39 protein-coding genes, 1 other RNA gene and 2 pseudogenes (1 of these 42 cut by a window edge) are annotated in these 57,671 nt (G+C 71.2%); 10 read left to right on the forward strand and 32 right to left on the reverse strand.

The window, feature by feature from the left end; genetic code table 11:
• Positions 1 to 221: 221 nt before the first annotated feature.
• The 10 genes from CV755_RS34260 to CV755_RS18745 all read right to left on the reverse strand — a co-directional run bounded on the left by CV755_RS34260 (position 222) and on the right by CV755_RS18745 (position 15,585).
• Positions 222 to 1,208: a hypothetical protein gene (locus CV755_RS34260; protein WP_153068700.1), complete on the reverse strand. Its 987-nt coding sequence runs from the start codon at positions 1,206 to 1,208 to the stop codon at positions 222 to 224.
• A gap of 29 nt (positions 1,209 to 1,237) precedes the next feature.
• Entirely contained in the window at positions 1,238 to 3,445 is a 2,208-nt protein-coding gene (locus CV755_RS34265; protein WP_153068701.1) for a hypothetical protein, read from the reverse strand.
• 8 nt (positions 3,446 to 3,453) lie between these two features.
• Positions 3,454 to 3,897 carry a hypothetical protein gene (locus CV755_RS34270; protein ID WP_153068702.1) on the reverse strand — a complete coding sequence of 148 codons (444 nt, stop codon included), beginning with the start codon at positions 3,895 to 3,897 and terminating at the stop codon, positions 3,454 to 3,456.
• Between the two features lie 154 nt (positions 3,898 to 4,051).
• The gene (gene mycP / locus CV755_RS18715; protein ID WP_241561279.1) at positions 4,052 to 5,161 is read right to left on the reverse strand and encodes a type VII secretion-associated serine protease mycosin; all 1,110 of its coding nucleotides are present in this window, start codon (positions 5,159 to 5,161) and stop codon (positions 4,052 to 4,054) included.
• A gap of 1,781 nt (positions 5,162 to 6,942) precedes the next feature.
• Positions 6,943 to 7,380: a hypothetical protein gene (locus tag CV755_RS34275; protein ID WP_153068703.1), complete on the reverse strand. Its 438-nt coding sequence runs from the start codon at positions 7,378 to 7,380 to the stop codon at positions 6,943 to 6,945.
• A 357-nt stretch (positions 7,381 to 7,737) separates the two neighbouring features.
• Positions 7,738 to 10,098, reverse strand: a complete 2,361-nt coding sequence (locus CV755_RS18725) for a xanthine dehydrogenase family protein molybdopterin-binding subunit (protein ID WP_109281357.1) — start codon at positions 10,096 to 10,098, stop codon at positions 7,738 to 7,740.
• A gap of 5 nt (positions 10,099 to 10,103) precedes the next feature.
• A complete protein-coding gene (locus CV755_RS36730; protein ID WP_277751829.1) occupies positions 10,104 to 12,833 on the reverse strand; it encodes a (2Fe-2S)-binding protein in 2,730 nt (909 codons plus the stop codon).
• Entirely contained in the window at positions 12,830 to 13,717 is an 888-nt protein-coding gene (locus CV755_RS18735) for an FAD binding domain-containing protein (protein WP_109281358.1), read from the reverse strand. The genes CV755_RS36730 and CV755_RS18735 overlap by 4 nt, the downstream gene beginning before the upstream one ends.
• Positions 13,718 to 14,631: 914 nt before the next feature.
• Positions 14,632 to 14,922, reverse strand: a complete 291-nt coding sequence (locus tag CV755_RS18740) for a DUF3039 domain-containing protein (protein ID WP_109281359.1) — start codon at positions 14,920 to 14,922, stop codon at positions 14,632 to 14,634.
• 66 nt (positions 14,923 to 14,988) lie between these two features.
• Positions 14,989 to 15,585 (reverse strand): YqgE/AlgH family protein, encoded by a 597-nt coding sequence (locus CV755_RS18745; RefSeq protein WP_109281962.1) that lies wholly within the window; start codon positions 15,583 to 15,585, stop codon positions 14,989 to 14,991.
• A gap of 252 nt (positions 15,586 to 15,837) precedes the next feature.
• Between CV755_RS18745 and murA the strand changes: the two genes are divergently transcribed.
• Positions 15,838 to 17,175 carry a UDP-N-acetylglucosamine 1-carboxyvinyltransferase gene (murA, locus tag CV755_RS18750; protein ID WP_109281360.1) on the forward strand — a complete coding sequence of 446 codons (1,338 nt, stop codon included), beginning with the start codon at positions 15,838 to 15,840 and terminating at the stop codon, positions 17,173 to 17,175.
• Positions 17,176 to 17,394: 219 nt separating this feature from the next.
• Here murA and CV755_RS18755 read toward each other — a convergent pair whose 3' ends face one another.
• The 5 genes from CV755_RS18755 to CV755_RS18780 form a co-directional block, all read right to left on the reverse strand.
• Positions 17,395 to 17,676, reverse strand: coding sequence for an HU family DNA-binding protein (locus CV755_RS18755; protein WP_004951951.1), 282 nt, complete (start codon positions 17,674 to 17,676; stop codon positions 17,395 to 17,397).
• A 302-nt stretch (positions 17,677 to 17,978) separates the two neighbouring features.
• A complete protein-coding gene (locus tag CV755_RS18765) occupies positions 17,979 to 19,412 on the reverse strand; it encodes an NAD-dependent malic enzyme (RefSeq protein ID WP_109281361.1) in 1,434 nt (477 codons plus the stop codon).
• A gap of 408 nt (positions 19,413 to 19,820) precedes the next feature.
• On the reverse strand, positions 19,821 to 22,121 hold the full coding sequence (locus CV755_RS18770; protein ID WP_109281963.1) for a HelD family protein: 2,301 nt from the start codon (positions 22,119 to 22,121) through the stop codon (positions 19,821 to 19,823).
• Between the two features lie 126 nt (positions 22,122 to 22,247).
• The gene (locus CV755_RS18775) at positions 22,248 to 22,946 is read right to left on the reverse strand and encodes an anti-sigma factor family protein (protein WP_109281362.1); all 699 of its coding nucleotides are present in this window, start codon (positions 22,944 to 22,946) and stop codon (positions 22,248 to 22,250) included.
• A complete protein-coding gene (locus CV755_RS18780) occupies positions 22,943 to 23,488 on the reverse strand; it encodes a sigma-70 family RNA polymerase sigma factor (RefSeq protein ID WP_109281363.1) in 546 nt (181 codons plus the stop codon). Before CV755_RS18780 ends, CV755_RS18775 begins: the two co-directional genes overlap by 4 nt.
• Before the next feature lie 292 nt (positions 23,489 to 23,780).
• Between CV755_RS18780 and CV755_RS18785 the strand changes: the two genes are divergently transcribed.
• Complete coding sequence (locus CV755_RS18785; protein ID WP_109281364.1) at positions 23,781 to 24,794, forward strand: CHRD domain-containing protein; 1,014 nt, start codon at positions 23,781 to 23,783, stop codon at positions 24,792 to 24,794.
• A gap of 4 nt (positions 24,795 to 24,798) precedes the next feature.
• Here CV755_RS18785 and CV755_RS18790 read toward each other — a convergent pair whose 3' ends face one another.
• Positions 24,799 to 25,392: a CGNR zinc finger domain-containing protein gene (locus CV755_RS18790; protein ID WP_109281365.1), complete on the reverse strand. Its 594-nt coding sequence runs from the start codon at positions 25,390 to 25,392 to the stop codon at positions 24,799 to 24,801.
• 170 nt (positions 25,393 to 25,562) lie between these two features.
• Between CV755_RS18790 and CV755_RS18795 the strand changes: the two genes are divergently transcribed.
• A complete protein-coding gene (locus tag CV755_RS18795; protein ID WP_109281366.1) occupies positions 25,563 to 26,126 on the forward strand; it encodes a hypothetical protein in 564 nt (187 codons plus the stop codon).
• 276 nt (positions 26,127 to 26,402) lie between these two features.
• On the opposite strand, the gene CV755_RS18800 is transcribed toward CV755_RS18795, so the two are convergent.
• From CV755_RS18800 to ftsE, 6 genes are all read right to left on the reverse strand, one after another.
• The gene (locus tag CV755_RS18800; RefSeq protein ID WP_193553424.1) at positions 26,403 to 27,545 is read right to left on the reverse strand and encodes a hypothetical protein; all 1,143 of its coding nucleotides are present in this window, start codon (positions 27,543 to 27,545) and stop codon (positions 26,403 to 26,405) included.
• Between the two features lie 125 nt (positions 27,546 to 27,670).
• Positions 27,671 to 28,040, reverse strand: a transfer-messenger RNA (tmRNA) gene (gene ssrA, locus CV755_RS18805).
• Positions 28,041 to 28,148: 108 nt separating this feature from the next.
• Positions 28,149 to 28,658, reverse strand: coding sequence for an SsrA-binding protein SmpB (smpB, locus tag CV755_RS18810; RefSeq protein ID WP_109281367.1), 510 nt, complete (start codon positions 28,656 to 28,658; stop codon positions 28,149 to 28,151).
• A gap of 18 nt (positions 28,659 to 28,676) precedes the next feature.
• Positions 28,677 to 29,798: a S41 family peptidase gene (locus CV755_RS18815; RefSeq protein ID WP_109281368.1), complete on the reverse strand. Its 1,122-nt coding sequence runs from the start codon at positions 29,796 to 29,798 to the stop codon at positions 28,677 to 28,679.
• A 100-nt stretch (positions 29,799 to 29,898) separates the two neighbouring features.
• Entirely contained in the window at positions 29,899 to 30,810 is a 912-nt protein-coding gene (ftsX, locus tag CV755_RS18820; protein WP_109281369.1) for a permease-like cell division protein FtsX, read from the reverse strand.
• A gap of 20 nt (positions 30,811 to 30,830) precedes the next feature.
• Positions 30,831 to 31,520: a cell division ATP-binding protein FtsE gene (gene ftsE, locus CV755_RS18825; protein WP_109281370.1), complete on the reverse strand. Its 690-nt coding sequence runs from the start codon at positions 31,518 to 31,520 to the stop codon at positions 30,831 to 30,833.
• A gap of 278 nt (positions 31,521 to 31,798) precedes the next feature.
• Between ftsE and CV755_RS18830 the strand changes: the two genes are divergently transcribed.
• Positions 31,799 to 31,990, forward strand: a complete 192-nt coding sequence (locus CV755_RS18830; protein ID WP_109281371.1) for a hypothetical protein — start codon at positions 31,799 to 31,801, stop codon at positions 31,988 to 31,990.
• A 121-nt stretch (positions 31,991 to 32,111) separates the two neighbouring features.
• Here CV755_RS18830 and CV755_RS18835 read toward each other — a convergent pair whose 3' ends face one another.
• From CV755_RS18835 to CV755_RS18850, 4 genes are all read right to left on the reverse strand, one after another.
• On the reverse strand, positions 32,112 to 32,852 hold the full coding sequence (locus CV755_RS18835) for an LPXTG cell wall anchor domain-containing protein (RefSeq protein ID WP_109281372.1): 741 nt from the start codon (positions 32,850 to 32,852) through the stop codon (positions 32,112 to 32,114).
• Positions 32,853 to 33,073: 221 nt separating this feature from the next.
• On the reverse strand, positions 33,074 to 34,180 hold the full coding sequence (prfB, locus tag CV755_RS18840) for a peptide chain release factor 2 (protein WP_109281373.1): 1,107 nt from the start codon (positions 34,178 to 34,180) through the stop codon (positions 33,074 to 33,076).
• A 54-nt stretch (positions 34,181 to 34,234) separates the two neighbouring features.
• Positions 34,235 to 35,518 carry a serine/threonine-protein kinase gene (locus CV755_RS18845; RefSeq protein ID WP_109281374.1) on the reverse strand — a complete coding sequence of 428 codons (1,284 nt, stop codon included), beginning with the start codon at positions 35,516 to 35,518 and terminating at the stop codon, positions 34,235 to 34,237.
• A 205-nt stretch (positions 35,519 to 35,723) separates the two neighbouring features.
• Complete coding sequence (locus tag CV755_RS18850) at positions 35,724 to 37,529, reverse strand: serine/threonine-protein kinase (protein WP_109281375.1); 1,806 nt, start codon at positions 37,527 to 37,529, stop codon at positions 35,724 to 35,726.
• A 504-nt stretch (positions 37,530 to 38,033) separates the two neighbouring features.
• Between CV755_RS18850 and CV755_RS18855 the strand changes: the two are divergent.
• From CV755_RS18855 to CV755_RS18875, 5 genes and pseudogenes are all read left to right on the forward strand, one after another.
• Positions 38,034 to 38,618 (forward strand): annotated as a pseudogene (locus CV755_RS18855) (FHA domain-containing protein); the annotation flags it as partial.
• A 3,360-nt stretch (positions 38,619 to 41,978) separates the two neighbouring features.
• Positions 41,979 to 43,772, forward strand: a pseudogene (locus CV755_RS18860) (FtsK/SpoIIIE domain-containing protein); the annotation flags it as partial.
• Between the two features lie 131 nt (positions 43,773 to 43,903).
• Entirely contained in the window at positions 43,904 to 45,289 is a 1,386-nt protein-coding gene (locus CV755_RS18865) for an ABC transporter substrate-binding protein (protein WP_109281376.1), read from the forward strand.
• Between the two features lie 13 nt (positions 45,290 to 45,302).
• Entirely contained in the window at positions 45,303 to 46,652 is a 1,350-nt protein-coding gene (locus tag CV755_RS18870) for a carbohydrate ABC transporter permease (RefSeq protein WP_109281377.1), read from the forward strand.
• Positions 46,649 to 47,530, forward strand: a complete 882-nt coding sequence (locus CV755_RS18875; RefSeq protein WP_109281378.1) for a carbohydrate ABC transporter permease — start codon at positions 46,649 to 46,651, stop codon at positions 47,528 to 47,530. Before CV755_RS18870 ends, CV755_RS18875 begins: the two co-directional genes overlap by 4 nt.
• Here the strand turns inward: CV755_RS18875 and CV755_RS18880 are convergent.
• Complete coding sequence (locus CV755_RS18880; protein ID WP_241561281.1) at positions 47,499 to 48,953, reverse strand: glycosyltransferase family 39 protein; 1,455 nt, start codon at positions 48,951 to 48,953, stop codon at positions 47,499 to 47,501. The two genes, CV755_RS18875 and CV755_RS18880, sit on opposite strands and share 32 nt — an antisense overlap.
• 183 nt (positions 48,954 to 49,136) lie before the next feature.
• Between CV755_RS18880 and CV755_RS18885 the strand changes: the two genes are divergently transcribed.
• Entirely contained in the window at positions 49,137 to 50,762 is a 1,626-nt protein-coding gene (locus CV755_RS18885) for a glycosyltransferase family 2 protein (protein ID WP_109281379.1), read from the forward strand.
• Between the two features lie 81 nt (positions 50,763 to 50,843).
• Here CV755_RS18885 and CV755_RS18890 read toward each other — a convergent pair whose 3' ends face one another.
• The 5 genes in view from CV755_RS18890 to CV755_RS18910 are tightly spaced (at most 22 nt apart) and all read right to left on the reverse strand, a layout consistent with a single transcriptional unit that may run on beyond the window.
• Positions 50,844 to 51,980: a glycosyltransferase gene (locus tag CV755_RS18890; RefSeq protein WP_241561283.1), complete on the reverse strand. Its 1,137-nt coding sequence runs from the start codon at positions 51,978 to 51,980 to the stop codon at positions 50,844 to 50,846.
• Complete coding sequence (locus CV755_RS18895; protein WP_109281380.1) at positions 51,977 to 54,748, reverse strand: bifunctional glycosyltransferase/CDP-glycerol:glycerophosphate glycerophosphotransferase; 2,772 nt, start codon at positions 54,746 to 54,748, stop codon at positions 51,977 to 51,979. The genes CV755_RS18890 and CV755_RS18895 overlap by 4 nt, the downstream gene beginning before the upstream one ends.
• 3 nt (positions 54,749 to 54,751) lie before the next feature.
• Positions 54,752 to 55,978: a glycosyltransferase 87 family protein gene (locus CV755_RS18900; RefSeq protein WP_109281381.1), complete on the reverse strand. Its 1,227-nt coding sequence runs from the start codon at positions 55,976 to 55,978 to the stop codon at positions 54,752 to 54,754.
• Positions 55,975 to 57,504, reverse strand: coding sequence for a hypothetical protein (locus CV755_RS18905; protein WP_241561284.1), 1,530 nt, complete (start codon positions 57,502 to 57,504; stop codon positions 55,975 to 55,977). The genes CV755_RS18900 and CV755_RS18905 overlap by 4 nt, the downstream gene beginning before the upstream one ends.
• A 22-nt stretch (positions 57,505 to 57,526) precedes the next feature.
• A protein-coding gene (locus CV755_RS18910; RefSeq protein ID WP_109281382.1) for a polyprenol monophosphomannose synthase crosses the window boundary here: on the reverse strand, positions 57,527 to 57,671 show its final stretch. The gene runs 680 nt beyond the window's last position; 145 of the gene's 825 nt are visible here — the last part of the coding sequence; its start codon lies off the right edge, out of view — the gene reads right to left on this strand; its stop codon occupies positions 57,527 to 57,529.

Below are 57,671 nucleotides of genomic sequence, written 5' to 3' on the forward strand. Positions count from 1 at the left end.
CCTGTCCCGGCCCAGAGCTTGATCGACGTACCACCGGACTTTTCGAGACCATCCCTCAGGAGGAGGTGAGGAATAGCCGGACACCAGCCGCAGCAGCTCACCAGGGCGCCTCGTCAATTGAACACTCCATGACACAGCTTTTTCTTAGATCTACATGTCCACCTGGACGGCCGGGCTTGCCTGGGATGCCCTGGGGTATGCCACCGGCAACAACTGTACTTTTATGACCGGATAACGGTGCATTTCCAGTTTCTGGCCAACCCGTCGATGAAGGCTCTGAATAGGGCGGATTCCGCATCAGCCACCGAGGCCTTGCGCTGCTTCTCGATAAGCCACTTGTAATCCGCCGATGCCTTAATAGACAAATAGGTGCTGTTTCCTCCGCATTTTGCTACTGGCCGACCGGACGGCGGCGCCATCGTTCCAGCCGGAGCAGCAGACGAAGGGTCGGTTGATTCCCTCTGAAGCGCCGCCATAGTGACCTGCGGAACCTCAGTGTCTTTAAAGCGGATGTCGCAAGTCCAAATCCGATTCGGCAGACTACTTATGCGTTCCGTTTCTCGCTGACCATACCGATCCGGTCTGGCAAGCTCAGGGATGACGAAGCCCTTTAGGCCGCAGGCATCGTTGGGGTTCAAAGCACGGGTAGATGGCGAATGCAGCTCAACGTCCTGCGCCCCGCGCTGAGCACAGCCGGCGTCCCGACTCAATCGGGCCGCCGCCGATTCCAAGGCCTGTGCCATTTCCTTTCGAGCATGCTCTGAGTGCCATGAGTGGTCTACAGCGCGGATCCGAAGCGCCCTGGAGGGGCATCCTCTCGGAAGAGTGATCCAACCTGCGTTGTCGGAAACCCCTCCGGTGCCGCTGCCGGCGAAGTATGAGAAGTCGGCGTTCGTTGCCCAACCATAATCATTGATCGGGAAATCAGCAGGCTCGTCCAGAACTTGAAGGGCTAGAGTACCGGCCTTTTTTGGGAACTCACTGCGCACGCGGACAGTGCAGTCTGTGATCAGACCAGTCTCGCCGGAATTTCGAGTCGCCCCTTGCTCTGAGGAGACACGTCCAGAGATTCCCGTGATCTCTTCAGCCCCACGGGAAGACAAAAGGTCGTTGCACAGCCTCTCCGGTCCAAACAAATTGGTGTTGAAGCCTGCATACAGGCTTGCAGCGATTAGAAGTGTGACCGCTCCACACGCCAGAGCAATCATGCGATGACGCTTCGAAAATCGCAATGTACTCATCGCAGGTACCCGAGAGCCCGGGTGCGGCCCGCCACATAGCTCTGGACCGCTTCTTGCCGCATCTGTTTGATGGAATTGTATTCCGGGTCCATGCGATTGGCCGGGTCGATATGACGCTGTTTAGCTGAGGAGTCAATAAGATCCTGCACAGAGTGCGAGTCCTCAGTCCACGCTTCCGAAATTTTACCTCGAGCATCCTCAGCTGCAAGGTTCTTCACATCGTTTGACCAGTCGTAGAGAGCGGCGTCCAACACACGTTGAGCAGCATCGCCTACTCCGGGAACGAAGGCTGACATCGGAGCTCCGCCCAAGTGATAGCCATATCTGGCTACATCGTCCGCCCACTTTTGCTTCGCATCACGTTGATCCATGATCACATCCGAGCCGACAGCATTCAGGATGCCAAAGTTCATTCCGGTGTCTCTGCTGGGTACCGTCCAGTCGGCATCTCCGTGGAGCGGCCTATCCGGCATCCTCGCGAGAGCATCCGCCGAAGATGCGCGTTCCGTGTTGTAGATCAGCGCGAAACTCTGCGGATCGTCAGCTACGGCTCGTATGACACGCACGAGCGACTCCTGCTTCACGGCGATGTGCGAATCGCCGTTTTTGTCACTCCAAACGCCGTCCTTCCCGCCATCGTAGCCGTAGGCAGGATTTTGGCCGGTCAGGATTTCATGCAGATCAGTGGAATAGTCGGATATGGTCCGTGCGATGGGCGCCCTGAGACTCACCGGCATTTCTTTGCCGTAAGTCTTGTTGAGTGTTTCCAAGGCATCCTGCATAACTCGTGCCTGGCCTTCCGTGTGCCTGGCCCCGAGGCCTGACGGGAATCCTGGCTCATGACCCGTTGAGGCCGCCTCGATCGCCTTTGCCAATCCCTTTCGCGTGTCTGAGTCTTCTACCCACTTAGTCTGATCGAGATCCGGGTGGGTATTATGCCCCGATGGTTCGAAGCGCAATTTCCAGTCGCGATCACGCAAGAGATATTCCAATCGGTGATTCTCGCCGTTTCTTCCCGGATCGAGAAATGCCTCAGCGGTCTTCGGGTCGCGACTGGCTATGTCCAGAAGGCCATCGATCGGATCCTTGGTCACCCACTGAGGAGGGTTACCAAAAGCCTTACCCTTTGGCATCCCCCAGACATGCTTGTCCCTTTTCTCGGCCGCAATCATGTCATCCCCCAGATCGCTTACGAACTGAGGTGAGTAATTCCCACCATGGGACATCAGGGTGACGAGTGACTGATACCCAAGCACTGGCACCTTGCTACTTGGGTCGGTTACCTCTGTGCCTGTCTTGCGGAGACCGTCTCGCCATCTCTTGTAGAACGCTGTATCAGATGACTGGGTTGCCGTTGCCAGCGTTGTGGCAATGTCCGTTTCAATGCCAAGGTAAGCGCCCTTGTCTGAACCCTTTGCTTTCTCAGCGAGCTCATTAAGGCGATCTGAGAGGTGTAGCGTTCTTTCCGGCCCAAGAGCATCAAGAAATGACTGACTAAAAGCCTTGTCTTTGTAATTGTCGCGCAGAAGGTGCTGAAAGTCCTCCAGCTCCTCGGGGGTGAGAGTCCCTTTGTCCAGCCTGTCGGCCAGGTCTATCGCCGCCTTCGACTCGACCCTCCTCCTGTCGCCATCGGCAGCTGCGTTAAAGTGCACTCCGGTCGGATCAGATATCAATCCGTTGAAGAAACTGACTCCGGCCGCCTTTTGCAAAGCGAGCTTGACTCCATAGTCACAGTCATTAACTGCAGTCACCACGGCAGTTATAGCAGAAGCCCAGCTTTCCTCGGCGGACAAAATTGCAGGATTATGAATCAGGTCCATGGTTGCGCCGGAACCGAGTTTGCTCCGATCATATTGCACTCGCCCTTGGCTATCGACGACCATACCTGCCTTTTGGGCCTCACCAACCGTCTTCTTGAGTTCTCCAATGAGTCGCTTAAAGTCTTTATGGGCACTGCGCAGTACGGAGGCAATAGCTCGAGCCTCTCCCTGAGCCGAGGCGAACTCCTGCTGGGTCTGGGAGATGCTCACCAGCCCCACGTCGGCGCTCTGGCCAACCCAGGCACCGTCTCCGACCAGGTCCTGCACCTCACCTTTGTGCTCACTGCCCCGGTCTTTGAACTTACCAGCCATCTCCTCCCATTTAGTTGCGGCCGTGGCCAGCTTTTCAATGTCTATGGTCAGGATATCCTGGTACGAAATCACGGCGCTCCCTAATAGCCCGAAATTTTCGATTGCGGGACAGATCCCGAACCAGTTGAGGTGTGGCTCTGCAGGTTAACTTTCAAGGCATGGTCCGTGCCACTAAGAGATGTTTTAGTGCCCTCCAGACCCACCTTTTCCGTGCCAAGCCGGTGAACTAGAGCTGATACCTGACGACTCCACTCCTCGAGCGCAGACTTCAGACCTACCGCAGTGTCCCACCCTTTCAGCTCACTCGCTGCTGCATGTGTCGCCTCATCCGCATGCGAGCCAGATCTCTTCGTGTCCGGTCCGATGCGGTCCTGCAGGGCGCTGATCGCCGACTTATGCTTATCGTAGGCTATATTCAGATTGGCGCTTTCCTGGTTTCCGGCTGCCGAATCCAGCTTGGTGCTTTTTTGGTGGCTTTCCAGCGCCCTGGCCCGGAGTTCACTCCACTCCTCTTCAAATGCCATATTTCCCCCCTCGCCTATCGCGGTAGATACAAATCCTGCAGGTATGAGCAAATTTCAAACCAGCGTTCACCGGCAAGGTCTGCCTATTGAAGAATTGATACCTTTTGCCGGTTCTCCTTCAAGCGCATGCATTGCACTGCGGTGAGTCGTTACGTCATTTGCGGCTACGGCGCAGGGTTCTAGTCAGTGCCGCGACCGCTGCGCCGAATAGTGCGGCTGCGCCAATGCCTGCAACTACCCACGTCATGGTGCCGTGATCCTCGTGAGTCCGCCCTGCGGCTTGGTCAGGTGTATCGGTTTCACTTGCACGGGGCTTCACAGCCTCTGAGACCGCGGGAGCCGGCATGGCAGAGGTGGGCTTACCAGTCAGCGGATGAATGTCGGCGGCCCCCGGGTCGCCTGGGTCCTCAAGAGCGACGCGGGGACGGATCAGGCCATAGCCGACGTTGTCGTTGCGTTTCTCGCCTGTTGTGGAGCGGCCAGCGGTGTTGATGAGGACGCGGAGGACCTGGTTGGCGGTCCAATCAGGGTGCTTGGACCAGACTAGGGCGGCGGAGGCGGAAGCGAGTGCGGAGGCATCGCTTGTGCCATGGCCTGTGCAAACTCCCGTGCCACCCTTACAAGTTGAGTACATGTCGGCACCAGGCGCGACAAGGGCCACCTGCGGGCCCCGCTCCGACTCGGCGGTTACCTCGCCATCGCGGTTTACCGCTCCGACACCTACGACACCCGCGTAACCCGCGGGGTAGAGAAGCGGGTTGCCTTTTTGTGCTGAATTGCCGACGCCTGCGAAGATGAGCTTGCCCTTGGAGAGGGCGTAGTCCACCGCGTGTTTCTCACTCTCCAGGTCGCTCTTCTGCCCAAGCAGGCTTCCCATCGAGATGTTGACGATCTTGGCTTCCGAGTCTGCCGCGTATCGGATGGCACTCGCGAACGAAGCGTTGGCGATCCGCAGGGGGAGAATCTTCGCTCCCGGTGCAAGTCCCAAGCTTCCTTGACCACCCCGTGCCCTACCAGTTCCCGCGATGAACATGGCCATCCTCGTCCCGTGGCCATTGTCATCCGAAGTCGCTCCGCCCGGCAGTTCTGAGAAGTCTTTGCCCGGCAGGACCTGACCGCGCAAGTCCGGGAGATCTGCCTGTACTCCCGTATCGATAATTGCAACGGTCACGCCAGCCCCTGTGCTGGTCTTCCACATTTCATCCGCGTTCATGGCGTCCAGATACCACTGCTTTGACCGGATGCTGTCCGCCTGCGCAGGCATGACCGAATTCAGTAGGGCGAGTGAGAGCGCAAGGCCGAGGAGTGAGCCAGCTCTGCGTTTGCGCCCGGATGATCCACGGCTACCCATAGTTTGCGCTCTCTTCTTCCACGCTGTCGTTAGTCAACGACTGGAGGGACAGTCCGGCGTCGCTTGCTCTGCGCCCAGGTTTCCTCAACTTCGGTCAAGTAATCCGGACGCGCAGCCTTTTCCGAGCTCTTGTTAGGACGGCGCGGCGGGTTACTCGCGCGCCCCACAAGTCCCGTGCCACCGGGCGTGAATGCGCGTGAAGCGGTGGATGGACGTGTCGATGCGGGCTCACCCACCACGCCGCCAACTTCAGTCGCCAGACGGCGTCCAGTGGTTCCCGTGGCACCTGCCCTAGCCTGACCCCCAGGCACGGCAGACCCTCCCGGGCCATAAGTCATTGGCGGGCGAGTCGTTTGTTGGCCCGGCTCGGTGCCGACGACGGTTCCCCTCGGCATCTGTGCCGGAGTTTGCCCAGTCGCGCGTGGAATCGGTCGGCCTCCGACCACACCATCGCTCGGTGCTTCAGGCGCCGGGATACCAAGCCTTCCAGGGCCTAGGGGGCTTCGTGGGACACCAATCATCGGGCTTTGCGTCGGCAGCCCGGGTCCGCCCACCTCGGGAATGCTCGTCGTCCTCCCTGGCACGGAGCCAGGCTCCCCAATGCGCTTTGTGTTTCCAGGTGTTGGCACAGGTGGCAATGGCAAGCCACCAGGGATTCCACTGATGTGCGGTGCGTGGCTTGTCCCAGGGGAAGGGGTGACTGGGGTTGTTGGAGTCGTCGGCGTCGGTGGCGCAATCACCACGCCGTTCACATGTGTATGCGTGGGAGGTTGTTCACTCCCCGTGGGGATGGTGTGTATGGCTGCAGGGTCTGGGCTCGACGACGCCACGGCATCGTGCCCCGGGGAGGCCGAAGTTCTGACGTCCGAGTATGCCGAGGCCGTCCCAGGGCTGCTGAGCCCTGATTCACCAGCGGGGGAATTGCCACCCCCATCTTTCCCCGTAGGCGCGGGTACGTACTCCATATCTTCAATGGGAGGCGGCGGCATCATCACCGGGGGCATAGGCGGAAAGTTCGGCCGTTCCGCCGAAGTGATCGAAACGCCCGCCTCGTTGTACGACTCAGCCAGCGCTTTCATCAGGCCGGCCGCGTGGAGCCGGTCTGCCTCCAGTGCCTGCTGAGCCTTGTACGCCTCTGCATGACTTGGGCCGCCAAGAGCGTTGGCCTGGTCGTTCGCCAGCGGTCCGGCTTCCGGGATCTTAGGCATCATCAGAGTCTCCGGATGCCTTATCTGATATTCGCTGACGATCTTCTCGTTCGCCTGAGATACGGGGCGCATACTCTTTGCGGCGACCAGGCTGGTGTGCGCCCTGTCCATCGCTTCGCCCACGCTCTTGCTGTAATTGGCCAGACGGCCAACAGCATTCACCATGTCGGCCCCCCAGTCATGGAATGCTTTGGCACCCTCGCTGTCCCACTCGACGCGGCCTATGTCCTTCCGTAGCTTCTCTGCCGCGTCATGGATCTTTTCATGGGCCTCCTTGAGCTTGTCGGCCGCGTCCTTGAGCTTTTCGGGCGCCGCGTTGGCCACCATGGAGTGCAGCTGTTCGTGCGGCAGAGCGTAGAAATCCTGGGACGTATGGTGCCGGTGAACGCTCTTACGTGGGTCCTTCGGCCTGTTGTCCTTCACAGAGTCAGCCATTGCTGACGTCCCCCCAATCCGCAACGAGATAAACCGTCATCCGCCACGCCGTCACCATGTCACCTTGTTGCTGCCCGGCTTGTCGGCAGTGTGGTCGGAGTTCTGCTGGGCAACCGGGCTGCCCTTCGGCGGCACGTAGTACTTCATCAGTTCGCTCTGGACGGCCCACATCTTGTCTCGCTGATCCAGGTCGGTATCCACATATCCGTTGTGTGCGCTGTGGATTGCCAGTTTCAGAGCTTCGATTTGGTCATGCAACAGCTTTGAAAGGGCAACAAGATCTGAGTGAACGGAGTTGTAGGCGCCGTACAGCTCATTCACTTCGGCGAATCCCTGCCCCAGATGGATGGATTCAACTGATGCTTCAGCGATGCTGGTAGGCGGTGCACCGTTACCAGTCAACGTCCGGAGCACCTCGTCAACGCGCCCCTTGAATGTCTCGAGCGTCTCCAGTCTTGTCTCCAGCTTGCCAGTAGCAGGCTGTGCCACCTCAACCCCCACCCCTCAGTCAACCCCATGCGTCCTGCAACAAGCGCCCCAAGCTTACCGACTGGTACTGACAGTCACCCAGCGGGCACGCCTCAACTGACTGAGTAGGACGACGGATTGACGAGCTCTCACCGCGGGCCCATGTGGACGGCCGTCGCTACGCTGCGGCTTCCCCAACCCACCGATGAGGTTCCATGCGCCCTTCGCTGCCCTCGCCTGGCCTGGTATCAGCGGCGCCGAGTGCAGGTGACCACATAGCCGACCGCCAGGGTCAGGCCCAGCCACGCGACGCCGGCGATGCGGTCAGGTCTCCCCCGAGGGGTGGGAGCATGGCGGCGACCGTCGCCCCGTGCAGGGTCAACCCCCCGCCACCGCCGTCTGGGGACGGATCGGCAGGCGGTTGATGGGGCGGCCCGTGGCTGCGCGGACGGCTGCTGCTACGGCGGCGGGGGCGGTGACCACCGGGGCCGCGCTGATGGCCTTGGCGCCGAAGGGGGCCACCACATCGCGCTCCTCGACGAGTTTGACGATGTGGATGTCGGGGGCGTCCAGGGCGGTGGGCAGGGCGTAGCCGGTCAGGTCGGGGCGGCGGACCAGGCCGGCGGAGGTGCGGAGGTTTTCGGTGAGGGCGGCGCCCAGGCCCTGGGTGAGGCCGGCCTCGATGCGGGTCTCGGCCTGGGCGGGGTTGAGGACGCGACCGACGTCCTGGGCGGCGGCGAGTTCGACGACGCGTACCGAGCCGAGTTCGACGTCCACGTCCACCACGGCGCGTACCGCGCAGAAGGCGAGGCCGACGAAGGCGTCGCCCTGGCCGGTCTCGTCCAGGGGCTCGGTGGGGTGGGGGCGGCACTGGGCGGTGGCCCAGAGTTCCTTGCCGTCCAGGGCCTCGGCGACGGTGGTGCTGAGCACGCCGTCATAGGAGGTGATCTTGCCGTCGGCGATGGTGAGCAGCTCATGGGACATGCCGAACTGGTGGGCCAGCGGCTGGAGGAGCTGGGTGCGCACCATGCGGGCGGCGCGTTCCACGGCGCCGCCGGAGACCCAGGTGTGGCGGCCGTGGGCGGCGGGGCCGCAGGGGGGCTGGTCGGTGTCGACCGGGGCGATATGGACGTCCTCGATGCCCAGGATCTCCTGGACGATCTGGCGGGCGAGGGTGGCGAAGCCCTGGCCGGTTTCCACGGCGGCGCAGATGACGGTGGCCACCGAGCCGCTGACCTTGACGGTGGCGGTGGAGACCTCGTCCGCGCCCTCCGCGCCGAGCATATGGACCATGCCCAGGCCATAGCCGACGCCGCGGCGGACGGCGGAGGGGTCGCCCGCGCCGTCCGGGCCGCCGGGGAGCAGCCAGTGCTCCTCGGGGTCGTCCTTGGGGAGGGCGGGGAGCGGGAAGTCCCGTACCGCGGCGAGGAGTTCGGCGACGGGGGCGGGGCAGGTGACGGTCTGGCCGGTGGGGAGGAGGTCGCCGGTGGCCAGGACGTTGCGCATCCGGAGTTCGGCCGGGTCCAGGCCGAGTTTGGCGGCCAGCTTGTCCATCTGGCCCTCGTAGGCGGCGCAGACCTGCATGGCGCCCTCGCCCCGGACATGGCCGGAGGGCGGGTTGTTGGTGCGTACCGCCCAGCCTTCGACGAAGGCGTGCGGGACGACATACGGGCCGCAGGCGAAGGCGACGGCGGCGGCCAGGGCGTCGGAGGAGGAGTCGGCGTAGGCGCCGGCGTCCATCAGGATCTGGGCCTCGACCTTGACCAGCTTGCCCTCGGCGTCCGCGTGGTGGCGGTAGCGCAGCAGGGTGGGGTGGCGGTGGGCGTGGCTGAGGAAGGACTCCTCGCGGGTGGCGGCCAGTTTGACCGGGTGGCCGGTGCGCAGGGCGAGCAGGCCGAGGGGCAGTTGGACGCCGGAGTCCTCGCGGTCGCCCATGGCGCCGGGGACGCCGGTGACCACGATCTTGACGCGCTCCGGCTCCAGGCCGAAACAGGCGGCGGCCAGGTCGCGGTCGTTGTGCGGGTCGGTGGAGGCGGTGTAGATCTCCACCCCGCCGTCCGGGCGCGGTACGGCCAGGCCGGCCTCGGCGCCGATGGGGGCCGGGTCCTGGCGTCCGATGCGGTAGAGGCCCTCGACCACGACCTCGCCGGTGACCTCGGGGTCGCCGAAGCTGAGCGGGATGTGCCGGATGAGGTTGCCGTCCGGGTGCAAGGGCTCGGCGGAGAAGGCCAGTTCGGGGTCGGTGACCGGTTCGAGCAGTTCGTACTCGACAACGATGGCGGCTGCGGCCAGCCGGGCGGTGTCCGGGTGGTCGGCGGCCACCGCGGCGATCGGCTCGCCATGGTGGCGTACCAGCTCCGAGGCGAAGACCGGGCGGTCGGCGACCTTGCGGCCATGAGCGGCGTCCCCGGGCACATCGGCATGGGTGACCACGGCGTGGACGCCGGGCATGGCGGCGGCGGTACGGGTGTCGATGGACAGGATGCGGGCGTGCGGGTGCGGGGAGCGCAGTACGGCGGCCCACAGCAGCCCCTCGGCCCACAGGTCGGCGGCGTAGGGGAAGGTGCCCTGGGTCTTGGCCGCCGCGTCGGCCGGGGGCAGGGAGACGCCCAGGCCGTGCGGCGGGGCCTCGGCGGGCGGCGGAGGGGCGGTGGCAGTGGCGAGGGAGGCGAGGTTGGGCACGCTGCTCGCGTCCACGCCGACGCCCCCCAATCCGCCCGTCCCGGCGTTACCGCCCATTCCCGTCATGCCATTGCCTTTCCGCTGCCACCGTTGTGCGGGCCCGCCTGGTGCGGGATGCGTGCCGTGTCCGTCTCGGGGTGCGCCTCCTCCAGGGCGGCGGCCCGCTCGGCGCGCTCATCGACGACCTGGCGCACCGCGCGCAGTACACCCCGGTAGCCGGAGCAGCGGCAGAGGTTGCCGCACAGCGCCTGGCGGGTCTCCAGCTCGGTCGGGGCGTGGTTGCCCTCCAGGAGGTCATGCACGGTCATCGCCATGCCGGGCACACAGAAGCCGCACTGTACGGCACCACAATCGGCCAACGCCCGCTGGACGTCGGAGGGTTGGCCGTTCACGGCCAGGCCCTCGACGGTACGGACCTCCGAGCCGGCCGTGGTCGCGGCGGGCACCAGGCAGGAGGCCACCAGGCGTCCGTCCACCTGGACCGAGCAGGCTCCGCACTCGCCCTGCGAGCAGCCGTCCTTGGCGCCCGCCAGGCCGAGCCGCTCGCGCAGGACGTAGAGCAGGGACTCGCCGATCCAGGCGTCGGTGACGGGACGGTCGGTGCCGTTGACGCGCAGGACGTAGGAGGCGCAGGGGTGTTCGGTGTACGGGCCGAGGGGGTCTTCGGGGTGGACGAGGTCCGCGGGGTCGGCGGGGTCGGGGTGGGTGATGTCCGGGTGGGTGGCGTCTGGGTGCGCGGGGTCCGTGTGGGCGGGGTCCGCGTCGGTGTGTTGCGCCGCTTCGGGGTGGGTCGCTTCTGAGTGCGCCGACTCCGGGTGGGGCGCCTGGGGGTGCGCCGTCTCGCGGTGGGTCGCCTCGGGGTGGGTCGCCTCGGGGTGCTCGTTGGGGCCGTCGAACTCGGGGGCCGTTTCAGGGGTGTTGGAGGCGTTGGAGCCGTTGGATGTGTCGGGGGTCTGCGTTGCCGTGGGTTCGCCGGGCGACTGGCGGGTTGGGTGCGCCTCGGGTGCCGCGGAGTCTCCGGAAGCCTGGGTTGCTTCGGGCGCGTGGGGCACCCGGGTTGCTCGGGGTGCATCAGGCGTCTGGTGCGCTGAGGCCGCCCGGGGCATTTGGGACGCTTCGTGTTCCGCGGCCCCCAGGGGTGTCCGGGATTCCTGGGTCCGCAGCGATTCCGTGAACTCCTGGTGCGCCAGGGGCTCACGGGGTGCCAGGAGCACCTCGTCGGCCTGGAGGTCAGCGGTCCGCCGGCCGGCCGACTGCCGGTCAGCGGCCTGCGAGGCGGCAGGCTGCGGGATGCCGGACCGCGAACCGTCGGAGTGCAGAGCGTCGGAGTGCGAAGGGCCGGCTTCCGCGGTGGCCGGTTCGGCGGTGGGGGTCGGAGTGGAGGCGGAGCCCGGTTCCGGGGTGGCGGGCACCTCGTCCGTCGCGGCGGCCCAGGCGTCGGCGGGGTATTCGCCGGATTCATCCCCGGCGGCGACCCGTCCGGAGTCATCGGGGAGCGCGGGCACAGTCCACTGGCCCGAGGCGTCCTGGTGGGCGGCGGGCTGGTGCCAGGCGCCACTGCCCGTGTCGCCGGGGCGCGGAGCGGGCCATTCCGCGGTCGCCTCCGGGTCGCGGGCGGCGTTCTCCACCGGCGGCCGGCGGTGCAGGGCGTACTCGCCGGACTCCTCCACCGGGTCGTCTCCGGCGGCGGGAACGCTCCACTGGCCGGTGGACCCGGGGCCGGCCTGGGAGGCGACCGGGGCGAAGGACCACTGGGCGGTGGCGTGGGCTTCCGGGGCGCCGTCGGGGGCATGGCCGTGCACCGGGTCATAGGTGTCGGCGGGCATGGCCCACTCGGTGGTGGCACCGGGCTGGTAGGGCACGGACGTCCAGCCGTCCGCCGCCTCCGGCGTCCCGGTGGGCGCGGGAGCCGCGGCGGACTGGTGCGCCGAGGGGCGCGGGTCGTTGGGATGCGCCGTCTGGTGGGGCAGTTGGGACGATGTCTGGTGAAGGGGCTGGTGCGCTACCGGAGTTGCCGGAGGCGTCTGGGACGCCCGAGATGCCTGAGACGCCTGAAATGTCGGGGGCGTCGGCGAGTGCGGGGCCGCCTGCGACTGCTGGTGCGCGTCAGGATGCGCCTCGCGATGGGCGGCACCATGGACGTCACCATGGGCAGCGCGATGCGCCTCCGGGTGATGGCCCAGGTGGGCGCCCGGCGCCGTCGGGTGGGCGGTCAGCGGGGTGCCGTGCGGGGGCGTGCCCTGCGCGGCCTGATGGGCAGCCAAGTCATGGGGCGCCGCCGGGTAGCCGCCCTGGTGCGGCAGCTGTCCGGGCTGCTGCTGCGAGGGAGCCGGTGCGGCACCGGGGCCGGGCACCATGGGCGTGCCCTGGTGCGGGGTGTCGTGGTGCGCCACGTCCTGGTGCGGGACGTTCTGCCGCAGGGCGTTCTGGTGCAGGCCGTCGTCATGCAGACCATTGCCGTGCAGGCCGTCGTCATGCAGACCATTGCCGTGCAGGCCGTTGTCATGCAGACCATTGCCGTGCAGGCCGTTGTCACGGGACGCGTCATGAGCACCGGGATACGCCGCGCCGGGCGCATGGTGCTGCTGCCAGGAGGCGGCCGCGGGCGGGGTGTAACCGGTGCCGGGGGCGGCCAGCGGGGCCCAGTTGCCGTTGGTACCGGCGCCATGCGCCAGCAGCTCGGGCGGCAACTGGACGAAGGCGGTGCCCTCGTCGTACTCCATGCCGCGCGGCACCGGCTGCCAGGCGCCTTCGCCGGGCGTACGGGACTGTGGCTTCTGATCGTCACTCACGCGAGTGCCCTCCCCAGTGCTCGGCGGGCCAGAGTGGCCACCGTACGCCGCAGGTGCAGCACGGCGGGCGGCAGGGTCCCCGGCTCGGTCCCGTCGGGGCCGGGCGCGGGGTCGGGGATACAGGCGGCGGCCACATAGTCGCCGAAGGCGGCACAGGCCTCGGGGGCCAGGGTGCGTTCGCCGTCCCAGTCGATGAGCGAGGCCACCCAGTGCTCGGCCTCATAGGGCCGCAGCGGCATGGGGGCCACCGCGCCCACCGCGCAGCGGACCATCCGCCGGGCCGGGTCCAGCACCACGGCCACCGAGGCGACGGCGCGGCTGGGGCCGGTGCGGCTGGTGGCCTTGAGGAAGACCTGTGGGGCGTACAGCAGGGGAACCCTTACGTAGCCGATGAGTTCGCCCGGGGCCAGCATCTCCACTCCGGCCAGCAGCCGGCCCACCGGGATCTCCCGGCGGCCGCCGGGACCCACGATGACCAGGGACGCCTCCAGGGCGGCCAGCACGGGCAGCGCGTCACCGGTGGGGGCGGCGGTGACGATATTGCCGCCCAGGGTGCCCGCGTTGCGGATCTGCGGGGGGCCTGCGGCCCGGGCGGCGGCGGCCAGCGCCGGGATGAGCGCGGCGAAGTCGGGCCGTCCCATACGGGCGTGGGTGAGTCCGGCGCCCAGCAGGGCGTGCCCGTCCTGGTACTGCCAGCCGCGGATCTCGCTGATCCGGCCCAGGCCGACCAGTGCCGCGGGCCGCAGCAGCCCGGAGTTGACGGCTGCCATCAGGTCCGTGCCACCCGCCACGGGCACGGCGGCGGGCATGGCGGCCAGCGCCGCCACGGCCTCGTCCAGCGAGCCCGGCAACGTCACGGTGTGCGCCGCCTGCGGTGCGTGCATGGTCAACCCAGCTGCCCCTTCCCCGGTGATCCCGGCCGTTCCCGCCGTACGGTACGTGCTGTCGGCCCGGACGTGGCAACTCTGGCACATCTTCCGCCTCTGCCGACGCCAGGGTCCGTGAACCGCGGAATCCCGTACGCCGCCGGAGCCCGGCCACCGGGCCGGGCTCCGGCGGCGTCTCCGTTGTGCGGCGGATTGCCATCTTTGGGGTTCCTTGTACGACTTACCACGGTGTGTGAAGGTCCACCGTGCCAGGGGCGCGCGGCACGGACCGTCACCTTCCGGGTTGCCTCACACGATCGGGGACGGGTCCTCGATCGGGCGTCCGAGCGGCCGGACTGCGTGAACTCCGGCCAATACGGCGCCTGTGGGCTGGGCAAGGGCGGGATCCGGTTCCGTTTGCCGCCCGGGCACTGCCACCTCGAACGGCCCGGCTGCCGCCGTCACGGCCGGTCACGGGAACACCGAATGCCCGGGCCCCCGTTGGCCCGGCCCCTGGGGCCCAGGGCGTGCCGGTGGACGGACTCCGGCATCCCGCACCACCGGGCACCGCTTTTCCGTTACGCCCCAATAAGACCATTTTCAGGGCGGATTGACGGGTGAACGGCAGCGGGTGGAGGGCGCGGGCGGCTGTTGGCGCGCGGCCGCGTTTCAATCCAACGCTGCGGGCGGTCACTTGGGCTCTGCCCGGCAGCCATTGGGCAGCGCCGTCGCCGAGTAGTACGGTCCCGCGACGCGGGACGAGGAACCGTCCCGGTAACCGGCCGGCAGCGGGCAGCGCAGTGAACGCCGCCGGAGAACCCCGTCCGGGTATACGAACGGCCCCCCGGCGCGGGTGAACGCGGCCAGGGAGCCGTACAGCACTCGGAGGCGGCCGGCCGGGCGGCCGCTTGTCGCCGCCGCCCTCGCCGCGGCTACTTCTTGTCGCCGCCCTTGCCGCCCTTGTCGTCTCCGCCGGCTCCCATGCCGTCGAAGATCTCCTTGCACATGGGGCAGACCGGGTACTTCTTGGGGTCGCGCCCCGGAACCCAGACCTTGCCGCACAGGGCGACCACCGGAGACCCGGAGAGCGCGCTCTCCATGATCTTGTCCTTCTGAACGTAATGGGCGTAGCGCTCGTGGTCGCCGTCGCCATGCGACACCTGCGGCGTCGGCTCTACGAGGGTGCCGGTCCCTGCCCCGCGCTCGGGCTCAAGAGTGCTCATGGTCCCCAAGGGTACTGGGCAGCGGCGCACGGGGTCGGGGCGACGGCGCCCGGCGGGACCGGGGAGTCAGTTGAGGCTTGGATCGTCCGGATAGGTGGCCACCATGGCCAGCTCATTGCGCTGGCGGCGCAGGACGGCCCGCCAGAGGTGGGCGGGGTCCGGAGAGGAGACGTCACCGGGCTCGGACTCCACCACATACCAGGCACCCTCCACCAGCTCGTCCTCCAGCTGGCCCGGGCCCCAGCCCGCGTATCCGGCGAAGATCCGCAGCGAGCCCAGGGCGGTGCGCAGCAGCTCCGGCGGGGCCTCCAGATCGACCAGGCCGATGGCCCCGTGCACCCGGCGCCAGCCCACCGGATCGGCCCGGCCGGCACTGCCCCCCGGCCGGTCGGGCGGCGGCTCGCCGGGGACCACGGCCACCCCCAGCGCGGAGTCCAGGGAGACCGGGCCGCCCTGGAAGACCACGCCCGGCTCGCCGGCCAGCGGGGCCCAGGGCTCCAGGACATCGCCGACCCCGACCGGGGTCGGGCGGTTGAGGACCACCCCGAGGGAGCCCTCCTCGTCATGGTCGAGCACCAGCACCACGGCGCGGTCGAAGTTCGGGTCCGCCAGTGCCGGTGTGGCGACGAGCAGCCGTCCGGTGAGCGAGGACACCTCGGTCATGGCGACATGATCCCGCATTTCGGGTGCCCTGGGGGAGTGGAATCCCGGACCGGGTATGGACCGGGCGGTGCGGCGGGGGGCGCGGAGACCGGTGGCCGGGGCGCGCGCTAACCGGTAGCTATCACTCCGTTAACACAGCGTGTTGTGACAAATTCATGACGTACGGAGAAGGGGCCGGGGGCGGATTTCGGAGGCTCCGGTCGCATTACCCTTTCTTCTTGCCCCCTGCCCAACTCCAGGAACGCGAGATCCATGACCGTCACTGACGATGTCCTGCTTGTCCACGGCGGTACCCCGCTCGAGGGCGAGATCCGTGTCCGCGGTGCGAAGAACCTCGTGCCCAAGGCCATGGTCGCCGCGCTGCTCGGCAGCGGTCCCAGCCGGCTGCGCAACGTCCCCGACATCCGGGACGTGCGTGTGGTGCGCGGACTGCTTCAGCTGCACGGTGTGACGGTGCGCCCCGGCGACGAGCCCGGTGAGCTGATCCTCGATCCCTCGCGGGTGGAGAGCGCCAATGTCGCCGACATCGACGCGCACGCCGGTTCCTCGCGCATCCCGATCCTCTTCTGCGGCCCGCTGCTGCACCGGCTGGGCCATGCCTTCATCCCGGGCCTGGGCGGCTGTGACATCGGCGGCCGTCCCATCGACTTCCACTTCGAGGTGCTGCGCCAGTTCGGCGCGACCATCGAGAAGCGGGCGGACGGGCAGTACCTGGAGGCCCCGCAGCGGCTGCGCGGCACCAAGATCCAGCTGCCGTACCCCTCGGTGGGCGCCACCGAGCAGGTGCTGCTGACGGCCGTACTGGCCGAGGGCGTCACCGAGCTGTCCAACGCGGCCGTGGAGCCGGAGATCGAGGACCTCATCTGCGTGCTGCAGAAGATGGGCGCCATCATCTCCATGGACACCGACCGCACCATCCGCATCACCGGTGTGGACTCGCTGGGCGGCTACAACCACCGCGCCCTGCCGGACCGCCTGGAGTCGGCCTCCTGGGCCAGCGCGGCGCTGGCCACCAAGGGCAACATCTATGTCCGCGGCGCCAGCCAGCGCGAGATGATGACCTTCCTCAACACCTACCGCAAGGTCGGCGGCGCCTTCGAGATCGACGACGAGGGCATCCGCTTCTGGCACCCGGGCGGTGAGCTCAACGCCATAGCGCTGGAGACGGACGTCCACCCGGGCTTCCAGACCGACTGGCAGCAGCCGCTGGTGGTGGCCCTGACTCAGGCGTCCGGGCTGTCCATCGTCCATGAGACGGTCTATGAGTCGCGGCTGGGCTTCACCTCGGCGCTGAACCAGATGGGCGCGCACATCCAGCTCTACCGGGAGTGCCTGGGCGGTTCGGCGTGCCGGTTCGGGCAGCGGAACTTCCTGCACTCGGCGGTGGTGTCCGGGCCGACCAAGCTGCAGGGTGCGGATCTGGTGATCCCGGACCTGCGGGGCGGGTTCTCCTATCTGATCGCCGCGCTGGCGGCGGAGGGGACGTCCCGGGTGCACGGGATCGACCTGATCAACCGCGGCTACGAGAACTTTATGCAGAAGCTGCGGGATCTGGGGGCTCAGGTGGAGCTGCCGGGTTCTGAGGTCTGACGCGTCCACGGCGCCGTGGGGCGGGTTCCGGGGTCTTGGACCCTGGGCCCGCCTCTTTGTTTTCCGGGTGCGGGATGGTGGGTGGCTGGTCGCGCCCGCGCGGCGGAGCCGCATATCGGATACCGCCCCGCGCCCCTTACGGGGCGCCCCTGGCGGCCCCGGGTACGCCGAAGGGCGGCCACCCTGGTCCGGGGTGGCCGCCCTTCGGCGGTAAGAGCCTTACTTGCCCTTGGCGGCTTCCTTGAGCTTGGAGCCCGCGGAGACCTTCACGCTGTAACCGGCAGCGATCTGGATCGGCTCGCCCGTCTGCGGGTTACGGGCGGTGCGAGCGGCACGGTGGGTGCGCTCGAAGGTCAGGAAGCCGGGGATGGTCACCTTCTCGTCGCCCTTGGCGACGACCTCACCGACGGTCTCGGCGAGGGCGGCCAGCACGGCGTCGGCGTCCTTGCGGGTCACCTCGGCACGGTCGGCCAGAGCGGCCACCAGCTCACTGCGGTTCATGTTGTACTCCCGTGTTCTTCTTGCCAATGAGGCGTGAGATCGAAGCCGATGCTGCCAGGGCCCTCGGACAGTCCCCGGACCCGGGTCCGCCACTAGATCCCTCGCGCCCTAGGGGATGCCCCCTGGACGGAGTCCTCGGGGGAGCATCCTGCCCCCACCAGTGGCGGGAAAGCCAATCCGGCACCCTGGAGAGTCACACGGAAAGCGCCACAGCCTCGGATGGGGCCGCGTTTTCGCGGCCCGATTGCTGCCCGACACCCTATGGGGGGCGCCGGAGCCCAGTGTCACGCGACGCGCCGCGTTCAGACAGGCGTGGTGCCCGTCACAACGGCGCCGACCGCCTTGGCGGCCTCCCGGACGGCGCCCGCGACGGCCCCGGCCACCTTGTCGTTGAAGACGCTGGGGATGATGTAGTTGGCGTTGAGTTCGTCCTCGGCGACGACATCGGCGAGGGCGCCCGCGGCGGCGAGCATCATCTCGGTGTTCACGGTGCGGGACTGGGCGTCCAGCAGGCCGCGGAAGACGCCGGGGAAGACCAGCACATTGTTGATCTGGTTGGGGAAGTCCGAGCGCCCGGTGGCCACCACCGCGGCGGTCTGCCGGGCGATGGCCGGGTCCACCTCCGGGTCCGGGTTGGCCAGCGCGAAGACGATCGCGTCATCCGCCATCGCCGCCACATCCTCCGCACCCAGCACATTGGGGGCGGAGACGCCGATGAAGACATCCGCGCCGCGCACGGCCTGCTTGAGGGTGCCGGTGATGTTGTCGGGGTTGGTGTTGTCCGCGATCCAGCGCAGCGCGGAGCCGGGATCGGCCGAGACCAGGTCCTCGCGCTTGGCGTGGACCACGCCGTGGATGTCGGCCACCACCGCGTGCCGCACCCCGGCCGCGGTCAGCAGCTTCAGGATCGCGGTACCGGCCGCGCCCGCCCCGGACATCACCACGCGGACGTCGCCGATGGCCTTGCCCACCACCCGCAGGGCATTGGTCAGCGCCGCCAGCACCACGATGGCGGTGCCGTGCTGGTCGTCATGGAAGACCGGGATGTCCAGCGCCTCACGCAGCCGGGCCTCGATCTCAAAACAGCGCGGCGCGGAGATGTCCTCCAGATTGATCCCCGCGAAGCCCGGCGCGATGGCCTTGACGATCTCCACAATGGCGTCGGAATCCTGGGTGTCCAGGCAGATCGGCCAGGCATCGATGCCCGCGAACCGCTTGAACAGCGCCGCCTTGCCCTCCATCACCGGCAGCGCCGCCTTGGGGCCGATATTGCCCAGGCCCAGCACCGCGGAGCCGTCGGTGACCACCGCCACCGCGTTGCGCTTGATGGTCAGCCGGCGGGCGTCCTCGGGGTTCTCCGCGATCGCCATGCACACCCGCGCCACCCCGGGGGTGTAGACCATGGACAGGTCGTCACGGTTGCGGATGGGGTGCTTGGAGGCCATCTCGATCTTGCCGCCGAGGTGCATCAGGAAGGTACGGTCGGAGACCTTCCCCACCGTCACGCCTTCGATCTCGCGCAGCCGCTGGACGATCTCCTCGGCGTGCGCGGTGGAGGTCGCGGCCACCGTGACATCGATCCGCAGCCGCTCATGGCCGGAGGCGGTGACATCCAGACCGGTCACCGAACCGCCCGAGGACTCCACGGCCGTGGTCAGCTGGCTGACGGCCGACCCGCCCGCCGGAACCTCCAGTCGGACCGTCATCGAGTACGAGACGCTAGGCGCCGTTGCCATGGCCGCTTTCCCCTGCTTTCCCTGATCTTGTTGTGCTGTGCGCGGCTCCGCGCGATGTTCGATCGTCCCACCTACCGATGGGTAGGCGGTAATCGGTCCTTGGTTTATGGAAAGTGGCTTTCGCCATACGGGCAGGACTTTGCGCACGCGTCTACGCACCGATGACGCGTCCCCATGACGCGCACCTACGACGAAAGGGCGCCCTCCCTGAGGAGGGCGCCCTTTCGCGCCGTTTATGACACCGACCCGCCATGCTCGCCTCGCGGCAAGTGGTCGCTCGAAGCGACAAAGGTTGGGCCCGGGGGCTTGGATCGAGCCGGTGCCGTATCCAGGCTAACAAACCACCGCCGAAAGGGATTCCCGGCCGGGAGAACGATTCGCCCCGGCGGTGGAACGGGCCGCTTGGGGTCAGTCCCTCAGCAGGTCCGGCACCCCGCGCTCGTCCGGGTCGTCCCGCTCCCCCGCCAGCACGGTCAGCCGCTGGGTGGCCCGGGTGAGCGCCACATAGAGGACCCGCAGTCCGGCCGGCGACTCATCGGCGATCTCGGCCGGGGTGACCACCACCGTGGCGTCGTACTCCAGGCCCTTGGCCTCCAGGCTGCCCAGCACCACCACTCGGTCACCCAGCCCCGCCAGCCAGCCGCGGGCCTCGGTGCGGCGGCCCATCGGGACCACCACGCCGATGGTGCCGTCCACCTCGGCCAGCAGCCGCCGCGCCTCGGCGCGCACCGCCCCGGCCAGGTCCTGGCCCGCCACCACAAAGCGCGGCTCGACACCGGTGGAGCGGACCGCGGCCGGGGACTCCATGCCGGGCATGGCCAGTGCCAGCACCCGGGCCGCCAGCGCGGCGATCTCCGCGGGGTTGCGGTAGTTGACGGTGAGCCGGAAGCGGCGGCGCGGGCGGGTGCCCAGTGCCTCGTCCCGGGCGGCGGCTGCCTCGTCCGGATCGGACCAGGAGGACTGGGCCGGGTCGCCGACCACGGTCCAGGTGGCGTGCCGGCCCCGGCGGCCCACCATCCGCCACTGCATGGGGGTCAGGTCCTGGGCCTCGTCCACGATCACATGGGCGTAGTCGCGCCGCTCCTGGGCCAGCCGCTCGGAGCGCTCGCGCCGGGACTCCCGGCGCTCCGGCATCAGCTCCTCCAGGCCGGTGAGCTGGTCCAGCGGGTCCAGTTCGCGTGGCTGCCGGGGCCGGGCCGGGGCGCCGAGCAGCGTCTGCAGCTCGTCCAGCAGGGCCACATCGTGCACCGAGAGCGGGCCCCGGCCGTCCGCGTCCAGCCGGGACAGCGAACGGGCCAGCAGCCGCACCTCGCGGGGCGCCAGCACCCGGCGGGAGAAGCGGGCCAGCCGCCGCTCGTCGGCCAGCGCCACCAGGACCTGACGGGGCGTCAACTCCGGCCACCAGTCGGCCAGGAACTCGGTGAAGGAGTCCTCGCCGGTGATGTCCTCGTCGAAGGCGGCCCGTGCCTCGGCGGCCAGCTCCCGGTCGGTGTAGCGGCGGGGGCCGCCCGCCTTGGCCCACAGCGCGTCCAGGATCAGCCGGCGGGCCCGCGGGCGCAGCAGATTGACCGGGGCGGTACCGCCCAGCGCGCTCTGCCGGATCCGGTCCAGCTCCGCCGCGTCCAGCTCCACCCGGGCGCCGAAGGCCACCACCCGCAGCCGCTCCGGGACCTCGCCGAGGTCCAGCGCCCCGCGCACCGCCTTGCGCAGCACCTTGAGCATCCGCGAGGAGCCCTTGATCCGGGCGACGGCGGGCTCGTCATAGGTGTCCGCCTCGGCCCCGTCCACCAGCGAGCCCAGGGCCCGGATGGCCACCTGGCCCTCCTCGCCCAGCGAGGGCAGCACGCCCTCGGTGTAGGCCACCAGCAGCGGGGTGGGCGAGACGATCAGAATGCCGCCCGCGTAGCGGCGCCGGTCCTGGTAGAGCAGATAGGCGGCCCGGTGCAGGGCCACCGCGGTCTTGCCGGTGCCGGGGCCGCCCTCCACCTCGGTGACCGAGGCGGCGGGGGCCCGGATCACCAGGTCCTGTTCGGCCTGGATGGAGGAGACGATGTCCCGCATGGTGTGGCTGCGGGCCTGCCCCAGCGCGGCCATCAGCGCGCCGTCGCCCACCACCGGCAGCGCCGCCCCGTCCAGGGTGGTGGTCAGCTCCGGGCGCAGCAGGTCGTCCTCGACGCCCAGCACCTTGCGGCCCTTGGAGCGGATCACCCGGCGTCGCACCACCCGGCCGGGCGCCACCGGGGTGGCCCGGTAGAAGGGTGCGGCGGCCGGCGCCCGCCAGTCGATGACCAGCGGGGAGTAGTCGGCGTCCAGCACCCCGAGCCGGCCGATGTGCAGCGTCTCGGCGATCTGCGCCCGCTCGTCCTGCACGGCGTCGTCGGCCGGGTCCACGGAGGTGTACGCCCCGTCCGGGCCTTTCTTGCCGTCCTTGCCGCGCAGCAGGTCGATGCGGCCGAAGAGGAAGTCCTCGAACTCGTTGTTCAGCCGGTTGAGATGGACCCCGGCCCGGAACACCTGGGCGTCACGCTCGGCGAGCGCTCCCGGTGTGCCGACCTGGCCGCGCTTGGCGGCGTCGTCCATGAGGAACTCCGCCTCGTGGATCTTCTCCTCAAGGCGCCGGTAGACCCGGTCCAGATGATGCTGTTCGGCACCGATTTCCCGGTCCCGGATCCCGTCCGGGTGCTCGGTGCTCCCGGTATCCGTCGCCACGTGCGCGCGTGTGGCGTTCTGCGCGGCCACCCAGGCCCCCTTCTGTGTGCGTAGGGCAGCCTTCAACCGTACGCGAATCCCGGCGGGGAGCGCACCTGTCAGGACATGAGAGGTATGGCACCGAAGTCAGATGTTGACGGTGGCCAGATGCCCGCCGTCGAGGGTGCGGATTTCGAAGCGGGCGATGTCATTGACCGGGAAGGCGGTGCCGCCATGGGTGTACAGCGGCCCCGCGCCCCACTTGTCGCCCTTGTCCGTCCCATAGCCGGAGGCGGGTACGGCCCAGGTGGTGACCGTCTGCTCCTGCCCCTTGCGGCTCACGGCCACCAGGCGGCAGGTCAACGGGCCCTTGACATGGCCCAGTTTGAGGGCGACCCGGGTGCCCCAGGGCTTGCTCGCCAGGGAGACGGTGGCATCCGCCTTGGTGGCCGGGTCCACGGCGTGGTGCTTCGTCCCCTGCTCGTACATCTCCTCGGCCGCGCTCTCCGGGTGATGCTCCTGTCCGGTGAGCGCCAGGGTGGTCAGCGGGCCGGCCACGATCAGCGCGGCGGCCGCGGCGACCAGGACCGAGCGCCGGGTGCGCTGGACGGAACGGGCCACGGTCACCCGCCGCAGCAGGCCGTCCAGCGCCTCCGGCCGGGGCCGGGGCGGCGGGCCGGTCTCCTTGAGCTCGGCCAGCAGCGGAGTGACGACCAGCAGCTGCTCCAGCTCCCCGGCACAGCGGTCGCACTCGGCCAGGTGTTCCTCGAAGCGGGCCGCCTCGGCCGGGTCGAGGACGCCGAGCGCATAGGCGCCCACGTCCATGTGGTGTGCCGACCCGTTCATGGCGTGACTCCTCGTTCCTGCAGCGAGAGCCGCATCGAGCGCAGGGCGTAGAAGACCCGGGACCGCACCGTCCCGGCCGGAACACCCAGCGCCTCGGCGGCCTCACCGACCGTACGTCCCTTGAAGTAGGTCTCGATCAGAGCCTCTCGGTGGGCTTGGGAAAGGTCGCCCAGCGCGTCGGAGATCGTCATCAGGCGGAGCGCCCGGTCGATCTCGTCCTCCGCCGGGATCTGTTCGAGTGGGGCGGGGTCCACCTCCCGGGGGCGGGCCTGGCGGCTGCGGTGATTGTCGATGACGATGCGCCGGGCCACGGTCACCAGCCAGGGCCGTACGGAGCCGGTGGCCCCGCGCAGCCGGTCGGCATTGCGCCAGGCGCGCAGCAGGGTCTCCTGGACCACGTCCTCGGCCCGCTGCCGGTCGCCCGCCACCAGGCGGGAGACAAAGGCCAGGAGGGCGGCGGCGTGCTCCTCGTACAGCGCCCGCATCAGCTCTTCATCGGGGCCCGTCCGGTCAGCCACGTGGGCATCCTTGCGCACGTCCATCCCTCGGTCGATAGCGCGAAGCGGTGAATCCCCGAGCCCTTCTCCCCGAGCTCTTCCCTCGGTGAACCGGAGCCTTTCTGCCGGTGAGTCCCGAGCCCTTCTGCCGGTGAATACGGACCCCGGCAGCGATCCGCTCAGCCGCCGGGCCGGGAAAAGTCCGCCGGGAAAGGTCCACCGCGGAAACCGGCCGGGAAAAAATCAGCCGCCGCGGCTGAGCGGGCCCCGCCCGGCGTCCGTACGACTGGCCGACGGCCGGTGCAGGGGGCACCGGTTTTCCGGAGGGGGAATCTCCATGCAGCGCAGCAGCGTCATCCTCGCCATCTGCACCACGGCGGGCGCCATAGCGGCCGGCACCGCCTTCGGCATCGCCCTGCCCAACGGCGACTCCACGGCCGCGATGCACCCGGCCGTCCGGCATGGCGCCATGACCGGGGCGGAGGACGCGCCGGGTGACTTAGGCGACCGGACCGCCGGACACACCCGCACCGTCTACTTCGCCGCCGGCCTGGGCGGCGACCAGGAGGCGCCGCCGGCCGACCCCGCGGGGCGGGCCGTCGCCTTCCTCCGGGTACGCGGCGACCAGGTCTCCTACGCCTTCCACTTCCATGGCACCGGGGCACCCACCATGGGCCACCTCCATGAAGGGGACCAGGGGCAGAACGGGCCGGTGCGGATCCCGTTCTTCACCACCAGGCTGCCCGGCGGACGGACCTCGGCGACCGGCACCGTCCGGGTCACCGACGGCGAGCTCCTGGCCGACCTGGTCGCCAACCCCGGCCACTACTACCTCAATCTGCACACCGACCGCTTCCCGGCGGGCGCGGTACGGGGCCGGCTGCACCGGCTCAGCGGCCCGGCCGACCTCTCCGGCGCCCCGGGCGGATTCGCGGCCTCGGTGGTGGACGGCCGGCAGCTCTACACCTGCACCCGGCAGCCGGACCGCAGCTTCGCCTTCGCCCGCAGCGGCGCCCGGGCCACCCTGGACGGCGGCATCGGCCACCTCCAGGACCGGCCGGGCACCGCGCCGCGCTGGAAGGCGGCGGACGGCTCCGAGATCACCGGCACCCTGCTGGCCAAGCTGCCCAATGGGGACGACAACATTCCCGAACTCGACCTGGCCGCCCGGCAGTCGGGCGCCCGTAACGGGCTGCTGTCCCGCACCGGCGAGGTGCTGCGCCTCAACACCCGTGGCGGTACGGCCCCTTCGGGCAGCTGCGACCCCGGGCGGCAGCCGCGGCTGGCGGTGCCGTACCGGGCGGACTACCTCTTCGTCAACCACACCGCGAGCGAGTCCGCCGGCAACTGACCGTTCAGCGCGAGCCGTTGAGCACCCGGCGCCGGTGCCGGGCCACCCGCTCGCGGTTGCCGCACACCTCGCTGGAGCACCAGCGGCGGCGCCGGCCGCGGGAGGTGTCCAGATAGAGCACGGTGCAGGACTCGCCCTCGCACTGGCGCAGCAGTACGCGCACCGCGGGGTCGGTGAGCAGTTCCACCGCGTCCCGGGCCACCAGGCCCACCAGGGCGCCGCACTCCGGGGGGCCGGCGACGGTCCGTATCAGACCGCCGTCGGCGCCGCGCACCGCGCGCAGCACCGGCGGGGCGGCGGAGGCGATGGCATTGACCCGGTCCAGGTCGGGATCGGCGGCCCGGCCGCCGACCTCGGCCCGCACCACCCGTTGCAGCAGGTCACGGGCGGCGTGGAAGCGCCCCAGCCAGCCTGCGTCCACCATCTGGAGTTCGGTGCCCTGGGGCACCGCGCCCGAGCCGAGCAGCCAGCGGCGCAGCCGCTCGGGGGTGCCCAGCCGGTCCACCGGCTCCTCGCCCGGCCGGCCGGACACGGTGGCCACCAGGTCCAGACACAGCCGGCCGGAGTCGAACCGCAGGTCATGGGAGGCCGCCGTCATGCGCGTGTCACCTTTTCCGGAAGGTACGGGGGTACGCACCCCCAGGGTGCCCGGCCGGGCGCCCGCCCGGAAGCCCCGGGGCGCGGGGCGCCCGGGAGGCGGGGTCCGGGTGGGGGGCTGCCCGGTCGGCGCTTGACATCAAGCGCGGTTGAGGAAGCAGGGTCGTCGCCATGTCACGACTGCACACCATGCATCGCCCCGAGGCGGGCATCACCTTGATCAGCCGCTGGGAGACGGGGACCGAGGAGCGGTCCCGGGCCGCCGCCGACGCCCTGCTGGCCGGCTGGCCGGACCGGCCCGACCAGGAGCTGTGGCAACACATCTTTATCGACCTGGACGGCTCCGGCCTGCTCTTCTGCTCCCAGTGGACCAGCGCCGAGGCGCACCTTGAGTTCGCCCGCAGCGGGCGGGCCGCGGCGATCCGGCCGGTGGACGAGCTGGTGCCGGGCATCGAACGGCCGGGGCTGAACCGGACCCGGCTGGGGCCCGGGGTGGTGCCGGACGAGGTGCGCGCCCCGGCCGTCACGGCGGTGGGCTTCCTCCCGGGCGGCTCCGCCGAGGCGGCGGCGGCTCAGCTGTCGGCTGCGCCACCTGCTGGTCTGCTGGCCGCGCACTTCCACTCCACGCTGGACGATTCCCAGGTGATCGTCCTCTCCGAGTGGGCCACGGACGACATACCCCCCGCCTTCCCCGCCGACCGCCGCTACCGCCTCTTCGCCTCCGCCAGCCGCTAGATCCGCCCCGCCAGGCGCGCGGCGAACTGCGCGCCGGGCACCCCAGGGGCGCGGGGAACTGCGCGACCAACCCACGGCGGCCCGCAGCCGAACGCAGACCGCGCCGCGGCGCCGGGTGCGATCTTTTATGTGCGGACCGCACGTGGCTGGTCGCGCAGTTCCCCGCGCCCCTGGCGGGGCTAACGCAACACGTCATCTGCGGACCGCGCGTGGCCGGGCGCGCAGTTCCCCGCGCCCCTGGCGGGGCTGAGGCAGGGCGCGCAGTTCGCGGCGTAGTCAGAGGGCGCGGCGGCGGCGCCAGAGGGAGGCGCCGCCCAGAGCCGCGGCCGCCGCCGTACCCACCCCCGCGCCGGCCAGCAGAATCGCCGTGCCGGACGCCGCCCCGCCCGCGGAGGCGGCCGTGACGATCAGGTGCTCGGTCCGCCGTACCCGGCCATGGTGGCTGACCACGGTCACGGGGTAGCTCCCCTGCCCCAGCCCCTTGCGGATGTGCGCGGGACCGTAGAAGCGCGGATCGTCCCCGTCCCCCGCTTTGCTGTCATCCCGCCTGAGCCGCACCGGATGCTCGAACGCCGGTGAGGTGGCCGTCAGTTGCTCCTCCTCGCCCGGGTCCGGCGAGGCGTCCCGCCATAGGACGTTGACGGTCCCGCCCGCCCCCACCGTGCGCCGGGCGCGGGCCGCGTCGGGGTGCCCGGCGGAGGGGAAGAACTCCGGCCCCCGGGGCCGGCCCAGATAGTCGCTGTCCCCCGGCTCCGCGGACCCCACCTCCAGCGGCTTCTCGGCGATCCGCCGCCCGCCCGGCCCGGTCAGGGTGACCTTGTAGGTTCCGTCCTTGGCATTGCGCGGCAGGGTCACCAGGCCGCTGAACATCCGCGGGTTGTTCCAGTGACTGCCCCGGGGATCGTGCGCCAGCCGCACGGGATGGGCGAAGACCGGCGAGGAGACGGTGAAGGAGGTGCCGCGCTCGCCGGGATAGAGGTCGTCGAACCAGACCCCGAACTGCTCCCCGGGACGGATCACATCGTCCGGGGTGGTCACCTGGAAGGTGGGCCGGCGGGACTCCCGCACCTCCACCCGGTCCTGGGCCACCACCCGCCCCGAGGCGCGCACGGTCAGCGGGTAGGAGCCGGGCCGTACCCCCATCCCCACCGCGGGCCGGCCATGGTGGGCCCGGGCGCCGGAGTCCCGGTCGGTGTAGGGGGCAAGCCGGACCGGGTGCGGAAAGACCGGTGAGGAAACGGTCACCTCGCCCCGGGCGCCCTGCACATCGATGTCGATCAGCTCTCCGGGCCGGTTGTCGAAGGCACCGTTGAGCAGCACATGCACCCCGCCGCCCGCGGCGGCGACAGCCGGGCCGCCGCCCGTCAGCAGGAGCGCGCCGGCGCCCGCCACGGCAACGGCCGTCCGCGTCCAGTTCATCGCGCCACCCCCTTGTCACCGGATAAGAGGGGCCGGGGCGCCCCTGGGTTGCCCGTTGGGCCCGGGCCCGCTACGGCAAAGGCCCCACCGCGGGCAGCGGTGGGGCCTTGACCTCACATGGGATCGAGTGGAGATGGCGGGAATCGAACCCGCGTCCAACGGTGCGGAACCAGGGCTTCTCCGAGCGCAGTTCGCTGCGATTTTCTCGGCCCCGGAGATCACGCGAACAAGTCTCCGACGGGCCCAGCCGCTGTTTGATTTCCCTCCGGGCCCCGCGACCGGGCCTGGAGGTTTAGTTCCCTAGCTGATGCCAGGATCCGGGTCGGGAACAGCCCCGGGCTGACACTTCGCGAGTCGCTACTTAGGCAGCGAGGGCGAAGGAATCGCGCTTGGTGTTGGCGATTATTGGTTTCGGCATATGGTTTACGAGATCATTGCCGCTTCCTCGGCTCGCTTCCCCTGCTTCGACATCCGCTGTCGAAACCGATCATCCCCATGTGGTGTTTTCAAAGAGCGCACCCCCGCGAGGGGGAGTGCGTCGCCCATCGTACGTGACCAACGCCCGGCGGTGCCAGCGCATTCCCTCCGGGGAGCTACCGGGCGCTACCGGCCGGCGAGGGCCCGCTGGCGCCTGCGGGCGGCGGCGATGGCGCGGTCCGACTCCCGGCGGTCCTGCTTCTCGCGCAGGGTCTGCCGCTTGTCGTACTCCTTCTTGCCCTTCGCCAGGGCGATCTCCACCTTGGCCCGGCCGTCCTTGAAGTACAGCGCCAGCGGCACGATCGTGTGGCCCGACTCATCGGCCTTGGACGCCAGCTTGTCGATCTCCGCACGGTGCAGCAGCAGCTTGCGCTTGCGGCGCGCGCTGTGGTTGGTCCAGGTCCCCTGGGCGTACTCCGGGATATGGGCGTTGTGCAGCCACGCCTCGCCGCCGTCGATCTGGACGAAGCCGTCCACCAGCGAGGCCCGGCCCTGGCGCAGCGACTTCACCTCGGTGCCGGTGAGCACCATGCCGCACTCATAGGTGGTCAGCAGGTGGTAGTCGTGCCGCGCCTTCTTGTTCTGCGCGACGAGCTTGCGCCCGCCCTCTTTCTCTTTCGCTTTCGCCTTAGCCATAAGGCACCCATTCTCGCACTAGGACCCCCCGCCGAGGCCACCCAATACCGCGCGGGCCCGGGGCTCCGCATCGCCCTCGACCTCCAGGTCGGGGGTGATGCCCCGGCCGTCCACCGGGCGCCCGGAGGGGGTGCGGTAGCGGCCCACGGTCTGCTCGGCGACCGCGCCGCCCGGCAGGTCCCTGGGCATCTGCACCGAGCCCTTGCCAAAGGTGCGCGAGCCCACCAGCACCGCCCGGCCGCGGTCCTGCAGCGCTCCGGCCAGCAGCTCTCCGGCGCTCATGGTGCCGCCGTCCACCAGCACCACCAGCGGCCGTCCGGTGTCCCCGCCCGGCGCGGCCCGCAGGACCCGCTCCCGGCCGTGTACGTCATAGGTGGCCACCAGGCCGCCGTCCAGAAAGGCGGAGGCGGTGCCGACCGCCTCGGTGACCAGGCCGCCGGAGTTGCCGCGCAGGTCCAGCAGGACGCCCTCGCCGGGCGCCGTCTCCCGGACCGCCTGGCGTACCCGTACCCCGGTGCCCCGGGTGAAGGCGCCCACCTTGATCTTGGTTCCGGCGGTCCGGCCGGCCCGGAACCGGTCCGCCACCACGCTCTGGGCGGACAGCCGCTCACGGCGCAGCGTCAGCCGCAGTGTGCGCCCACCGTGCCGTAGCGCGAGCCGTACCGGGGTACCGGCCCGGGCCGTGCCCGCGTAGTCCCCGCGCAGCCGGGAGACCACCTCGGTCACCGGGCGCCCGGCGGCCCCGGCCCCGTCCACGCTGAGCAGTTCGTCACCGGCTGCGATCTCCGACCGGCCGGCCGGGCTGCCCCGCTGGACGTCCGCCACCTCGATCCGGCCGTCGCCCCGGCTCCGCAGCGACAGGCCCACCCCGACATAGGCACCGTCCAGAGCGCGCTGGAAACCCTGGTACTCCTCGGCGCTGTACACCGCGCCCCACCGGTCGCCGCCATGGCGCCCCGCGTCGTCAGTACCGGCCCCCAGCACCTCGCCCGCGGCGGGCACCGGAGGTACGCCGTGCCGGCCGGCCGCACTCCAGGAGCCGGCGGCGGCACCGGTCACCAGCACCCCCGCGAAGACCAGCGTCAGCGCCGCGCCACAGCGGGCGCGGCGCCGGGGAACGTACCTGGCCGGTCCGGACATGCGCGTGAGTCTAGGCCACCGGACCGGCGCCGTACGGGGAGTTGACATACGGGAGTTGACGCATCCGCGGAAGCGCCACGGCCTCGGCCGGACCCCGGGCTCAGACCTTGAGGTACTTCCACAGCGCGGCGAAGGCGGCCAGCGCGGGCATCAGCAGACCCACCGCGAGCACCATCGGCAGCTTGCTCAACACCGAGCCCCAGCCGATGAATTGAATGACGTCGATGTGGTGCGCCAGCCAGTTGTTCACCAGGAAGTGCTGTCCGCAGATCAGCATCACACAGGCCAGCATGCCGCCCAGCAGCCCGGCGACGGCGGCCTCCATGATGAACGGGATCTGGATGTAGAAGCTGGAGGCGCCCACCAGCCGCATGATGCCGGTCTCCCGGCGGCGGCTGAAGGCGGAGACCCGGACGGTGTTGACGATCAGCGTCAGCGCCACCACCAGCATCAGCGCCATCACGCCCAGTGCCCCGTAGTTCATTCCATTGAGCAGGTTGAACAGCGGCTCCAGCACCTGCTTCTGGTCCTGCACCTGCTGTACGCCCGGGCGCTGGGCGAAGGCGCTGGTGATCACGTCGTATTTGGTGGGGTCCTTGAGCTTGATACGGAAGGACTCCTGCATCTGGTCGGGGGTGACCGCACCGGCGATGGGCGCCTTGCGGAACTCCTCCTGGTAATGCTTGTAAGCGTCCTCGGCCGACTCGTAGTCCACTTTCTTGACGATGTTCATGTTGTCGAGGTCGGCCTTGATCTGTTTCTTCTGCTCCTCGGTGACCGCGCCCTTGGCACAGCTTCCGCCGCTCTGCGCCTCGGACTTGTTGCAGAGGAAGATCGAGACATTGGCCTTGTCGTACCAGTAGCCCTTCATCGAACTGACCTGCTCGCGCAGCAGCAGCGAGCCGCCGAAGAGGGCCAGCGAGAGAGCGACCGAGACGATCACCGCGAACGTCATGGTGAGATTGCGGCGGAGACCGACGCCGATCTCCGACAGAACGAACTGGGCGCGCATGGCGTTGTTCTCTATGCCTTTCAGTGCTGGTAGCCGTAGACGCCACGCGACTGGTCGCGCACGAGACGGCCCTGCTCGAGTTCGATGACGCGCTTGCGCATCTGGTCCACGATCTGCTGGTCGTGGGTGGCCATGATGACGGTGGTGCCGGTCCGGTTGATCCGGTCGAGCAGCTTCATGATGCCGACCGAGGTCTGCGGGTCCAGGTTTCCGGTGGGCTCGTCGGCGATCAGCAGCATCGGCCGGTTGACGAACGCCCGGGCGATGGCCACCCGCTGCTGTTCACCGCCGGAGAGTTCACCGGGCATCCGGTCCTCCTTGCCGCCCAGGCCGACCAGTTCCAGCACCTGCGGTACGGCCTTGCGGATCTCCCCGCGCGGCTTGCCGATGACCTCCAGGGCGAAGGCGACATTCTCCCCCACCGTCTTGTTGGGCAGCAGCCGGAAATCCTGGAACACCGTGCCCAACTGCCGCCGCATCTGCGGCACTTTCCAGTTGGAGAGCCGGGAGAGGTCCTTGCCCAGCACATGCACCTGGCCATGGCTGGCCCGCTCCTCGCGCAGCAGCAGGCGCAGGAAGGTGGATTTGCCGGAGCCCGAGGAACCGACCAGAAAGACGAATTCGCCTTTCTCGATCTCAAGCGAGACATCCCGGAGCGCCGGGCGGTTCTGCTTCGGGTAGGACTTGGAGACGTTGTCGAATCGGATCACGAGTGCACCACGCGTCGGACCTTGAGGAGCGGCACGGAACGCCGCCTTCGCGGCGCCCGTCGGTGTGCGTGACCATACGCGAACGACCCGTGTACGCGCAGTCGGCATCCTGTGTTGGCGCGTTTACCCGCGCCCGCCTCGGGGACAAAACCAGCACAATCGGGACGCCACCCGGGCAACAGGGGGCCGGCCGCGCCGAACGGCGGGAAAGCTGGCACAGTGGTAAGGGAACCGCAGGGCCCACCCGCGCGTTGGACGTACCGGAGGAAGGACATCGCATGACATGCGACCGACTGGTGTGCGCCAACTGCGCGGCCCCGGTGAGCGAGGGCCGGTGCCCGGTGTGCCGGGCGAGCCGGGAGCGGCTGCAGCAGGAGGGCCTGTTCCCGGGGCTCACCCCGGCCACCCTGATAGCGCTGCTGGTGGCGCTGGTCGCGGTGGCGGTGGCCGCTCGGGGCTTCGCCCTCTGAGCGAGCCCTGAACGGACCCTGGAAGACCCCTGAACGACCCTGGACGAGACAAGGCCCGGAGCGCGGTGCGCTCCGGGCCTCCGTCTTCTTCGGGCAGTGCCCGAGTCAGGCGCTGCCCGGCTCAGGCCGCCGTGTTGCGGCTGATCAGCCGAGGCAGCAGCCGGAAGCCGATACCGCCCGCGATCATCGTCGCCGCGCCCACCAGCAGGAAGGTGGTCTGACCGGCACCGGTCTGGGCGAGCTGCTCCTTGGGCTTGGCCTGCTGCACCGGCTGGGCCCCGATGACCTCGGTGCTGGTGTTGCAGTTGCCGCTGTTGGTGTCCACCGGGCAGGTCTTGCCGTTGTCGCCGTTGGTGGAGCCGTGGTCACCCTGGGTGGGCTGGGCCGTCGGGTCCCCGCTGGGCTGCGCGGTGGGCTGCTGGGTGGGCTCACCGGTCGGCTGCTGAGTGGGCTGCTGAGTGGGCTCACCCGTGGGCTGCTGCGTCGGCTCGTGGGTGGGCTCGTGGGTGGGCTCCTGCGTCGGCTGCTGCGTCGGCTGCTGAGTGGGGTCCTGGGTGGGCTCACTCGTGGGCTGCTGCGTCGGCTCCGACGTGGGCTGGCTCGTCGGCTGGTCCGTGGGCTGACCGGTGGGCTGCTCGGTCGGCTGCGGGATCGAGGTCGGGTCGCCGGTCGGCGTGGCCGGACCGGTCGGGTCGTCTGCGGGCTGGGTGCTCACACCATGGGCCTCGGTCTTCGACAGACCGCTCAGCGGCACGTCGATCCCGGCGGCCGAGGCCGCACCCGCGGCCGTCAGCGAGGCACCCGCCACTATCACCGCACCGGCGGTGATCCGCGCGGCGCGCAGCCGCGTCTTCTTCGTCATCTGCCTGCTACCCCCAGTAGCTGTACTCGTCAGTGGAGCAGCCATACACAGGGTCGTGGCACTCGGGGGATGGCGTGTGGCAACACCGGCCCGTAAGGCCGGGCCTTGCACCCCCCACCACACGCACCCCAGTGATACGCATGCCACACGCCAGCCTTCCGAGTTTCCGGAAGGACGTCAAGGCAGATTCAGGAAGTACGCCCGATTATGGGCGAGTTGACCTACTTTTCCTGCTGCTTCCGCCAGCGGATTCCGGCTTCCAGGAAGCCGTCGATGTCACCGTCGAGCACCGCCTGGGGGTTGCCCACCTCGAACTCGGTCCGCAGGTCCTTGACCATCTGGTAGGGGTGCAGGACGTACGAACGCATCTGGTTGCCCCAGGAGTTGCCACCGTCGCCCTTGAGCGCGTCCATCTTGGCCTGCTCCTCCTGGCGGCGCCGCTCCAGCAGCTTGGCCTGGAGGACGTTCATGGCGGTGGCCTTGTTCTGGATCTGCGAGCGCTCGTTCTGGCAGGAGACCACGATCCCGGTGGGGATATGGGTGATACGCACCGCGGAGTCGGTGGTGTTGACGCCCTGGCCGCCGGGGCCGGACGAACGGTAGACATCGATGCGCAGCTCGGACTCGTCGATGTCCACATGGTCGCTCTGCTCCACCACCGGCAGCACCTCGACGCCCGCGAAGGAGGTCTGGCGGCGGCCCTGGTTGTCGAAGGGCGAGATGCGCACCAGGCGATGGGTGCCCTGCTCCACGGAGAGGGTGCCATAGGCGTAGGGGGCCTGCACCGAGAAGGTGGTGGACTTGATGCCCGCCTCCTCCGCGTAGGAGGTCTCGTACACCTCGGTCTTGTAGCCATGGCGCTCGGCCCAGCGCAGATACATCCGCTGCAGCCGCTCGGCGAAGTCGGAGGCGTCCACACCGCCGGCCTCGGCCCGGATGTTGACGAGCGCCTCACGGGCGTCGTACTCACCGGACAGCAGGGTGCGGACCTCCATCTCGTCCAGCGCCTTGCGCACCGCGACCAGCTCGCCCTCGGCCTCGGCCAGGGTGTCCGCGTCCCCCTCGGCCTCGGCGAGCTCGAAGAGCACCCCGAGGTCGTCGATGCGGCCGCGCAGCGACTCGGTCTTGCGCAGCTCGGCCTGGAGGTGGGACAGCTGGCTGGTGATCTTCTGCGCCGCCTCCGGGTCGTCCCAGAGGGAGGGGGCGGCCGCCTGCTCCTCGAGCACGGCGATGTCAGCCCTCATCTTGTCGAGGTCCAGAACGGCCTCGATCGACGCCATGGTCGAGGAGAGGGACTTCAGCTCTTCGGATACATCAACGACTGCCACGCAACCAGACTAACCGCTGTGCGGCGCACCCCGGTCCAGTCCGTCCGGGAGCGGCTAGGGGGCGGGGTCGGTGCGGTGCATACCCGGCTTGGCATCGCCGGAGTCGTGATCACCGGAGACGGCGAACCAGCCGCCCACCCCGGCCACCGTGACCAGCGCCACCGCAGCCGCGCCCAGCTTGAGCCGGCGGCCGCGGGCCTCCTCGGCCGGGCCGCGGTGCCGGGCCGAGCCCGCCCGGCGCTCGCCTGCCGCGCGGGGCGCCCGCGCCGTGCCATGCGCTCCGCCGGCCAGTTCGTCCGGGCCCGGCACCCGCATGCTGGTGTGGGTGTCCCGGCTGGAGTCGAAGGCGGGCGTGGGGACCAGCGGGACCGCGCCCCGGCGGCGCGGCTCGGGCGCCATCGCGGCGGTGGGGTCGTACGCACCGTCCCGGGCGCCGTCGGCCGGGTCCCCGCCCGGCTCGTCGATGTCCAGCGGCGGCAGCCCGGCCAGCTGGGGCAGCAGCTCGCGCAGCCGGGCCGCCAGCTCCGGGGCGCGCAGCCGGGAGGCCGGAGCCTTGGCCAGGCACTGCACCAGCAGCTGCCAGAGCTCATCCGGGATGCCGGGCAGCGGGGCCACGGTCTCGGTGACATGGCGGCGCAGCACGGCCCCGGGGTGGCCGCCGCCGAAGGGGGTGAAGCCGGCCAGCAGCTCATAGAGGACGGTGGCCAGCGCATAGACGTCCACCGAGGCGCGCGGCGGCAGGCCCTCGATGATCTCCGGGGCCAGATAGTCCGGGGTGCCGATGACGCTGCGCTGGCCGGAGGCGCGGCCCGGCTCGGCGGCGCGCTCCCGGGGCGGGCGCGGGACGTCCACCAGGCGGGCGATGCCGAAGTCGGTGAGCAGCGCCGGGTGCGCCCCGCCGGGGCCCAGCGGCCCCTCCATGTCCAGCAGGACGTTCTCCGGCTTGACGTCGCGGTGGATGATCCCGGCGGCGTGCGCGGCAGCCAGGCCGTCGGCGATGTCGGCGGCGATGGCGACGGCCGCCTCGGGGGCCAGCCGGCGCTCCCGGTCCAGCCGGGTGCGCAGGTCGGTGCCCCGGATCAGGTCCATCACCAGGGCCAGGTCGGCGCCGTCCACCACCAGGTCGCGGACTCCGACCACATGGGGGTGGTCCAGGCCCAGCAGGGCGGCCCGCTCCTGGACGAAGCGGCCGACGAGTTCCTGGTCGGAGGAGAGGTCCTCACGCAGCAGCTTGATGGCGACCGGGCCCTCGGGCCCCTCGCCGAGCCACACCGTGCCGGCGCTGCCCCGGCCCAGGACCTGGTGGGCGGTGTACCGGCTGCCGATCTTCCGTGCCAAGACTGTTCCCCGACTCCTGAGACAGGCGCGTCCTTCCGAGCAGGCGCGTCGCCCACCAACCTACTTCGGCTGAGGGGATGTTAGGGGCACCGAGCGGTACCCGGCTTCCCTCCCGGACAGAAAACACCTTTCGGGGAAGCCTTTCCGAAGCCTTGCCGGGAAGCCCTCCGGGAGCCGGTGCACCGGGGGTTCGGGGCCCGGCCGGTTACGAGCCGGAACCCAGGCTGGACACCCAGTCCTTGACCGAGACATACCAGTCGTGGGCGGTGTCCCAGAAGTTCTTGCCGTCGGCGACCCATTCCTTGAGCGGGGTGAAGGTCCACAGCGCCCAGGCCGCGATCACCAGGAGGACGATCATAAACAGACAGCCCTTGAGGCAGCCGAGGCCCGGGATGCGCATGGGGTTGGCGCTGCGCTGCCGGGGCGGCCGGGGCTCCCGGCGCGGTGCCCTCGGCGGCTCGGGCTGGGGCTGCGGCGGAGCGTAGTGCTGCGGCTGGGGCTGTGGCTGCTGCCGGGGTTGTTGGTACTGGGGCGGACGCTGCGGCTGTCGGGTGCGCTGGGGCGTGTAGGGCAGCTGCTGCTGACGGGGGTCCTGATACTGCGGGGGCTGCTGCTGGCCGTACTGCTGCTGCGGCTGCTGCCCGTACGGCTGCTGGGGCGGCTGGCCCGGGCGCCGGGTGGGCCGGCGGCGCAGCGGGTCCTCGCTGGGGTCCAGGTACTGGACCTGCGTCTGGTCATTGCGGTCCCGGGCCTGGCGCAGCTGGGTCTGCCAGGGGTGCGGTCCGTCCGGCTGCTGCTCCGGCGGGACGGGCGGCATGGCACGGGTGGGGTCGGCGCCGCCGTACGGGCCGGAACCGGCGGGCATGGCTCGGGTGGGGTCCGAGGCGCCGTACGGGCCGGAACCGGCGGGCATGGCTCGGGTGGGGTCCGAGGCGCCGTACGGGCCCGAGCCGGCGGGCAGCACCTGGGTGGGGTCGGCGTTGGGCCCGGTTTGCGGGAGCAGGCTGGTGGCGGCGTTGGGGTCGTAGCCGCCCGCCGGGGGCAGCACCTGCGTGGGGTCGGCCTCGCCGCCCAGCCCGGTGCCGGGCACCTGGGCGGGCTGCGGGTCGGGCGCCAGCAGGGCGGCCACGCCAAGGGCGGCCTCGGCCTGCTCGGGGCTGGCGTGTACGCCCACCCCGGCGGCGACCACCCGCAGGGCGCGGGCCAGGTTCTCCGCGCTGGGCCGCTCCTCGGGCCGCTTGCGCAGACAGCGCTCGATGACCGTCCACAGCGGCTCGGGGACGGTGGTGGGGCGCCGCGGCTCGGCGCTCAGGTGCTGGTGCAGCACCTCCAGCGCGGTCGCCCCGGCGAACGGCGGACGGCCGGTGACCAGCTCGTACAGCAGGATGCCCGCGCCATAGACATCCACCGCGGAGGTCTGCGGACGACCCTCGGCGGACTCCGGCGCCACATAGGCCGGGGTGCCGACGAACTCATGGGTACGGGTCAGACCGGGCGAGTCGGCGAGGCGGGCGATGCCAAAGTCGGTGAGCATCGGGTGCATCCGGCCGCCCTCGTCACGCAGCAGCACATTGGCCGGCTTGAGGTCCCGGTGCACAATGCCGTCGGCGTGGCTGGCGGCCAGCGCGTCGGCGATCTGGGCGGTCAGCAGGGCTGCGGCGACCGGGGTGAAGGGGCCGTTCTCCCGCAGATAGCGGTGCAGGTCCGGCCCGTCCACCAGATCCATCACCAGCGCCAGCAGATCGCCCTCGACCACCAGGTCGCGGGTGCGGACGATATTGGGGTGGGTGAGCCGGAGCAGCACCGAGCGCTCGCGCAGGAAGCGCATCACCACATCCGCGTCGTTGGCCAGCTCCTCCTTGAGGACCTTGATCGCCACGGTCTCGCCGGGCTGCCCGGCAACCGCCGCCTCGGCGCCCGCCGTCTCGCGCTGGCGCGCACGCCAGACGGTGCCCGTGGCTCCGCGTCCGAGCGGCTCCTCGAGCAGGTATTTGCTGCCTACCGGCCGCACGTCATGCGCTCCCTGGTCGTGATCCGTTTCGATGGCCTCTGGGGTGCTCGGCCTGGCGCCCACTGTAGTGCCGCCCGCCCCGCCGTCCGGCTGGCCGACCGATGGCGGGCCGGGCCCGGCCGGGGCCTTGTCCGGGTGTGGCTTGGGAGAAAGACGCTCTTTCCGGGCGCTCGGTTGCCAGGCGGCGTCAATACCGGTCGGCGAACCGGCCCCGGAGTGTGCACCCCCTTGAACAAATCAGCCACCTCCCGGCCACGAGCTGGCGTTTTCGCATTGCTCGGATGGTCGTCCAAGATCACGAATTGGCTCTCGCCGGGCGCGCTGTCGGTGGCAGGTGCGAGGATGCTCGCAGCACGGTGCGGTGGGGTGGCGCTGCGCGCCGGGGTGGCGACGCGGGAGGCCCCGCGCTCCGTGGTGGACCTGTACGTGCCGAAGCGCTCGTATGTGGCCGGGGGAGGGCTGCCGCCCCCGGCGCGACCGGGCGGGAAGGGACCGTTGACGCCGATGCAGATCCGGCTGACCGTCCTCGGGCCGCTCGGCGGCCAGATCGCGCACGCCTGCGATGTGCTGGTCACCGCTCCGGCGGGGACCGCGCTCGCCGGGGTGACCAGCGGGCTGGCCGCCGCCGTCGCGGCGGCCGGTTCCGACCTCGGCAGCGGGGCGGTGGTGGTCTACGCGGGTGCCGAGCGGCTGGATCCGCAGCGCTGCGCGCTGGGCGAGCCGCCGCTGATCGATGGCGCGGTGCTCTCGCTGGGCGGGCCCGCCGATCCCGAGCTCCATGCGGGGGTGCCGCTGTCCGGGCTGCCGGAGGCGACGGCCCGGCTGCATGTGATTTCCGGGCCGGACGCGGGCGGGGTGCACCTGCTGCACGGCGGGGAGGTCCGCGTCGGACGGTCCGCCACGGCCGATATCCCGCTGGACGACCCCGATGTCTCCCGGCTGCACTGCGCGGTGACGGTGGCCGCGAACGGCCGGGTCACCCTGCATGACCTGGGCTCCACCAATGGCTCCACGCTCGGCGGCACGCCGGTGGACGACCGCCCGGTGCCGTTCCGGCCCGGCCCGCTGCTGCGGGTCGGCGAGTCCGCCCTGGTGCTGCACGGCGCGGACGAGGGCGTCCCCCGCCCGCTCCCCACCGCCCCGGACGGCGAGGGCCACCTCCGGGTGACCCCGGCCCGTCCCGCCGTCCCCACGACCACGGGCCAGGGCACGGCCACGCTCCGCACCACGTCCGGCGGCACGGCCCTCAGCGGCTCCGGCGCCCCGGCGCCCGGACCGGCCGACACCGGCCGGTCGGCCACGCCCCACCCCGCCTCGGACGGAACCGCCCCCACCGGCAACCACGGACCCGCCACGGGCCGGGCGAACACCGCCCCGTACCCCCGCTCCGGCGCACCGACAACAGCCGGAGCGGCCACACACCCGACGGACACCGGCACGCCGGCCGCCCACGGCACCGCCCGGCACACCCCCTTCGGCGGAGCCACGCCAACCGGCAGCCAGGACCCCGCCACGGGCCCGGCGAACACCGCCCCATACCCCCGCTCCGGCGCACCGGTCGCATCCGGCCACACCGACCCGGCAGCCGCTCAGGCCACCGCGCCGCAACCCGGGTTCACCGCGCCCGGTCAACGCGGCACGACCGCCCGTCCCGGCGACGCCACCACGAGTCACGCCAGCCCCTCAGCCACCTCGCCGCACCACCCGCACACGGCCTCGGCCGCAGGCCAGGCAGACAACGCGAGCGGCCACACCGGCCCCGCGACCCCCACGGCGCACGGCACAACCGGACCGGCCCCGCGCCCGACGGGCACCGGCATGAGCCAGGGCGGCCCATCGGCCTCCCAAGGTGCCGCATATCGCCCGGAGTTCGGCACGCCCGCGACACCCACCGCACAGCAGTCCGCCGACCACCCCGCAGGCACCGGTACGGGCCGCACCAGCCCGTCAGCCACCTCACCGCGCTACCACGCTGCACCGGGCCAACCCGGCACGACCGCATACCCGCCAAGCGGCATCACCAGCCACGCGGACCCCGCCGTACCCGAAGGCACCGCATACGACCCGGGTTTGGGCACACACGCGGCACCCGGCGCGCCTCGGTCCGCCGACCGCTCCACGGGCGCCGGTACGGGCCACACCAACCCATCGGACGCAGCACCGAAGCACCAGCACACCGACTCGGCCGCGCACCGGACAGGCAACGGCCAACCCGGCCCCACGACCCCCGATGCCACCGGGCGAACCACGCGACCGGCAAGCACCGGCATGAGCCGCACCAGCCCGTCGGCCACCTCGTCGCAGCGCCCGCACACGGCCCCGACCGCACTGAGCCAACCCCCGGCGGGTAGCGCCACCAGCGTTACCGGCCAAGCGACTTCCCAGGGCGCCGCACGACGCCCTGGCTTCAACATGCCTCCCGCACCCGGCGAGATGGAGCCGACCGCACCACCGGCAGACACCGACGCAGGCCGCATGGGATCCCAAGTCGCCGCACACAGCGCCGGATTCGGCGCGCCCCAGGCACCTGGCACCGTGCCGCACCACTCCATGGCACCAAGCCAACCCGGCACGGCCGCACACCGGGCAGGCGGCACGACCGACGACACCGGCCAGGGAACGCCCCAAGGCGCCCAGCAGCGCCCAGAGTTCGGCACGCGCACGGCACACGGCGCAACCGGGGCGACCGCGCACCCCACCGGTACTGGCGCAAGCCACGCCGGTGCGTCAGGCGCTCGCCCAGCCGCAGGCGCCGCGAGCATCGGTACGGAACACACCGACTCGGCAGCCGCTCCGGGCTCCGGCGCTCCCGGGGCGCCCACCACGCCCGCCAGCCGGGCAGGCACCGGCATGGGCCGCCGCACCGAGTCAGCGACCCCGCCACAACGCCCGTACACCGGCTCGGCGGCAGCCGGCGAATCCAGCCCAGCGGCACCCCAAAGCGCCGTGAAGCACCCCGAGTTCGGCACAATGGCAGGGCCCGGCCGGCCCGGCCCGTCGAACACCGCCAGGGACCACAGCAGCCGGGCGCCCGCCCATGGCACCGGCACCGCGTCGCACGCCGGTTTCCAAGCACCAACGGCACCCGGCCAGCTCGACTCCAGCCACACCAGCGAAGCCGGTCCGGCCGGGCACCGACCGGGTGACACCACCGGCTACAGCGATCACGCCGTGCCCCAAGGCGCCTCGGCACGCCCCGCGTTCGGCACACAGGCGGCACCCGGCCGACCCGGCACCGGCGACAGCACCCCCGCGGCCACCGCACCGCACGACCCGTACACCGGCTGCACGGCCCCCAACCAGCCCGCCCCAGCCGCGCACCCGGCAAGTGCCACCACCGCCCACAGGGGCAGCCAGGCCGGCGCCCCAAGTGGCGTGCGGGGAACGGGATTCGGCGCACCGGCCGTGGCGCAGGCAGGTGCCGGTGGGGGCGGCGGCGGGCCGGAAGCCCAGGGCTCGGCGGCGGCGTCCCGCAGGGCCCCGCACCCGGCGAGCAGTGCCACGGCGGACGGCCAGGGCACCGCGTCGCACACCGCCCCGGCGGTACCGGGCCGACCCAGGACGGGGCGCGCCACCCCCGCCGAACCGGGGCTGATCCCGCATCCGGCGAGTCCGGTTCCCGGCGAAGCCGAACCGGCACCGCAGGGCGCCTCCCCGCGTGGGGGCGGCGAGGGGGTGCCGCGTCACACCGGGAATCCCTCGGGCACCTACGCCGCCTCGCAGCACCGGCCCTCGGTCAGCGCGACCGTGGCATCCGCCTACACCACCGGCACCACCGGAACCGCCCACTTCGGCATTTCGGCCGCCTCCGAAACGCATGGCGGCCGCGGCGGAGTGCTGGCCGGCAGCGCCGACAAGGCAAGCAACAAGGCGGGCAACAAGGCAGACGAGGGAGGCAGTGCAGACGGCAACGCCCGGAACGGCGAGGGCGGTGAAGACAGCGCGGCACCGCAGCGCGAAGGCGGCAGGCGCGGTCGTGGCATAGCGGCATGGGCCCGCCGGCTCACCGGCGGCCGTGGCGGGGCGCTGCGGCCGGGGGCCGTGGAGCCGTCGCCCGCCGAGGGCGGCGCGGCCGAGCCCCGCGTCCAGGTCACCGCCGCCGAGCTGCGCGACCGCTGGCCGGATCCGGCGGCCGTGCTGCTGACGGCGCTGGGCCCGGGCCCGCGCCTGTGGGAGCGCGGCCCGGACCACCCGGACCTGCTGTCCGTCCGCCTCGGCTCGGCCGACCGGCATCTGCCGGGCCTGCCGCCCGGCACCGGCCCGCTGCCCTGCGTCCCGGTCGCCGTGGGCCTGCGGGAGGCGGGTTCGCTGGGGCTGGCCGGGCCCCGGGCCCGGCTGTCCGGCCTGGCCCGTTCGGTCCTCGCCCAGCTCGCCGCGCTGCACTCCCCCGCCGTGCTGGAGTATGTGCTGATCAGCGCCGACCGCTCGCGCTCCGAGGAGGAGCGGCAGGCGGAGTGGTCCTGGCTGGGCTGGCTGCCGCATCTGCGCCCGTCCGCCGGGCAGGACTGCCGGCTGCTGGTCGCCTATGACCAGGAGCAGGCCACCGCCCGCACCGCCGAGCTGGTGCGCCGCCTGGACGACGGCCCGCTGGGCCCGCGGTGGCCGGTCGCCGGGCCGGCGGAGGTCGCCGCGGCGGCCGCCGCCCACCAGGGCCCGTACACCGTGCTGATCGTGGACGGCGACCCCGGCACCCCCGCGCTGCGGGAGACCGTGGCCCGGCTGGCGGCCTGTGGCGCGGCGGCCGGAATCCATCTGGTCTGCCTCGCGGACGCCCCGGCCACCACCCCCGCCTCCCCCGTCTCGGCCACTCTGGCCACCGCGGAGCGCGGCTCCCCCGGTTTCCCGCACTGCGGGGTGGTGGCCCTGCTCAGCGGGGATGTGGCCACCGCGGTCCAGGTCATCCACCGCGCCCCGGCCGGCGGCCCGGGCACCGTGATCGCGGCCCTGGACGCGGTCTCCCAGCCCTGGGCCGAGCGCTTCGCCCGCGCGCTGGCCCCGCTGCGGCTGGCCGAGGGCACGGACGCCTACGGCCCGGGCGCGCGGGTCGCCGCCCTGCCCCGGACCGCCCGGCTGCTGGACGAGCTGGGGCTGGCCAGGGCCACCCCGGCCTCGCTGACCGCCCGCTGGGCGGCGGCCATGGACCCGGGCAGCCGTCCCGGCGGCCGCGCGGTGGCGGTGCTGGGCGCCGGTCCGCATGGCCCGCTCGCCGTGGACCTCGCGGCGGACGGCCCGCATCTGCTGGTGGAGGGCGGTCCGGGCAGCGGCAAGACGGAGCTGCTGCGCGCGCTGGCCGCCTCGCTGGCCGCGGCCGACCGCCCGGACCGGCTGTCGCTGGTGCTGGTGGACGGGGCCGCCGCGGAGCGCGGCGAGGGCCTGCGGGTCTGCACCGAGCTGCCGCATGTCTCGACCTATCTGGCCGCCGCCGACCCGGTGCGGATGCGGGAGTTCGCCCAGGCGCTCAGCTCGGAGCTCAAGCGCCGCGCCGAGCTGCTGGGCCGGCTGGACTTCTGCGCCTGGCACGCGCAGCAGCCCGCACCGGCCCCCGCCGCCAATGCGGCCGGCACCACCAAGGTCGTCGGTCCGCGCCGCCCGCCGGAGAGTGCCACCGGCGATCTGGACGCCTCCTCGGCCGGCACCCTCCAGCTGCGTACCCCCCGGGACGGCGGCACCCCGGCGCATACCGCCGAGAACGCGCTGCCCCGGCTGGTGGTCCTGGTGGACGACTTCGACGCCCTGGTGGCGCCCGCGCTGGGCAGCACCGGCCGGCCGGCCGCCGGTTCGGTGGTCCGGGCCCTGGAGGCGGTGGCCCGGGACGGTGAGCGGCTGGGCGTCCATCTGATCGCCGCCTCCGGCCGGCCGGAACGCACGGCCGACACCGCGGCGGTGGAACGGGCCGGCCTGCGGGCCACCCTGGAGATCGCCCCGCCGGAGGTCACCCCGCCCACCACCGACGGAGCCGATGGTTCCACGGGGCGGCCCGCCCCGGGCCGCGGGCGGCTGCACCGGCCGGACGACGATGCGGTGACCCCCTTCCAGTCGGGGCGGGTGACCGGCCGGATCCCCCGGACGGCCACCCTCCGCCCCACCGTGGTGCCACTGGACTGGCGGCGCATGGGCGATCCGCCCACCCGCCGCCCGGTCCGCGAACTGGGCAACGGCCCCACCGACTTGGCGCTGCTGGCCAGTGCGCTGCAACGGGCCGCCCAGTCGGCGGGCGCCCAGGCGGCACCCCCGCTGCTGTGAGCCGCCGCGCCGCGGATCACTGACCCAACGTCACATCCCCATCACGATCAACTGTCCTGCGCCCCCGGCACTATTGCGAGCACCCACCAGGCGGCGTAGGACTGATCACACGGCACACGGGGAGGACGGCAATGCGCACCACTCTGCTGAGCACACGCACCACCACCCGCACCGCGCTCGCTCTGATCGTCAGTGCGGGCCTCGCGCTGACCGCCACGGCCTGTGGCGGAGGCGGGGGCGGGGACGACGGCAAGGACAAGTCGTCCGCCAAGGCGACGGAGTCCATACCCCACACCGTCCAACTCCCCAGGCTCAGCGGCCAGAAGATCAAGGTGACCGCGGTATGGACCGGCACCGAGCAGCAGCACTTCACCAAGGTCCTCGATGAGTTCGGCAAGCGCACCGGCGCCGAGGTGTCCTATGTGCCCAGCGGGGACGACATGTCGGCCTTCATAGGCTCCAAGGTCGCCGGGGGCGACCCGCCGGATGTGGCACTGCTGCAACAGCCGGGCACCCTGCGGGAGTTCGCACAGAAGGGCTGGCTGAAGCCGCTCTCCGAGAGCGCCACCGCCGAGCTGGCCAAGAACTTCCCCAAGGGCTGGCAGGACCTCGGCTCGTACCAGGGCAAGCGCTATGGCGTCTACTTCAAGGCCAGCAACAAGTCCTTGGTCTGGTACAACACCAAGATCTTCCAGGCGGCGGGCGTCCAGGAGCCCAAGACCTGGCCGGAGTTCCTGCATGCCGCGCAGACCATCGCCGACTATGGCGTCAGCCCGGTCTCGGTGGGCGGCGCCGACGGCTGGACGCTCACCGACTGGTTCGAGAATGTCTATCTCTCCCAGGCGGGTCCGGAGAAGTACGACCAGCTCACCACCCATAGGATCAAGTGGACCGACCCCTCGGTCAAGGACGCCCTGACCACCCTGGCCCAGCTCTTCGGCAAGAAGGAACTGCTGGCCGGCGGCAATGACGGCGCCCTGCAGACCCAGTTCCCCAACTCGGTGACCCAGGTCTTCGCCAAGGGGGACAAGTCCAAGGCCGCCATGGTCTACGAGGGCGACTTCGCGGCCGCCAACATCACCGCCGCCAAGGCCGGGATCGGCACCGACGCCAAGGTCTTCCCCTTCCCCTCGGTGGGCGCCAAGCCCCCGGTGGTCACCGGCGGCGATGTGGGGGTGGCGCTGAAGGACAACCAGGCTGCCCAGGCCCTGCTGACCTTCCTGGCCTCCCCGGACGCCGCCCAGGTCTGGGCGAAGCAGGGCGGCTTCATCTCGGCCAACAAGAACCTGGACCAGGCCGCCTACCCGGACGAGACCCAGCGCTCCATCGCCAAGGCCCTGGTGGCGGCGGGTGACGACTTCCGCTTCGACATGTCCGACCAGGCCCCCGCCGCCTTTGGCGGCAAGCCGGGCCAGGGCGAGTGGAAGGACCTCCAGGACTTCCTGCGCAACCCCTCCGATATCGAGGGCACCCAGCGCAAGCTGGAGTCCGACGCCGCCAAGGCGTTCAAGAACTGACGGGCGCGGCGCCATGACCACCGCGACCGCGGGGGCGGCGGCCGCCCCCGGACCGATACCTCCGGCGGCCGGGCGCGGCCGGGTGCTGGGCAGCAGGCCCTGGGTGGCCGCCCTGTTCCTGCTGCCGGCGCTGGCCCTGCTGGGCGCGCTCGTCGTCTATCCCATCGGCTACTCCGTCTACCGCAGCCTCTTCGACGCCTCCGGCCATGGCTTCACCGGCCTGGACAACTACCGGGAGGTCTTCTCCGACGAACGCATCCGCACGGCGCTGAAGAACAATGTCATCTGGGTGATCGCCGCCCCCAGTATCGCCACCGCGCTGGGTCTGATCTTCGCGGTGCTCACCGAACGGGTGCGCTGGGGAACGGCGTTCAAGCTGGTGGTCTTTATGCCGATGGCGATCTCCATGCTCGCCGCGGGCATCATCTTCCGGCTGGTGTACGAGCAGAGTCCGGACAAGGGTGTGGCCAACGCGGTGTGGGTGGGCATCCATGACACCTTCGCCGAACCGGCCCCCTTCCCCGGCGCCCATCCCCGGCCGGGCGGGGAGCTGACGGCCACCGGCGGCGGCTCGTACACCACCAAGTCGGCGGCCCATGCCGGGAGTCCGGCGGCGCTGCCGCTGGTGGCCGTCAAGCCGGAGGATGTCAGCGGGGCCAAGGACGCGGTGGCCGCCGAACCGGTGCCGGGCAAGGTCACCGGCACCGTCTGGCTGGACTTCGTCAAGGGCGGCGGCGGTACCCCGGGCCGGATCGGGGCGGGCAAGAAGGCACTGGCGGGGGTGAAGGTGCAGGCGGTGCGCGAGGGTCGTACGGTGGCCTCGGCGACCACCGCCGCCGATGGCACCTTCACCCTTCCGGGCAAGACGGACGGCGCCCAACTGCGGCTGCCGGGCAGCAACTTCGCCTCCCGCTACAACGGGGTGGAGTGGCTGGGCCCGTCCCTGGTCACCCCCTCCATCATCGGCGCCTACATCTGGATGTGGGCCGGTTTCGCCATGGTGCTGATCGCGGCCGGACTGGCCGGGGTGCCCAGGGAACTGCTGGAGGCGGCCCGGGTGGACGGCGCCAATGAGTGGCAGGTCTTCCGCCGGGTGACGGTGCCACTGCTGGCACCGGTGCTGGGCGTGGTGGTGATCACGCTGATGATCAATGTGCTGAAGATCTTCGACCTGGTCTACATCATCGCCCCCGGCTCCAGCCTGAGCAATGCCAATGTCCTTGCCCTGCAGCTGTATCAGTCCTCCTTCGGCACCGATGTCAACCAGGGCGTGGGCAGCGCCATCGCGGTGTTCCTGCTGCTGCTGGTACTGCCGGTGATGATCGTCAATATCCGGCGGATGCGGAGGGAGCGGCGGCCATGACCACTGCCGGAACGGGCGTACGGGCCACCCGGCCCCTGCCGGAACGGATCGCCGCCCGGCTGGGCGGCGGAGTGATGCGGCTGTTCCTGGTCGCGGTCGGGCTGTTCTGGCTGCTGCCCACGGTGGGGCTGCTGCTCTCCTCGCTGCGGGACCGCTCGGACATCGCGGCCTCCGGCTGGTGGCAGGTCTTCGCCCACCCCGGGCAGCTGACCACCTCCAGCTATGACACGCTCTTCCACAACGACAAGGTGATGCACTCACTGCTCACCACGGTGCTGATCACCGTTCCGGCCACCGCGCTGGTGATCCTGATCGGCGCCTTTGCCGCCTATGCCTTCGCCTGGCTGGAATTCCCCGGCCGGGACTGGTGGTTCATGGTGGTGGTGGGCCTGCTGGTGGTCCCGATGCAGGTGGCGCTGATCCCGGTGGCCAAGCTCTTCAACGCCCTGGGCATCTTCGAGACCACGGTGGGGGTGGTGCTCTTCCACACCGCCTTCGGCCTGCCCTTCGCCATCTTCCTGCTGCGCAACTTCTTTGCCGAGATCCCGCGTGAACTGCTGGAGGCGGCGCGGCTGGACGGGGCGGGCGAACTGCGCCTGTTCACCCGGGTGGTGCTGCCGCTGGGCGGACCGGCCATCGCCTCCCTGGGCATCTTCCAGTTCCTCTGGGTGTGGAACGACATGCTGGTCGCCCTGATCTTCGCGGACAGCGGCAATCCGCCGATCACGGTGGCCCTCCAGCAGCAGGTCCGGCAGTTCGGCGACAATGTGGACATCCTGTCCTCGGGCGCCTTCCTCTCGATGATCATTCCGCTGGCGGTGTTCTTCGCCTTCCAGCGGCAGTTCATCAGCGGGGTGATGGCGGGGGCGGTGAAGTGACCGTCCCCTGCCCGCAGCGGTAGCGCGAGACGGCACCGCCGGGTACGAACACCGACGCCTCCTCCCGGCAACGCCCGTTGAGCGCCCGCCACTTGGCGAAGTCGGCCCGCTGGGCCCGGAACCAGCGGCCGCCCACGGTGGTGGTGTCCCAGACCACCCATAGCCGGTCGCCGGGCGTCAACCGGCCCAGCCGGGAGAGCAGTTCACCGGTGCCGGTGTCCCGCCCGTAGAGGGTGCCGGAGGCGGCGGGCGAGGCGGCCAGGGTGAGATCGCGCAGGCCCCTGAAGTCATGGGGGTAGAACAGCGCCACCCGGCGTTCATAGTGCGGCAGGAAGAGCACCGCGTCCCCCGGCCGCGCCAGCCGGCCCACCTGCGCGGCCACCAGCGCCGGCTGGTCCCCACGGCCGGACGGCAGCCGCTCGCTGCGCTGCCCGGGCAGCTGGACGGCGAAGGCCGCGCCAATGGCCAGCACCCCGGCCACCACCACCGTCCGCCGCCAGGGCAGCCACCCCAGCAGCCGCTCCGCCCCGGCGGCCACCAGCAGCGGCAGGCCCGCCACACAGAACAGCAGATACCGGTCCAGAAACAGCGGCTGCCGCTGGGACACCGCGAACAGCAGCACCGGCCCCACCACCACCAGCGGCAGCGCCACCGCACTCAGCCCCAGCGGGCCCCGCCGGGGCAGCGGGGCCGGCACCGCCACCGCGGCCAGCAGCAGGGTCACCGCCAGCACCGGCCGTCCGGGCCCGGCGAAGGCGCGGACCAGGGCCTCCGCCTCGGCGGCCCCCGGCCTCCTCAGCCAGGACACCTGCTCGCTCTGCCCCCGCGACAGCACCACCAGCGGCGCCAGCACCACACCCGCCGCCGCCACCGCGCATCCCCACCCCCGCCACACCGGCCACCGCACCCTGGACCACAGCAGGGTCACCCCATGCGCCGCCACCAGCAGCACCGCGAACTCATGCAGCAGCGAGGTGACCGCGAGCACCGCGCCATACGCCACCCAGCCGCGTACCGAGCCCTGCTCCACCGCCCGTACCAGCAGCCAGGTGGCCAGCGCCGCGCCCGCCGCGACCAGGGCATAGGAGCGGCCCTCCTGGGCGTAGTGGCTCACAAAGGGAGTGCCCGCGTAGAGCAGCCCGGCCCATAGCCCCACCCGGGGCCGGGCCAGCCGGCTGCCCAGAGCACCCACCAGGGCGGCGGTGGCGGCGGCCCCCAGCACGGAGGGCAGCCGCAGGGTGACCTCGTCCGGGCGCACCGCCAGCACCGGGTGCATCAGCAGGTAGTACAGGCCATGCACCGCGTCCACCCGGCCGAGCAGCCGGATGATCTGCGGAACCGAGCGGCGGGCCACCTGGAAGGTGGCGCCCTCGTCCCGCCACATGGTGCCCCGGTCCAGCCCCCACAGCCCCAGGGCGAGCATGGCCAGGGCGGGCAGCGCGATGGCGAGTGTTTCCGGTGACGGCCTGTTTGGTGACGGCCTGTTTGGTGACGGCCGTGCCGGGGCCATCCGCCGCATTCCCGACCCCTCCCCGCCGTTCGGCCGCATCACCGCCGAGAATGCCCTGGTTGGCCATACTTAGCCGATAAAAAGGGTTTCGTGGCAGTGAACGAAAGCGAAACGCCTGTCCATCCCGCCTCCCCCGGCACTCCGCTCACCGGTGCGGTGAGCATCATTGTCATCGGCTACAACGACGCGGCGCATATCGCCGACGCGGTCCGCTCCGCCCTGGCCCAGGGCCCGGTGGCCGGCGAGGTCATCGCCGTGGACGACGCCTCCACCGATGGCACCGGCGCCGTCCTGGACCAACTCGCCGCCGCCGAGCCCCGGTTGCGGGTCATCCACCGCACCGCAAACAGCGGCGGCTGCGGCACCCCCCGCAACCAGGGCCTGCGCACGGCCGGTTCGCCCTATGTCATGTTCCTCGACAGCGACGACCTCCTGCCCGCCCATGCCGCCGAGACCCTGCTCGGCGCCGCCCTGCGCCATAACGCCCCGGTCGCGGCGGGTCTGTGTGTACGCCGCGAACTCCCCCGGGGCCGCGACACCGGCTGGCAGCCCGCCCTCTACCGGGAGGCCGCCCTGCTGCGCTCCCCCGAGGACCGCCCCGCACTGCTGCACGACACCCTCTGCGTCAACAAGCTCTACGCCCGCGACTTCCTCGCCGAGCACGGCATCACCTTCCCCGAAGGCCCCTTCCGCTACGAGGACTTCGTCTTCACCGCCCGGCTGCTGGCGGCCGCCCCGCCCATCGCCACCGTCCCCGAGCAGGTCTATATCTGGCATGTCCGCCGGGACGCGGCCAGACCCTCCCTCTCCCTCGACCGGGAGAGCGTGGGCAACTGGCGGGCCCGGGTGCACGCCCATACACAGGCGGTACGGATCCTCCAGGACGCGGGCCGCGACCAGCTGGCCCGGGCGGCCCGGGTGAAGTTCCTCGACCACGACCTCCGGCTCTACACCAGGGAGTTGCCCCTGCGCGGCCCCGCCTACCGGCGGGCCTGGTGGCGGACCACCCGCGACCTCCTGGCCGCCTACACGCCCGGCGAACTGGCCGCTTCCCGCGCTCCCGCACACTGGATCGCCCGGGTGGTACTGGCCGCCGAGCACCCCCGCGACCTGGACCGCCTCGCCCAGCTGGCCACCCGCCCGGCCCGCCTGCTGCCGCCCTACGCCCGGTCGGACGGCCACCCGGTATGGGCGGACGACCTGCCCTCGGTACGGCTGGACGGGCTGACCGCCAAACCGGTGCGCCGGCTGCCGGTGACGGTGGACGGCTCCCTGCGCTTGACGTCCTGGCCGCCCCGCGCCGAACTCACTCTCACCGTCCATGAGTTGTACGACCGCCTCTCCGCCGCCGAGCCCACCTCCATCACCGTGGAGCTGCGCTTGCGGGGCACGGACACGGTGCGCTCCTGCTCGGCCCCGCTGACCCCGTCCGGCCCCGGCTGGACCGCCCGGCTGTCCTTCGCCCTGGAGACGGTGGCCGGCGAGCCGCTGCCGCTTGTCTGGGACTTCCGGGTGCGACTGCGCTGCCGCGGGGGATCCCTGTGGACCGCCGTCCGGGCAATCGGCGGATCACCACGCCGCATCCTGCCCAGCCTCCGCTCCGGGCTCCTGCTGGCCCAGCCCTACCCAACGGCCGGCGGCTCCCTCGCCCTCCGCGTGGCCCCCGGCCCCCGGGGCGCCTGGGCCGTACTCCGCGGCCGCCTGCGCCGCCGCGCCCCATAGGGGCGCGGGGAACTGCGCGAGCGACCACGGGCGGCCCGCACCCGGAACACAACCGCACGCACCCCGAACCCCCGGAACCCCTCACCGCTCAATCTCCTCAAACAACCCCTCCCACCGATCCAAAACCTCCGGCAACCCCAGCGGAGCCACCCGCACCCGCGCCGCCGCACCGTACCGTCGCCGCAGCGAGGAATCCGTCATCAGCTGCCGCAACCCCGCCGCAAAGCGCCGCACATCGCCAGGCGGCACCAGCACCCCCGTCTCACCATGCGCCACCAACTCCCGTACCCCGCCCGAGAGATCGAAGCTCACACAGGGAACCCCCACCGCCGAAGCCTCCGCCAGGGCCATGGGGCGCCCCTCCCGTTCGCTGGTCAGTGCCAGCACGGACAGTTCGCGGTAGGCGGCCGCGACATCCCTGACCACCCCCCGGAACCGGACCCGTTCCGCGATCCCCAGCCGCACCGCCTGTGCGCGCAGCTCCCCCTCCACCGGCCCGTCGCCGAAGAAGTGCAGCTCCCAGTCGGAGAGTTCAGCCGCCGCGAACGCATCGAGCAGCCGGTCCAGCCGCTTGACCGGGTCGAGCCGGCCCACCGCCCCCACCCGCCGGGTGTCCAGCGGGGCCGCCGCCCCCGGGGCGAAGGGCAGCGGATTGGGCAGCACCACCGCATTGGGCAGCCGCTGCCGCCGGAACTCCTCCGCGTCCGCCTCGCTCAGGAAGACCGACTTCTCCAGCCCGGGATAGTGCCGCAGGATCAGCCGCAGATTGTCGCTGTTGCACGCCTGGAGGTAGGACTCGTGGTACTGGCCGATCCCCTTCAGGCGTGGCCGGGCCACCGGCTCCAGCCAGTCCGCAGCCCAGGGCGAGCCCATCACCACAAAGCCGTGCGGCACCGCCGCGAACCGGCGGGCCAGCCGGGAGCGGGCCCGGTCCCGCTCCCGCCGCTCCGCCCGCGCGGCCCGCAGCCGCACCGGATCCAGCCGTTCCCGCAGTGAGCGGGCCTCCCAGCGCGGGGACGGCGGCGAGCGGTAGAGCGTGGTGTGCCGATAGGCGGGCCGGGCCAGATAGGTGTGCGGCTCGGGGCTGGGCCGGATCCCGATCAGCTCCACCCGGTGCCCGCGCTCGGCGAAGCCCTGGGCCAGGGTGTGCAGCACCCGCTGGGAGCCGCCCATGGAGTCCACATCGATGCCGACCAGGAAGAGATTGCGACGGCTCACCGGGGGCCTCCCTCGAAGAACAGGTCCACCACCGACTTGCTGGACCGCCCGGTCTCCAGTGGGTTGAACCGCGCCTGGAAGCGCTCATACGCCCCCGCCCACTCCTCCCGGACCGCCGCCAGATCGCCCAGCACCGCCACCAGATGCCCGGTGTCCGCGAGCAGCGGGCCCGGGGCGATCTCGGCCAGGTCGTAGTAGGTGCCCCGGGAGCTGCGGTAGTGCTGGTAGTCATCGGCGTAGAGCAGGATGGGCCGCCCCAGATTGGCATAGTCGAACATCACCGAGGAGTAGTCGGTGAGCAGGGCGTCCGAGGCCAGCAGCAGATCGTTGAGGTCGGTGAACTCCCGTCCGTCGCGCACCGCGTGACCCAGCTCGCGGGGCACCGTGAAGCGCTCGTAGTAGTGCGGGCGGACCACCACCGTCCACTCCTCGCCCACCCCGCGCACCAGTTCCGCCAGGTCCACCCGGATGGACTCGCCGCTGCTGCGCGCCCCGTCGCGGAACGTCGGGGCATAGAGCAGGACTTGGCGCCCCTGGGGGATCTGCAGCCGTTCCCGGGTGACGGCGGCCCTTCTGCGCTGCTCCGGCTCGTTCCAGCGGACCAGGACGTCATTGCGGGGCAGCCCGGTGCGCAGCAGCTCGCCGGTGTACTCATTGGCGCGGACGAAGGTGCGCTCGAACTCCGGGTTGGGTGCGATCAGCGCATCCCAGCGGTCCACCATGATCTGGTGCCGGCGGCGCCGCCCGGGGCCGGCCAGCCGCAGTTCGGGCACGTCATAGCCCATGTGCTTGAACGCCTGGCCGTGCCAGGTCTGCAGATAGCGGGTGCCGGGGCGTTTGGGGAAGGGCATCGGGAAGCCATGGGTGTCCACCCAGTAGCGGGCCCGGGCCACCGTGCGGACATACTCCCAGCTGCCCCGGCGGACCAGTGGCACACCCTCGGGGTAGCCCTCGCGGCTGTCGGCGTAGGACCACACGGCACGCAACGGCAGGTCGCGGCGCAGCAGTTCCTCGTGGATATAGCGGGGGCTGTCGGCGTAGCCGCGGCCTTCCAGGGCTTCGAAGACCACCAGGTGTTCGTCGATGGGCAGCCGCCCCAGCTCATGGCAGACCAGGCCCTTGGCGCGCAGCCCGGTGACCCGGCGGGTGAGCCGCTGGAAGCGGTGGCGTACCGGCTCCAGGCTGGGTGCCGCCGCCTCGGCGCAGCCGAGCACTCCGGTGCGCTCCCAGTCGAACTCCAGCCGCCCGGCGCCAGTGCGCTCACAACGGACCCTGAGCAGCTGGCCGTTGAGGCGGGCGGAGAACACCGGCAGCTCCGCCGGGGCCAGCAGCGGGTCGGTGCGGCTGAGGCCCTGCCGCTCCAGGACGATCACCGGGTGGCGGCGGCCGCGGAAGCCCTTGAGGCCGGTGGGGATCCGGCGGGGATCCAACAGCAGTTCCGCGGTGCGCAGTTCGCTGCCCGGGGCATAGCAGAAGCGCACTGCCAGCGGGGGGCCGGCGGCGGTGATCCGCAGCTCGGCGCGCAGGGCGGCGGGCCCGGCCAGCAGTCCGGCGGGGTCGTAGGTGTGCAGGGTGAGCCGCAGCAGGGGGCCTTCGGGGGTGAGCGAGGCCACCTCATGGCGCAGCGGACCGGTGGCGAAGGGCTGCTCGTCCAGGCGCCAGCCGGTGATGTCCAGTTCATCGGCGGCGCGGGCGCTCTCCGGCGCCGTGGCGCCCCAGTAGGTACGTCCGGCCTGTCTGAGCACCCGGCGCGGGGCGATCCGCGGGCGGTCCAGGGTGCGGGCGCACTCGGCGGCCTCCTCGTACCGTCCGGCGCTGAGCAGGTACTGGCAGATCCGCTGTTCGTGCGGGATGGCGGCGAGTGCCTCGGGGGCGGCCTCGGCCAGGCAGGGGGCGACGGCGGCGGCGAACTCCTCGGTCCAGCGCCGGTCCCGGAAGGGCAGGTCGCCCAGGTGGAGGCGCAGGTCATGGCGGAGGAAGGCGGTGTCCTTGGCGGGTCTGAGGTCGGCGTTGCCGGATTCCTCCAGGAAGGCGTCGGTGAGCCGGGAGACGGCGATGCGGTCGGTGACATTGCGGATGTCGTCCCGGCGGGAGGTGATGGAGGGGGTGTCCGGGTCGTCGGCCAGCCGCCAGGTGTAGACGGGCCAGGGGACCACCGCGAACCGCCGGGCCAGGGTGTACGCCTGGGCGCTGAAGAGCTGGTCCTCGTAGTGCACCCGCTCGGCGAAGCGCAGGCCGTGCCGGGCCAGGAAGCCGGCGCGGTAGAGCTTGTTGGTGGACAGGTGGTCCAGGAAGTACTCGGGCGCCTGCCGGATGCCCTCCACCACCCGGGATTCGGCGAAGAGTTCGGGATACCACAGGGCGGTGCCGCCGGTGCGCTCGAAGAGCCGGGTGACCGCGCCGGCCACCAGGTCGGCGCCGGTGCGCTCGGCGGTCAGCAGCAGGGATTTGCAGGCGTGGTAGGGCAGTTGGTCGTCGCTGTCCAGGAACATCAGATAGGGGGCGCGGGCGGCCTCGATACCGGCGTTGCGCGGGGTGCCGCAGCCGCCGCTGTTGGCGGGCAGCCGCAGGCCGCGCACCCGGGGGTCGGACTCGGTGAGGATACGCAGGGTGGTGAAGGTGTCGTCGGTCGAGCAGTCATCGACGACCACCACCTCCAGGTTGCGCAGCGACTGGGCGAGCACCGAGCGCACGGCGCGCGGCAGCCGCTCGGCGTCGTTGTAGACGATCACGATCACGCTGACATCGGGGCGGGGCCGGCTGCTCACAAGTCACCTCGTTCCAGGAGGATTCCGGGGCTCGGAATCACTACTCAGAGAGTAGACGCCACCACTGACAGTGACCGTTTCGATGGTGCGCGGGCGGATCCGCCAGGCGGTACGGGCCAGCACCGCGGCCAGGCCGGTGTACATCACGATGTCCTTGAAGGCATGCCGCCGGGCGCTGCCCAGTTCGGGCCAGGGCACCCCGGAGAGCTGCGGCAGCAGCGCCGTCCAGAACCACACCGAGCGCACCGCCGCGCCGCGTACCACCGCCGAGGCGGCCAGCGAGGGCAGCGGCACCAGCGCGTAGTGCAGAAAGGCCGGGCGGGAGACCAGAAAGGCGGACAGCATCAGCAGGGAGGCGCACTCCACCAGCCGTACGCCCTCCTCGCCGCGGCCGTGCCAGCGCAGCCGGGCGAACCAGAGCGCCGCCGCCGCGGGCGGCACCGCCAGCAGCAGGGCGAAGGGCTGGCCGACCCCCAGCCGGGCCAGCACCGCCGGCCAGGAGGCGTCAAAGGGCCGGGCATAGGAGTCCTGCCCGTGCAGCAGAAAGGGCAGCGTCTTGGTGAGAAGCAGCCCCGGCCGGGGCATGGCCAGCGCGGCCGGCAGCGATACCGCCACCGGCACCGCCAGCGCCATGGCCAGCGCCCGCCACCGCCGGGCCAGGGCGAACAGCAGCAGCAGCGGCACCAGCATCGGCTTGAGCGCCAGCGCCGCGCCGACCAGTGCCCCGGCCGCCGTCCAGCGCCCGCGCCGGGCCAGGAGCAGCGCGCCGGGGAAGGCGACCACCGAGGCACAGGTCCAGTTGCCCAGGTGGACCATGCTCTGGAAGGGCAGCGAGAAGGCCAGCCCCACGGCCAGCGCGGCGGCCAGTCTGCTGTCCGCCCGTACCCGGAAGATGCGCAGCGCCAGCAGCGCCCCGGCCAGCACCAGCAGGGCGGTGACCGCGGGGGCCAGATAGAACAGGGTCCGGGCGCCGAGCGGCACTTGGGGCACGGCCGCGAACACCGCGGCGGGCGGGTAGAGGAACCGCCGGTCGGCGTAGGGCGCCCCGCCGTCCAGCAGGGTGTGGGCGGCCCGGACCACCACCGCGTTGTCGATCCCGGTGCGGTCGTCACCCAGCACCCGTCCGGCGCTCAGCAGATACAGCAGCAGCGCGCCGCAGAGCAGGGGCCGGGAGGCGCGTCCGCTCAGCCAGCGGCCGAACTCGTCGCGGGCGGCGGGGGGCCGGGTCATCGGGCGACCACCTCCAGCAGCGTCATCCCGCCCGGTCCATGGGCCCGGGGCCGCAGCGCGGGATCGTCCGGCGGCAGACCGGGCCGGCCCGCGCGCTGGAGCACCCAGCGCACGCCGTACTCCCTGAGCACGCCGAGCCGGCCGGCCCGGGTGGTGGCCGGGGCGTAGTAGCGGCGGGTGGCCTCCCGGCGCCGCCGCTCATCGGGCAGGAACACATCGGGGTAGGCGGGGGCGACGGTGTACGGGCCATAGGCGGGCAGCATCCGCAGGGCGTAGTAGTCGTCGGTGAGCACCGTGGCCCCGGCCGGCACCCGGTCCGCCGCCCAGCGCGGCCGGGGCCACAGGGGCACGGTGGGCACCCGCTGGCGCACCGCCGCCGCGGCCCGCCGGGGCAGGACATAGGTCAGCACCCCGGCCTGGGCCCAGGCGCCCGTCAGCAGGGCCGCCGCGGTCACCGCTCCCAGCACCCGGCGCCGGTGGCCGGCCGCTCCGGCGGTCTCGACGGCCAGCGCCAGCTGGGCGGGAACCAGCAGGGCGGGCAGCACCCGGCCCCAGGCCCAGTGGCCGCTGAGGCCGCCGGCCGTGAACACCGCCAGGCCCAGGGCGAACAGCAGGGCCAGCGGATCGCGGCCGTCCCGCCGCAGCCGTGCGCCCAGGGCGGCCACGCCCGGCAGCACCAGGCAGAACTTTCCGGCGAGATGGGTGTAGAGCGGCTGGTGGATGCCGTCCAGGCCCGGGGCGCCGGTCAGGGCGAAGAAGGGGTAGTAGGGCCAGGCGAGCAGGGGCAGCAGGGCCACCGCCAGGGCCACCCCGATTCCGGCCCACAGGCCAGGAGTTGGCAGGGGACGGCGGCCCAGCAGGAAGGCGAGCAGGCCCAAGACGGCCACTGCGCCGGTGAATTGGTGGCAGAGCAGGATCAGGGCCGCCAGCAGGCCCAGTCCGGCGAAGGCGGGCGTCCGCCAACTCTCGTCCACTGCACGGCGGGTCAGTGCCCATAGCTGCAGGGTGAGCCCCAGGGCCAGGGTGCTGGGGTAGGCCAGGGTGAGCGCCAGCGAGGTGAGTGAGGGCACCCCGCTCCAGGCGAACAGCCGCACCCCCTGGAGCAGCAGCAGGCACAGCAGCGCCAGCGGGAAGGCGGCACGGTGCGGGCTGAGGGTGCGCACCAGCGCCCGTACCCCGGTGACCAGCAGCAGCAGTCCGGCCAGCGCGGCCAGCCGGAGCACGGTGAAGGTGCTCCAGCCGGTGAGCGAGGCGAGCAGGGCCAGCAGCACCATCCAGGGCGAGTAGTAGGGGCTGGGGGTGTCGGCGTTCACCAGGGGGTTGCCCGGGTGGAGCAGATCGGTGCGCAGCCGTTCCAGGACGGCGGCGTGCATCCCCAGGTCCCCGGCCCAGGGCAGCCGCAGCGCCATCAGCAGCAGCAGGCCGGTCATCGCCCCGGCGGCCGCCGGCAGCGCCCGCCGGGGCAGGCCGGCGCGGGCGGTGCGGGCAGTGCGGGGCATGGCCTCGCCGGTCACGGCACTGGGCATGGCGCGGGGCAGCACGCGGCGGTCAGCGCCGGCCTCTGCCGGTGGTACGGGCGGGCTTGGCGCGCAGCCGCCGGGCGCGCAGGCGCAACGGCACAGCGATGGATTCCAGCTGCACCGCCAGGTTCATCTTGGACTCGCCCACGGTGCGGTCCTCGAAGTGGATGGGC

This window comes from Streptomyces orinoci, assembly GCF_003121295.1.
GTDB classification, from domain to species: Bacteria; Actinomycetota; Actinomycetes; order Streptomycetales; family Streptomycetaceae; genus Streptomyces; species Streptomyces orinoci.

Coding starts and splice junctions, on each gene's coding strand:
- CV755_RS18740 (WP_109281359.1), bottom strand. CDS start 14,922: ATGAGCACTCTTGAGCCCGAGCGCGGGGCAGGGACCGGCACCCTCGTA.
- murA (WP_109281360.1), top strand. CDS start 15,838: ATGACCGTCACTGACGATGTCCTGCTTGTCCACGGCGGTACCCCGCTC.
- CV755_RS18870 (WP_109281377.1), top strand. CDS start 45,303: ATGACCACCGCGACCGCGGGGGCGGCGGCCGCCCCCGGACCGATACCT.
- CV755_RS18745 (WP_109281962.1), bottom strand. CDS start 15,585: ATGACCGAGGTGTCCTCGCTCACCGGACGGCTGCTCGTCGCCACACCG.
- CV755_RS18900 (WP_109281381.1), bottom strand. CDS start 55,978: ATGACCCGGCCCCCCGCCGCCCGCGACGAGTTCGGCCGCTGGCTGAGC.
- CV755_RS18800 (WP_193553424.1), bottom strand. CDS start 27,545: ATGAACTGGACGCGGACGGCCGTTGCCGTGGCGGGCGCCGGCGCGCTC.
- CV755_RS18725 (WP_109281357.1), bottom strand. CDS start 10,098: ATGGGCGGTAACGCCGGGACGGGCGGATTGGGGGGCGTCGGCGTGGAC.
- CV755_RS18835 (WP_109281372.1), bottom strand. CDS start 32,852: ATGACGAAGAAGACGCGGCTGCGCGCCGCGCGGATCACCGCCGGTGCG.
- CV755_RS18765 (WP_109281361.1), bottom strand. CDS start 19,412: ATGGCAACGGCGCCTAGCGTCTCGTACTCGATGACGGTCCGACTGGAG.
- CV755_RS18905 (WP_241561284.1), bottom strand. CDS start 57,504: ATGCCCAGTGCCGTGACCGGCGAGGCCATGCCCCGCACTGCCCGCACC.
- CV755_RS18880 (WP_241561281.1), bottom strand. CDS start 48,953: ATGCTCGCCCTGGGGCTGTGGGGGCTGGACCGGGGCACCATGTGGCGG.
- ftsX (WP_109281369.1), bottom strand. CDS start 30,810: ATGCGCGCCCAGTTCGTTCTGTCGGAGATCGGCGTCGGTCTCCGCCGC.
- mycP (WP_241561279.1), bottom strand. CDS start 5,161: ATGCCTGCGCAGGCGGACAGCATCCGGTCAAAGCAGTGGTATCTGGAC.
- CV755_RS34270 (WP_153068702.1), bottom strand. CDS start 3,897: ATGGCATTTGAAGAGGAGTGGAGTGAACTCCGGGCCAGGGCGCTGGAA.
- CV755_RS18785 (WP_109281364.1), top strand. CDS start 23,781: ATGCAGCGCAGCAGCGTCATCCTCGCCATCTGCACCACGGCGGGCGCC.
- CV755_RS18815 (WP_109281368.1), bottom strand. CDS start 29,798: ATGTCCGGACCGGCCAGGTACGTTCCCCGGCGCCGCGCCCGCTGTGGC.
- CV755_RS18755 (WP_004951951.1), bottom strand. CDS start 17,676: ATGAACCGCAGTGAGCTGGTGGCCGCTCTGGCCGACCGTGCCGAGGTG.
- CV755_RS34260 (WP_153068700.1), bottom strand. CDS start 1,208: ATGATTGCTCTGGCGTGTGGAGCGGTCACACTTCTAATCGCTGCAAGC.
- CV755_RS18735 (WP_109281358.1), bottom strand. CDS start 13,717: ATGCACGCACCGCAGGCGGCGCACACCGTGACGTTGCCGGGCTCGCTG.
- CV755_RS18830 (WP_109281371.1), top strand. CDS start 31,799: ATGACATGCGACCGACTGGTGTGCGCCAACTGCGCGGCCCCGGTGAGC.
- CV755_RS18775 (WP_109281362.1), bottom strand. CDS start 22,946: ATGAACGGGTCGGCACACCACATGGACGTGGGCGCCTATGCGCTCGGC.
- CV755_RS18780 (WP_109281363.1), bottom strand. CDS start 23,488: ATGGACGTGCGCAAGGATGCCCACGTGGCTGACCGGACGGGCCCCGAT.
- smpB (WP_109281367.1), bottom strand. CDS start 28,658: ATGGCTAAGGCGAAAGCGAAAGAGAAAGAGGGCGGGCGCAAGCTCGTC.
- CV755_RS18875 (WP_109281378.1), top strand. CDS start 46,649: ATGACCACTGCCGGAACGGGCGTACGGGCCACCCGGCCCCTGCCGGAA.
- CV755_RS18865 (WP_109281376.1), top strand. CDS start 43,904: ATGCGCACCACTCTGCTGAGCACACGCACCACCACCCGCACCGCGCTC.
- CV755_RS18795 (WP_109281366.1), top strand. CDS start 25,563: ATGTCACGACTGCACACCATGCATCGCCCCGAGGCGGGCATCACCTTG.
- CV755_RS18790 (WP_109281365.1), bottom strand. CDS start 25,392: ATGACGGCGGCCTCCCATGACCTGCGGTTCGACTCCGGCCGGCTGTGT.